Source organism: Candidatus Bathyarchaeota archaeon (assembly GCA_026014735.1).
Taxonomy (GTDB): domain Archaea; phylum Thermoproteota; class Bathyarchaeia; order Bathyarchaeales; family Bathycorpusculaceae; genus Bathycorpusculum.
This window is the reverse complement of the sequence record JAOZHT010000003.1, coordinates 285,899-342,487: the sequence shown is the minus strand read 5'-3', so window position 1 is coordinate 342,487 and position 56,589 is coordinate 285,899. Positions and strand designations below refer to the sequence as shown.

Annotated in this window: 59 protein-coding genes and 1 pseudogene (2 of these 60 only partly in view); 22 read left to right on the top strand and 38 right to left on the bottom strand. The window is 50.0% G+C overall.

Annotation, left to right across the window (positions count from 1 at the left end):
* The 3 genes in view from NWE93_12085 to NWE93_12075 are tightly spaced (at most 15 nt apart) and all read right to left on the bottom strand, a layout consistent with a single transcriptional unit that may run on beyond the window.
* Positions 1–180: the start of a DUF2206 domain-containing protein gene (locus NWE93_12085; protein ID MCW4000968.1), read on the bottom strand. 1,938 nt of this gene lie to the left of the window's left edge; only the first 180 of its 2,118 coding nucleotides appear in the window; it begins with the start codon at positions 178–180; the stop codon falls past the left edge of the window.
* Complete coding sequence (locus NWE93_12080) at positions 177–1,352, bottom strand: glycosyltransferase family 4 protein (GenBank protein MCW4000967.1); 1,176 nt, start codon at positions 1,350–1,352, stop codon at positions 177–179. The genes NWE93_12085 and NWE93_12080 overlap by 4 nt, the downstream gene beginning before the upstream one ends.
* A 15-nt stretch (positions 1,353–1,367) precedes the next feature.
* Entirely contained in the window at positions 1,368–2,483 is a 1,116-nt protein-coding gene (locus NWE93_12075; protein ID MCW4000966.1) for a glycosyltransferase, read from the bottom strand.
* A gap of 202 nt (positions 2,484–2,685) precedes the next feature.
* Between NWE93_12075 and NWE93_12070 the strand changes: the two genes are divergently transcribed.
* Complete coding sequence (locus NWE93_12070) at positions 2,686–4,335, top strand: glycoside hydrolase family 5 protein (protein ID MCW4000965.1); 1,650 nt, start codon at positions 2,686–2,688, stop codon at positions 4,333–4,335.
* A 28-nt stretch (positions 4,336–4,363) separates the two neighbouring features.
* Here the strand turns inward: NWE93_12070 and NWE93_12065 are convergent, their stop codons facing one another.
* The 14 genes from NWE93_12065 to NWE93_12000 all read right to left on the bottom strand — a co-directional run bounded on the left by NWE93_12065 (position 4,364) and on the right by NWE93_12000 (position 16,236).
* Positions 4,364–5,269, bottom strand: a complete 906-nt coding sequence (locus NWE93_12065) for a glycosyltransferase (protein MCW4000964.1) — start codon at positions 5,267–5,269, stop codon at positions 4,364–4,366.
* A gap of 22 nt (positions 5,270–5,291) precedes the next feature.
* Positions 5,292–6,206, bottom strand: coding sequence for a glycosyltransferase (locus NWE93_12060; GenBank protein ID MCW4000963.1), 915 nt, complete (start codon positions 6,204–6,206; stop codon positions 5,292–5,294).
* A 240-nt stretch (positions 6,207–6,446) separates the two neighbouring features.
* Entirely contained in the window at positions 6,447–7,616 is a 1,170-nt protein-coding gene (locus NWE93_12055) for a glycosyltransferase (protein MCW4000962.1), read from the bottom strand.
* Between the two features lie 28 nt (positions 7,617–7,644).
* The gene (locus NWE93_12050) at positions 7,645–8,538 is read right to left on the bottom strand and encodes a hypothetical protein (GenBank protein MCW4000961.1); all 894 of its coding nucleotides are present in this window, start codon (positions 8,536–8,538) and stop codon (positions 7,645–7,647) included.
* Positions 8,535–9,536, bottom strand: a complete 1,002-nt coding sequence (locus NWE93_12045; protein ID MCW4000960.1) for a Gfo/Idh/MocA family oxidoreductase — start codon at positions 9,534–9,536, stop codon at positions 8,535–8,537. Before NWE93_12045 ends, NWE93_12050 begins: the two co-directional genes overlap by 4 nt.
* Positions 9,537–9,617: 81 nt before the next feature.
* The gene (locus tag NWE93_12040) at positions 9,618–10,307 is read right to left on the bottom strand and encodes a glycosyltransferase family 2 protein (GenBank protein MCW4000959.1); all 690 of its coding nucleotides are present in this window, start codon (positions 10,305–10,307) and stop codon (positions 9,618–9,620) included.
* Positions 10,308–10,452: 145 nt separating this feature from the next.
* Complete coding sequence (locus tag NWE93_12035; protein MCW4000958.1) at positions 10,453–11,577, bottom strand: DegT/DnrJ/EryC1/StrS family aminotransferase; 1,125 nt, start codon at positions 11,575–11,577, stop codon at positions 10,453–10,455.
* Positions 11,578–11,588: 11 nt separating this feature from the next.
* On the bottom strand, positions 11,589–12,236 hold the full coding sequence (locus tag NWE93_12030; protein MCW4000957.1) for a class I SAM-dependent methyltransferase: 648 nt from the start codon (positions 12,234–12,236) through the stop codon (positions 11,589–11,591).
* Positions 12,237–12,245: 9 nt separating this feature from the next.
* The gene (locus NWE93_12025; GenBank protein ID MCW4000956.1) at positions 12,246–13,316 is read right to left on the bottom strand and encodes a DegT/DnrJ/EryC1/StrS family aminotransferase; all 1,071 of its coding nucleotides are present in this window, start codon (positions 13,314–13,316) and stop codon (positions 12,246–12,248) included.
* A gap of 65 nt (positions 13,317–13,381) precedes the next feature.
* A complete protein-coding gene (locus NWE93_12020) occupies positions 13,382–14,050 on the bottom strand; it encodes a WbqC family protein (protein MCW4000955.1) in 669 nt (222 codons plus the stop codon).
* Positions 14,051–14,063: 13 nt separating this feature from the next.
* Positions 14,064–14,693, bottom strand: a complete 630-nt coding sequence (locus NWE93_12015; protein MCW4000954.1) for a PIG-L family deacetylase — start codon at positions 14,691–14,693, stop codon at positions 14,064–14,066.
* A 24-nt stretch (positions 14,694–14,717) separates the two neighbouring features.
* Entirely contained in the window at positions 14,718–15,311 is a 594-nt protein-coding gene (locus NWE93_12010) for a DUF1616 domain-containing protein (GenBank protein MCW4000953.1), read from the bottom strand.
* A 116-nt stretch (positions 15,312–15,427) separates the two neighbouring features.
* A complete protein-coding gene (locus NWE93_12005; GenBank protein MCW4000952.1) occupies positions 15,428–15,772 on the bottom strand; it encodes a winged helix-turn-helix domain-containing protein in 345 nt (114 codons plus the stop codon).
* 29 nt (positions 15,773–15,801) lie between these two features.
* Entirely contained in the window at positions 15,802–16,236 is a 435-nt protein-coding gene (locus NWE93_12000; GenBank protein ID MCW4000951.1) for a hypothetical protein, read from the bottom strand.
* Between the two features lie 556 nt (positions 16,237–16,792).
* Between NWE93_12000 and NWE93_11995 the strand changes: the two genes are divergently transcribed.
* The gene (locus NWE93_11995) at positions 16,793–17,758 is read left to right on the top strand and encodes a CBS domain-containing protein (protein MCW4000950.1); all 966 of its coding nucleotides are present in this window, start codon (positions 16,793–16,795) and stop codon (positions 17,756–17,758) included.
* Between the two features lie 375 nt (positions 17,759–18,133).
* On the opposite strand, the gene NWE93_11990 is transcribed toward NWE93_11995, so the two are convergent.
* Together NWE93_11990 and NWE93_11985 are read right to left on the bottom strand one after the other, a co-directional pair.
* The gene (locus tag NWE93_11990; GenBank protein MCW4000949.1) at positions 18,134–18,901 is read right to left on the bottom strand and encodes a hypothetical protein; all 768 of its coding nucleotides are present in this window, start codon (positions 18,899–18,901) and stop codon (positions 18,134–18,136) included.
* A 399-nt stretch (positions 18,902–19,300) separates the two neighbouring features.
* Entirely contained in the window at positions 19,301–19,525 is a 225-nt protein-coding gene (locus tag NWE93_11985) for a hypothetical protein (protein ID MCW4000948.1), read from the bottom strand.
* A 193-nt stretch (positions 19,526–19,718) separates the two neighbouring features.
* Between NWE93_11985 and NWE93_11980 the strand changes: the two genes are divergently transcribed.
* On the top strand, positions 19,719–21,062 hold the full coding sequence (locus tag NWE93_11980; GenBank protein MCW4000947.1) for a hypothetical protein: 1,344 nt from the start codon (positions 19,719–19,721) through the stop codon (positions 21,060–21,062).
* Here the strand turns inward: NWE93_11980 and NWE93_11975 are convergent.
* A complete protein-coding gene (locus NWE93_11975; GenBank protein ID MCW4000946.1) occupies positions 21,051–22,049 on the bottom strand; it encodes a radical SAM protein in 999 nt (332 codons plus the stop codon). The genes NWE93_11980 and NWE93_11975 overlap by 12 nt on opposite strands.
* A 136-nt stretch (positions 22,050–22,185) precedes the next feature.
* On the opposite strand from NWE93_11975, the gene NWE93_11970 reads away from it, so the two are divergent.
* Positions 22,186–23,445 carry a hypothetical protein gene (locus tag NWE93_11970; GenBank protein ID MCW4000945.1) on the top strand — a complete coding sequence of 420 codons (1,260 nt, stop codon included), beginning with the start codon at positions 22,186–22,188 and terminating at the stop codon, positions 23,443–23,445.
* Here NWE93_11970 and NWE93_11965 read toward each other — a convergent pair.
* From NWE93_11965 to NWE93_11955, 3 genes are all read right to left on the bottom strand, one after another.
* Complete coding sequence (locus NWE93_11965) at positions 23,336–23,920, bottom strand: CDP-alcohol phosphatidyltransferase family protein (protein ID MCW4000944.1); 585 nt, start codon at positions 23,918–23,920, stop codon at positions 23,336–23,338. The two genes, NWE93_11970 and NWE93_11965, sit on opposite strands and share 110 nt — an antisense overlap.
* Before the next feature lie 9 nt (positions 23,921–23,929).
* Complete coding sequence (locus tag NWE93_11960) at positions 23,930–24,493, bottom strand: hypothetical protein (protein ID MCW4000943.1); 564 nt, start codon at positions 24,491–24,493, stop codon at positions 23,930–23,932.
* A gap of 335 nt (positions 24,494–24,828) precedes the next feature.
* A complete protein-coding gene (locus NWE93_11955) occupies positions 24,829–25,080 on the bottom strand; it encodes a hypothetical protein (GenBank protein MCW4000942.1) in 252 nt (83 codons plus the stop codon).
* A 144-nt stretch (positions 25,081–25,224) separates the two neighbouring features.
* On the opposite strand from NWE93_11955, the gene NWE93_11950 reads away from it, so the two are divergent.
* Positions 25,225–25,554, top strand: coding sequence for a Rieske 2Fe-2S domain-containing protein (locus NWE93_11950; GenBank protein MCW4000941.1), 330 nt, complete (start codon positions 25,225–25,227; stop codon positions 25,552–25,554).
* 10 nt (positions 25,555–25,564) lie between these two features.
* On the opposite strand, the gene NWE93_11945 is transcribed toward NWE93_11950, so the two are convergent.
* Genes NWE93_11945 through NWE93_11935 form a run of 3 tightly spaced genes read right to left on the bottom strand, consistent with a single transcriptional unit; the run spans position 25,565 to position 29,250 of the window.
* The gene (locus NWE93_11945; GenBank protein ID MCW4000940.1) at positions 25,565–26,431 is read right to left on the bottom strand and encodes an 8-oxoguanine DNA glycosylase; all 867 of its coding nucleotides are present in this window, start codon (positions 26,429–26,431) and stop codon (positions 25,565–25,567) included.
* Between the two features lie 2 nt (positions 26,432–26,433).
* Positions 26,434–28,530 carry a GTP-binding protein gene (locus NWE93_11940; protein MCW4000939.1) on the bottom strand — a complete coding sequence of 699 codons (2,097 nt, stop codon included), beginning with the start codon at positions 28,528–28,530 and terminating at the stop codon, positions 26,434–26,436.
* 54 nt (positions 28,531–28,584) lie between these two features.
* Positions 28,585–29,250 carry a hypothetical protein gene (locus NWE93_11935; GenBank protein MCW4000938.1) on the bottom strand — a complete coding sequence of 222 codons (666 nt, stop codon included), beginning with the start codon at positions 29,248–29,250 and terminating at the stop codon, positions 28,585–28,587.
* 119 nt (positions 29,251–29,369) lie between these two features.
* Here NWE93_11935 and NWE93_11930 point away from each other — a divergent pair, with 119 nt between their 5' ends.
* Both NWE93_11930 and NWE93_11925 read left to right on the top strand, forming a co-directional pair.
* A complete protein-coding gene (locus tag NWE93_11930; GenBank protein ID MCW4000937.1) occupies positions 29,370–30,134 on the top strand; it encodes a serine/threonine protein kinase in 765 nt (254 codons plus the stop codon).
* A gap of 219 nt (positions 30,135–30,353) precedes the next feature.
* The gene (locus NWE93_11925) at positions 30,354–31,262 is read left to right on the top strand and encodes an SAM-dependent methyltransferase (protein ID MCW4000936.1); all 909 of its coding nucleotides are present in this window, start codon (positions 30,354–30,356) and stop codon (positions 31,260–31,262) included.
* Here the strand turns inward: NWE93_11925 and NWE93_11920 are convergent, their stop codons facing one another.
* Genes NWE93_11920 through NWE93_11910 form a run of 3 tightly spaced genes read right to left on the bottom strand, consistent with a single transcriptional unit; the run spans position 31,263 to position 34,505 of the window.
* A complete protein-coding gene (locus NWE93_11920; protein ID MCW4000935.1) occupies positions 31,263–32,348 on the bottom strand; it encodes a formate--phosphoribosylaminoimidazolecarboxamide ligase in 1,086 nt (361 codons plus the stop codon).
* Between the two features lies 1 nt (position 32,349).
* Positions 32,350–33,450: a formate--phosphoribosylaminoimidazolecarboxamide ligase family protein gene (locus NWE93_11915; GenBank protein ID MCW4000934.1), complete on the bottom strand. Its 1,101-nt coding sequence runs from the start codon at positions 33,448–33,450 to the stop codon at positions 32,350–32,352.
* Positions 33,447–34,505, bottom strand: a complete 1,059-nt coding sequence (locus NWE93_11910) for a phosphoribosylaminoimidazolesuccinocarboxamide synthase (protein ID MCW4000933.1) — start codon at positions 34,503–34,505, stop codon at positions 33,447–33,449. The genes NWE93_11915 and NWE93_11910 overlap by 4 nt, the downstream gene beginning before the upstream one ends.
* Positions 34,506–34,518: 13 nt before the next feature.
* Between NWE93_11910 and NWE93_11905 the strand changes: the two genes are divergently transcribed.
* Positions 34,519–34,701 carry a hypothetical protein gene (locus tag NWE93_11905; protein MCW4000932.1) on the top strand — a complete coding sequence of 61 codons (183 nt, stop codon included), beginning with the start codon at positions 34,519–34,521 and terminating at the stop codon, positions 34,699–34,701.
* Between the two features lie 49 nt (positions 34,702–34,750).
* A complete protein-coding gene (locus NWE93_11900) occupies positions 34,751–35,917 on the top strand; it encodes a CorA family divalent cation transporter (GenBank protein MCW4000931.1) in 1,167 nt (388 codons plus the stop codon).
* Positions 35,918–36,217: 300 nt separating this feature from the next.
* Here the strand turns inward: NWE93_11900 and NWE93_11895 are convergent, their stop codons facing one another.
* On the bottom strand, positions 36,218–37,207 hold the full coding sequence (locus tag NWE93_11895; GenBank protein MCW4000930.1) for a cobalamin biosynthesis protein: 990 nt from the start codon (positions 37,205–37,207) through the stop codon (positions 36,218–36,220).
* A gap of 7 nt (positions 37,208–37,214) precedes the next feature.
* Entirely contained in the window at positions 37,215–38,348 is a 1,134-nt protein-coding gene (locus tag NWE93_11890) for a histidinol-phosphate aminotransferase family protein (protein ID MCW4000929.1), read from the bottom strand.
* Between the two features lie 120 nt (positions 38,349–38,468).
* Here NWE93_11890 and NWE93_11885 point away from each other — a divergent pair, with 120 nt between their 5' ends.
* The 5 genes from NWE93_11885 to NWE93_11865 are packed head-to-tail and all read left to right on the top strand — an operon-like array spanning position 38,469 to position 40,841.
* Positions 38,469–38,678 carry a hypothetical protein gene (locus NWE93_11885; protein ID MCW4000928.1) on the top strand — a complete coding sequence of 70 codons (210 nt, stop codon included), beginning with the start codon at positions 38,469–38,471 and terminating at the stop codon, positions 38,676–38,678.
* A 40-nt stretch (positions 38,679–38,718) separates the two neighbouring features.
* A complete protein-coding gene (dph5, locus tag NWE93_11880) occupies positions 38,719–39,516 on the top strand; it encodes a diphthine synthase (GenBank protein ID MCW4000927.1) in 798 nt (265 codons plus the stop codon).
* Entirely contained in the window at positions 39,513–39,794 is a 282-nt protein-coding gene (locus NWE93_11875; protein MCW4000926.1) for a DUF357 domain-containing protein, read from the top strand. The genes dph5 and NWE93_11875 overlap by 4 nt, the downstream gene beginning before the upstream one ends.
* Positions 39,764–40,228, top strand: a complete 465-nt coding sequence (locus NWE93_11870) for an FAD synthase (GenBank protein MCW4000925.1) — start codon at positions 39,764–39,766, stop codon at positions 40,226–40,228. The genes NWE93_11875 and NWE93_11870 overlap by 31 nt, the downstream gene beginning before the upstream one ends.
* Before the next feature lie 7 nt (positions 40,229–40,235).
* The gene (locus tag NWE93_11865; GenBank protein ID MCW4000924.1) at positions 40,236–40,841 is read left to right on the top strand and encodes a rhomboid family intramembrane serine protease; all 606 of its coding nucleotides are present in this window, start codon (positions 40,236–40,238) and stop codon (positions 40,839–40,841) included.
* Positions 40,842–40,845: 4 nt separating this feature from the next.
* Here the strand turns inward: NWE93_11865 and NWE93_11860 are convergent, their stop codons facing one another.
* Entirely contained in the window at positions 40,846–41,535 is a 690-nt protein-coding gene (locus tag NWE93_11860) for a DUF120 domain-containing protein (GenBank protein ID MCW4000923.1), read from the bottom strand.
* Positions 41,536–41,628: 93 nt separating this feature from the next.
* Here NWE93_11860 and NWE93_11855 point away from each other — a divergent pair, with 93 nt between their 5' ends.
* The gene (locus NWE93_11855) at positions 41,629–42,435 is read left to right on the top strand and encodes a class I SAM-dependent methyltransferase (GenBank protein ID MCW4000922.1); all 807 of its coding nucleotides are present in this window, start codon (positions 41,629–41,631) and stop codon (positions 42,433–42,435) included.
* 75 nt (positions 42,436–42,510) lie between these two features.
* Complete coding sequence (locus tag NWE93_11850) at positions 42,511–43,506, top strand: zinc metalloprotease HtpX (protein ID MCW4000921.1); 996 nt, start codon at positions 42,511–42,513, stop codon at positions 43,504–43,506.
* On the opposite strand, the gene NWE93_11845 is transcribed toward NWE93_11850, so the two are convergent.
* On the bottom strand, positions 43,503–44,129 hold the full coding sequence (locus NWE93_11845; protein ID MCW4000920.1) for an MBL fold metallo-hydrolase: 627 nt from the start codon (positions 44,127–44,129) through the stop codon (positions 43,503–43,505). The two genes, NWE93_11850 and NWE93_11845, sit on opposite strands and share 4 nt — an antisense overlap.
* A 513-nt stretch (positions 44,130–44,642) precedes the next feature.
* Here NWE93_11845 and NWE93_11840 point away from each other — a divergent pair.
* Genes NWE93_11840 through NWE93_11830 form a run of 3 tightly spaced genes read left to right on the top strand, consistent with a single transcriptional unit; the run spans position 44,643 to position 47,920 of the window.
* Positions 44,643–46,268: a 4Fe-4S binding protein gene (locus tag NWE93_11840; GenBank protein MCW4000919.1), complete on the top strand. Its 1,626-nt coding sequence runs from the start codon at positions 44,643–44,645 to the stop codon at positions 46,266–46,268.
* A gap of 9 nt (positions 46,269–46,277) precedes the next feature.
* The gene (locus tag NWE93_11835) at positions 46,278–47,252 is read left to right on the top strand and encodes a hypothetical protein (protein ID MCW4000918.1); all 975 of its coding nucleotides are present in this window, start codon (positions 46,278–46,280) and stop codon (positions 47,250–47,252) included.
* A gap of 53 nt (positions 47,253–47,305) precedes the next feature.
* Complete coding sequence (locus tag NWE93_11830; protein MCW4000917.1) at positions 47,306–47,920, top strand: flavodoxin family protein; 615 nt, start codon at positions 47,306–47,308, stop codon at positions 47,918–47,920.
* 366 nt (positions 47,921–48,286) lie between these two features.
* Here the strand turns inward: NWE93_11830 and NWE93_11825 are convergent, their stop codons facing one another.
* Positions 48,287–50,464, bottom strand: coding sequence for a tetratricopeptide repeat protein (locus tag NWE93_11825; protein ID MCW4000916.1), 2,178 nt, complete (start codon positions 50,462–50,464; stop codon positions 48,287–48,289).
* A gap of 144 nt (positions 50,465–50,608) precedes the next feature.
* Here NWE93_11825 and NWE93_11820 point away from each other — a divergent pair, with 144 nt between their 5' ends.
* Positions 50,609–50,860, top strand: coding sequence for a hypothetical protein (locus NWE93_11820; GenBank protein ID MCW4000915.1), 252 nt, complete (start codon positions 50,609–50,611; stop codon positions 50,858–50,860).
* Positions 50,861–51,425: 565 nt separating this feature from the next.
* Here the strand turns inward: NWE93_11820 and hcp are convergent.
* On the bottom strand, positions 51,426–53,027 hold the full coding sequence (gene hcp / locus NWE93_11815; GenBank protein MCW4000914.1) for a hydroxylamine reductase: 1,602 nt from the start codon (positions 53,025–53,027) through the stop codon (positions 51,426–51,428).
* Between the two features lie 177 nt (positions 53,028–53,204).
* On the opposite strand from hcp, the gene NWE93_11810 reads away from it, so the two are divergent.
* Positions 53,205–53,438 carry a hypothetical protein gene (locus NWE93_11810; GenBank protein MCW4000913.1) on the top strand — a complete coding sequence of 78 codons (234 nt, stop codon included), beginning with the start codon at positions 53,205–53,207 and terminating at the stop codon, positions 53,436–53,438.
* 33 nt (positions 53,439–53,471) lie between these two features.
* On the opposite strand, the gene NWE93_11805 is transcribed toward NWE93_11810, so the two are convergent.
* The 3 genes and pseudogenes from NWE93_11805 to NWE93_11795 form a co-directional block, all read right to left on the bottom strand.
* On the bottom strand, positions 53,472–54,098 hold the full coding sequence (locus NWE93_11805; protein ID MCW4000912.1) for a helix-turn-helix domain-containing protein: 627 nt from the start codon (positions 54,096–54,098) through the stop codon (positions 53,472–53,474).
* Between the two features lie 78 nt (positions 54,099–54,176).
* Positions 54,177–55,256, bottom strand: a pseudogene (locus NWE93_11800) (ABC transporter permease).
* A gap of 75 nt (positions 55,257–55,331) precedes the next feature.
* Positions 55,332–56,183 (bottom strand): ABC transporter ATP-binding protein, encoded by an 852-nt coding sequence (locus NWE93_11795; protein MCW4000911.1) that lies wholly within the window; start codon positions 56,181–56,183, stop codon positions 55,332–55,334.
* Between the two features lie 168 nt (positions 56,184–56,351).
* Between NWE93_11795 and NWE93_11790 the strand changes: the two genes are divergently transcribed.
* Positions 56,352–56,589, top strand: partial view of a DUF4097 family beta strand repeat-containing protein gene (locus NWE93_11790; protein ID MCW4000910.1) — the 5' portion only. The gene runs 503 nt beyond the window's last position; only the first 238 of its 741 coding nucleotides appear in the window; the start codon lies at positions 56,352–56,354; the stop codon falls past the right edge of the window.

Sequence of the window (56,589 nt, the reverse complement as noted above, 5' to 3'; positions counted from 1 at the left end):
TTTGATAAGTAGAAAGCCAGGGATGAAGGTAAGGTAGGCTATGCCGATAACTACGCGGGCAAGGTCAAAGCCTAGGAAAAGCGAGAGGTACATTAGCACCTGCAGGGCGACTACTACAACTAGGAAATGCTGGGAGATGTAGCGTTGGTTGAAACTCACGATTCCTTTGCTGAAAATCAATCTTTAACCACGGACCGGTATATTTGGGCCATCTTGGGCGCTACGGCGCGTATGTCATAGTTCTTCACTGTTTGTTCACCGTTGAAGGCAAGATTTTCCCGTAAAGCTTTATCCTCAATCATTCTTATTAGGGCAGCGGCTAAATCGTCAGGATTGTTAGGTTCAAAGAGCAATCCATTGTATTCGTGACTGATGGTTTCCTTGAGTATTCCAAAACGGGGGGCAGCCACCGCCAGCCCAGCGGACCAAGCTTCCAACGTGGCAATGTAGCCGAAGTTGGTGGCAACAAAAACATCGCTGTTCCACAGGAACTTGCGCACGTCGGTTTGCTTGCCAGTTAACGTAACGGCGCCTTCAAGGTCCAGCTCTTTAACCATAAGCTTGAGGGTTTCAAACATTCTGCCGTAGCCCACGATGAAAAGCTTGGCGGTGGGTTGCTTCATGTGCACCTGCTTGAAGGCTTTAATGACAAGGTCGGGCGTCTGCACGGGCTCAAGTCTGCCTACGTAGGTGATGGTGGTTGGGTGCGGCTCGGGCGGGTTAGGGTTTTTGAAGTGGGGTGAATCCAGGAAGTTGGTGATAAGGTGGCTTTTGCCGCCTAAACCCAGATTCTGTAGGGTACCGAGGATTTCTTTAGAGTAGGTAGTGATTGCCGCAACGTCATTCTCTAGAATCGAGCGCACCTCAGCTGATTCAAGGGGCATGCCTCCGTGGAGGGGGTCACCGACGAAGCCACCGTGGAGGGTAAGCACGAGAGGTTTTTTGTAGTGCCTGCTAAGGGAGATACCGAGGTCTATGTATTCGAGGTCGCGCCAGATGCCATGTATGTGGAAGAGGTCCGCTGACTGAGCGGTTTTCCATCGGGTGGCTTCATGGTAGAGGCCGGCGAACTTCATCTTCTCCACCAGCCGCGGCGTGTAGCCTAAGCCGTAAATGAAGGCGCCGTTGATTAAATCCACTGGACCAGGGCCTAGGCGACAGACTTTGAGGAAACCTGCGTCCTCATATTTCTTGATGTTTTTAGTTAAAAGCAGCAGTTTAGTTCGTCCAGTTACCAGTGAAAATTCAATTTTTTCTTTCTTGGCCAGGTAACTTGACAGCCACAGTATGTAGCGTTCTAAACCGCCGATTTCTATCGGCCAGAACCTTTCCCAGACGTGACAGACATGCAAACAGAAACAACTCCATTAAGTGTAATGTTTATTGAATAACTCCATGAATCGCTCAGAGAAGTGGGCAATCGAGAATCGGTCAGCGATCTCTTTCATTTCCTCAGCCTCAGCCATAGACCAGCCAGCGACTTGCTCATTGATCTTTGCTGCAGCTTGCTCGATGGTTAGGTAACGCAGATGCGCTGGCACAAATTCTCTCATGCCGCCGCTGTCATGAACGATGGGTACGCATCCAAGCGCCATAGCCTCAACGATGGATATGCCGAAGTGCTCGCCAATCATAGTGTGGAGGTAGAGTTTAGCGCTTTTAAGCAATGCAATCTTCTGGTCAGCGGGGGCGTTAGGGAAGAATTTAACGCGCTCCGAGAGCCCCATCCGTTTAACTATGCCTTCAAGGTGGCTAAGCACATGGGGGCTGCAGAGGCGGCCTATAACGACGAATTTTATGTTGGGGTTGGTTTGGGCAGCGATGTGGGGGATGCGTTCGAGCAGCTTGTTGGAGTCGATGCGGGAAACTGTTACCACGAGGTTTTCTCGGGCTGTTTTGGCTGATGCCTTGCCGATTCTGGATATGATAGAGGAGAAGGGGGGATAGAGCACGTCGACGGATTTGCCGGAATAGGATTTGATTTCGTCGGCAGTGTAGATGCTGTTTGCCAGCACCAGCCGCTTGCGGTAATCGATAAGTTTCTTCTCTAGCAGCACATGCGGCACTGTCCCCGCATGGGTAATACGGGGTCGGGTGAGGTAAGGAAATGTTTTGCTGAAGGCGAAGTGGTTAAGAAAGGGAAAATGGATGTAGCTGACTTCGGTCCATGGGTAGACGCAATTTGAGAAGGCGTCGATGAAGAGGCTACATTTTTTCTTGGCGATGTATGAGTGAACGATGGTTTGATAGAAGTCGCCTAGTCCATGGGGGGCGAAGTTGGTTGGCTGCTGAAGGGTTTGGATGCGGGGGTGCAGGGTTTCTCCGAAGTAATTCTGGATAGCTTGGGGGTTAACTTTGCCGCTTGAGAAGAGCACCACCTCGAAGTTGTTCTGTGCCAACGTGTTAGCTAGAGATATGGCTACGTATTCGCCGCCGCCGTAGACGTTTAGGGTGGGACAGAACACCCCGATTCGCTTAGTCATCGTTTATTCACAGGTAGAGTAAGTAATTTAGCGTATTTATGTCAGATGATTTATCAATAAACACTGTGGATTTACTTTTCGCTCGGTTTGGGAGCAATCGCAGTGCAAACTAAACTTCGCAATTAAGTGAAACCTGTTTTTCAAAAGCCTATAAAAATGATCTATGCCCAATAGGGTTCACATTCAGGAAGAGAGAGAAAACATGAATACACAAGCAATAGCACACACAGTGCATTCCATAAGCCTCAAACGTCTCGCAAAGCCAACCGCATTCTGCCTCATAGCAGTCTTTGCTGTCAGCATGATGGCATCACTGTCAACGATGCCAGCGCAAGCAGCAACGCCATCCACCTCGCCTCTTCACACGTCCGGCTCTTACATTTTAGATGAGAGCGGCAACGTGGTGTATCTACGAGGTGTAGGTGTTGCAGGTATGGTGCCGAACCTTATCCTCTGGGGTAATGGCGGCAGCGACAACTGGGGTACTCAATGGAACTATAATCCCACCGCCGTGATGGATCAAACCTTCGCGACGTTGCAGTCACAGTGGCATGTTAACATGATACGTGTCTTTGTTTACCCAAGCTGGTACTACCGTGACAACATCGTTCCAGCACAGGAAGACCCTAACTATGCAGGACAAACAACCCCGATAAGCACCAAAGCTTACCTACGAACACTCTGCCAAGAAGCCGACAAATACGGCATCTACGTCGATGTCGTACCATACATGATGACGCCCTCATCCAGCTCCTTTGGCTTAGACAAATATGCCAGTTCAGGATACGGCTGGCAGGGTATGCCACTTATGGGCTGGGACGACGCAGCCACCAGATTCCTATCCGATGCAGGCTACGGTAACAACGAGCAGGCCTTCTGGAAATGGTTCTGGACAGACATGGCAAATAACCTAAAAGACTACCCTAACGCAATCTTTGAAGGATGGAACGAACCTAACGTCGGCAGCGACGTCGACGCAATACCCGCAGGCTACATGACTTATCTGCAGACGATGTACAGTGCAATCCGCAGCACCGGCGCAACCAACCTAATCATGATGCAATGGCACATGGGCTGGCAACCAAACGGCTACGGCAACGACTTGTCATGGTGTAAACAGATCAGCAACGCAATTCCAGGCGCAACCAACTTGGTCTACACAACACACTACTACTATTACGCGCCAACTGACCTAAGCAACTACTGGGCAACCGATTATACCACGCTTAAATCACAGGTACAGACAGGCATAAACACCATGGGCGTCACCGCACCATTGGTCGTCAACGAGGAAGGCTCATGCCTCAACAGTTCACCAAACCACCAAAGAGACCTTACATGGTGGACAAACGTGCTCAAGGTCCAGCAAGACATGGGCATAGGCGCATGTGCATACTACTGGCTTAGCGACTCTGGCCTCGGCGGAATCTACTCCGGCGAAACCATGCTTTCAAGCGGCTACTCACCAAACAACATGGGACAAGCCTTCATCAGTGCATACAACGGAGCCATAACTGCACCTCCTCCAACTCCAACCGCCACTGCAACAGCTACACCGACACAGCAGCCTCAAGCAACGCCAACTCCAACACAGGAGCCACAGGCAACCACAACTCCAACACCAGAGCCTACTTCAACGACAACCGAAAAGACACCTCAACCCACCGACAAACCAGCAACAGGCACGCCAGCTCCAACAGAGGAGCCGACAAAATCAACAACGACTCTGAAACCTACGCTTAATCGGCCGATCCAGCATTGTGGTCAAGGTCTAGTTCACGGGAACTACTATAAACAGTGGATAGTCTTCTACTGGCCACGCTATAACCTGTGGTTTGCATACCACTGGTAAACCAAACCAACTTCCTTCCCTTTTTGTTTTAACTATTCTGTTTTTTAAGCTGAGCCTTCATGAACCCCAGCATCCAAGCGGTATGCTTAAAGCCGTAATGAAGCGGTAGCAGAAACATTTCTTTCTTATGCAGAAAACGGTATGCAGCATGCGAATAAACCAAGCCGATGGCTGAACCAATTACCGGCGTCATAAGAGGCAAGAAAAAAGCGCCCCGCATCTGATTAAAGCTCCTCTGGCAGCCAATCCCATACCAATAATATTTCTTCCAAAGATCTTTGGGTCTGGATAAGCCACCGTGGAGTTCATAGAACTCAGCTGAGTTAGCCTCAACAAGCCAACCGGCCTGCTTGATGCGCGCAACCAAATCAAGGTCCTCCCCCGCGCCCTGGATGCCCTCGTTAAAGCCGTTGACCTGCCGCACCGCCACTGTTCGGAAGGTGGTGCCGCCTGTGCCCACCATCTTGTCGTTTTTCAGCAGAAAAGTGGGTTTGCCAAAGTTTTTCTGATTTACGATGAATGGGGCAACTTCGAGGTTAAGCAGCAAGTTGCCGGGGATGGTTTTGAACATACCCGCTGTTATGCCGACTTGGGGGTTTTTCTCCATCACGTCAACTTGGGCTTGGAGGTAGCTGGGCGTTAGGATTTCGTCGGCGTCCACAAAGAGGATGAAGTCGCCGTCTGCTTCCTTAACTATCTTGTTTCTGGCGCGTCCCAGCCCCAGCCAAGGTGACTTGTAGGCTTTAACTCGGGAACCCAAAGCCGAAACGTACTCTTGAATTAACTGGGGGGTGTGGTCTTGGCTGCCGTCGTCGACGAATACTATCTGGATTTTTTCCTGGGGGTAAGTCTGTGCTAGGATGCTTTGGACTGCGCCGGGAAGCATCAGTTCTCCGTTGCGTACGCAGATGCCGACTGTGACTAGACTTGTCATCTTCATCAAACCAAAAGGCAGTTCAAGCGGGGTGGCCGTAGCCGTCGCGGTGAGCGCTCTGGAACCCAAAAACCCAGGCTATCCGCTTGTAGGTGTAGTGAAAGGGCAACATAACAAAAGAGGCTTTACGGGTTAGCATAAACGCGCCGGGCAACCGCAGAACCCCAGCCAAAAACCCCGCCATCGGAGTCATCTGCAGAAAATTAAGTGCGCCGGGGTCCTTGTGATATATGAAGTGGCCGCCGCGTCCATACCAGATGTACTGCTTCCAAAGCGACTGCCATGTGGCGCGGGTGGATTCAGTGAAGGTTTCCTTGGTGGCGGCGAGTTTCCAGCCGCTTGCGCGGACTCGATACGCCATCTCGGTGTCTTCTGCGGCGCCGTTTATGTTGGGGTCAAAGCCGCCTACGGCACGAACTGCCTCTACCCGGTAGATGGCTCCTTCCGCGCCGGGCAGGTACCCGTATTTGGACGCGCTGCCGCGGTTTCCATAGACGGAATCAACGGCGTAAACTATGTTTTCCAGATCCGCTGCTAAGCCGTGTCCAATGTGAACGTTGTATTTGCCGCCTGCAATACCCACTTCGGGGTGCTGCTCCATATATGCAACCTGGTTTTCCAAGTAATCGTCTGCCAGCACCATGTCGGCGTCGAGCCAAACGATATATTTGCCGCTGGCCTGCATAACCACCATCTGGCGGGCTATGCCAAGGCCGCTGCTTTCCTGCAGAATCCTTAGGTTGCCGAAGTCAGGGGTTAAGTTGCCGCGGATAAGACTAAGCGTGTTGTCTTTGCTATTGCCGTCGACCACGAAGACTTCGGTGTCTTTATGGGGGAAGGTTTGGCGGCAGAGGCTTTTTACTGCGTTTCTAATTAGGGGCGCGCCGTTTTTGACGCATATACCCACCGTTACGGTGAATTTGTGGTTAGAAGCCAAAGTGCTCACTCAACTATTCATTATATAAGGGGAGGGGGTCTCTGCGAAGCAGCAGCGCTCCATCCAGCCCATTATCGGTAACTTAGCTTGGGCAAGCTCAAGGTACTCTATGACCAGGCGCTTAGCCAGTAAAACTGAGGAAAAAGCAGCCGCCGACGAATCCGCGAGAATCAGAAGAAAGCAGGAAGAGGTACCTTCTTCTACGTTAAATAATAAAGGCAAACAAGGCCAAAAATGGGGTCAAATCAGGTTCTTTTCCCTTAAGACGGCCTCGCTGAGAGCTGAACGGGACTCCGCTACAGGCTTCCAAAAGGTAAATTTGCGGTTAACAAAAAAAGAAGATAACGCCCAAAGCAAAATCAAGTTATTCTGCAAAAGCTCAAGCGCCGAAGTCCGGGTTTTCTTAACTGCAAACACAGCTAAAACAGCAGCGGCTAAAGCTAACCCCAAAAGCGGATAAACCACAGCAACAGCCACAGTCAAAACCGCCAACGCCACCAAAAGCAACGGGTTAAAAATATGCAGCAAAATCTCGGGAACCGCGATTCGATTGGGCATCCCGAGTTTACGGTGTACAAGCAGATTCAGGCATCTTGCCCATAGATGCTGAAGGTGACTTGCGCGACGGATTTTTATGGCGATTTTGCTTTTCCATGTGGTTGGGCTAACAGTGAAAAAGCCGATTTCGGGAATGAGCAACGTGCGTTTGTTATTTTGTACGATGTCAAGGGCTGTCCCGGAATCATCGGTTGCATGATTGAACTCTTCTAGGACACTTCGTTTGTAGGCTGCGAAGCCGCCTTGGAATATTATGGTTGAATGAAGCTTGGATTCGCCGATGCGCACCGCTTGAATGTTGCGGTCATAGAACTGCTCGCCATGGGTAACCCAACTGTCACCGGAATTAAGCAGCATCTCCCGGGCAGTTACAGCGCCAACGGTCGGGTCAGAAAGATACGGCATCGCCTTGGTGAGAATATCGCTTGGCCAGAAACAGTCCACATCAGAAATCACAACAACATCGGAGCGGATGCTCTTTAGCACGGTGTTTAAGCATCCCGTTTTACCCAGATGAATTTTGCTGTCAAAAACTGAGATTTTTAGTTCGGGATGCAGGGCAGTGTAACGGTTAACTTCTGCCATGGTGCCGTCGGTTGAGCAGTCGTTAGCGACGAATATATCCATCTTTTCAGCCGGATACTTTAGGCGAGAAATGTTGTCGAGTTTAAGGCGGATGACGCTTTCTTCGTTATGCACTGGAATAAGAATTGCCACGGAAGGCAAGTAATCCTTCTCTACAGTCAGGTTCCAGGCGCCGACGGAACGCTTCTTCATGTAAACAAAATATGCGGCTGGAACACCCAGAAACAACGCGCCGACAGCAAGCCAAGCCGCTAACAGATAAATCAAAATCCACGCCTCATCCCAGCAAACCCAGCTAATTACCTCGGAGAGCACGGAAGGTCTCGGCTGCCTGCTTCTCCTTAGAAACACCGATTACCGCGCCACTTAACCCCTCTAGCTCAGTCAAGTAGCCGCTTGCCTCATTGGGTTTTAGGTATCCGGCGGCAAGGACGCTCATGGCATAAACCTCTGCGTCTCGAGCGCGTCTTAGCGCCTCTTCGCATTCGGCCTTGGTTGGGCACATCTGGAAGCCCACCTTGTTAAAGGAAGCAGTTAAGGTGAGTTTTTTGAAGTCTATGTCCCATTCGCTGAATTTGTTAACTAAGTAGGGGAAGTTACGGGTCTCAAATCCAGCGCGTATTCCACGTTTCTCCAGGAAACGGATGTAGTCTTTGAAAAGCCCCTCCAAGTTAAGGGCAAGCGCCATGTCCGTGACGAGTTCCTGCAGCATAAACGATTCCAGAGGCATTTTGCCGTCGGTCGCCGATTTAAGCCGCGAAAGCTCGTAGGTAACGTAGGTTTTAAGCAACGCGGGAAGCTTGAAGCGCATCAAACCGCCAAGGTTCTGCGCGATAACCTTCATATTCGATGAGGAAAACACCATGTCTTTCCCCACGCTTTTCGCCAGCCCCGAAACGCCCCCCGTCAAAGTGGCTTTGCGCACGTACTCATAAGAGTAGGGTGCAAGCGCGTACAGGCGGGTTTTTTCGATTCCGTTTTTGGGGAGGTTTCGGATTATGGCAAGCGTGGTTTCGTCTACCGAGAACATGAAGCCGTCAGCGCCGTTCTTGAGCGAAAGCGCCACCAAGCTTGAAGCGTACTCTGCAAAATCCTGTTGGCTGCTGAAGCGTCCGCGTGCTCTTTGCTGTGACAGGTGACTGATTCCGTGGAAGGGGTTGTCGCCTACAAGAAGGGTTAGTTGATTCATTTGCTGATTTGCCTCCGCACTTGATCAAGTAGGAGATCTACTCTAAGCGTGCTCTCAAAGGTGGATTTGCAGGGGTTTTTTGAGGTGATGCAGTCGAGGAAATGCTGGTCTTCACGGTAATACTCGGGTCCACCCAACAGAAAACCAACGTTATCATCCAGATCCAGCCTATACCAGCGCTTTGGCGACTCACCTGCAAGTTCCAGTTTGACTTCGTCATCATTAACGCTTAAGCTGCCCCGCTGGCCATGCACGGTTAAGCCGAATTCAGGCATCCGATAATTTTCTTTGCGCCAGGAAACATCAAATTTGCCGCCTAAGCCATCTTGACCGGCAACCTCAAAGGTCACATCGTCCTCAGAGCCAGGCGAAATCCGCGAGTTAACAACTGCAGAGGATACCTTCAAGTCTCCGAAGAACCACCCTGCTACGTCAACCACATGCGAACCCAAATCCTCCAGAACACCGCCCCTCGCCGCGGAAACCTCTGAGCCCTCTGGAACCTCAGCGAAATCCGACGAATAGGCGTAAGCCTCAAAGGATTGTACCTCGCCTAGGACCTGCTGCTGGAGGAGGTTTTTGGCTTGGTTGAAGGTTACTCCGAAGCGTTTCATGTAGCCGACCATGTTGACGCCGCCGCTGGCTTTAGCCAACTCGGTTAATTCAGTTGATTTGCTGTAGGCGTTAGTGAGGGTTTTCTCAGCGAACACGTTTGCGGCGAGTTTGTCGCGGTAGATTTGCTTGATTAGGGGGTAATGCACGGGGATGGGGGTTAGCACAAAGATGGCGTCGAGGTTTAAGTCAGCGAATTGTTCAAGTGAGTCAGTTACAACTGCCCCGGTGAAGGCATGCTTGGCGATGGTTCGCATTAGACGGCTCTTATCACATAATGCAGCGACCTTAACGTTTGGAAAAACGTTGAGGAGACAAGCGTGCATTATGCCCATTTTACCTAAGCCGACTACACCGATGTTTAGTTTGGTATCTGTGGGCTTCATATTGGGTCTTCCAGAAAAAATTTTAAAGAATCAAATCTGAGAGTATTAGTTAACTTAAACTTGAGAGCAATAAAAGGGATATTAAACCATGAAGGACTCTGCTAAGATACGCTTCATGATGCCTAAGCCATGCCGGAGCTTAAGCTTCTTTTCGCCCATGCGTCTACGATAGTCAATCGGAACTTCCATGATGCGGTAGCCCTTGCGTTCCACAAGCGCATTCATCTCGGCTTCAACATCAAAACCCTTACTCTTGGGGTGCCAACCATCCACAACCTCACTACGCACCACCCGCAAACCCGACAAGGGATCATCGAGTTTAACACCGTTCATAACCAGCTGGGCAAAAGCCAAAAGCTTATTCCCAACATAAAACGGATTCAAAACCGACTTAGAAGTATTATAGTGGCCTTTAAAGCGGTTACCGATGACCATGCCGACTTCGGGGTTCTGGTCTAAAATCTCGACCATTTTAGGAATAAACTCCGCTGGATAGGTGTAGTCAGCATCGGTGAACACGATGTAGGGCACCTTAGAGGTTAAACCCTTCATGCCCTGGAACATGGCGTCGCCTTTTCCCTTGCCTTCCTGAAGCAGCACGTCAGCGCCCAGGTTCTTGGCGATCTCAATAGTCTTGTCAACGCTGTTGCCGTCAACCACAACTAGGTAAGGGTTGTTTAGGACCTTTTGCATTTCGTTTATGGTCGGCCCTATCCCTTGTTCCTCATTTAGAGTTGCGATTACCACAGATATGCTAGAACGAATTTCCATCGAAGAATTCTCCAAAAAACCCAGAAGTTGACTTATTAGTTACTCCCGTCAACGAACTTTTAAAGCCCTAAGGAATTTATGTCCTGAACAAACGTTAAATGTTCTAGAAGAACCTTGGGTATTTCCATATCAAACACTGCTAAAGTTACTTGCTAAGTGCAAGAGTATTGATTGAATCAAGCACCAAATCGACATCGCCGTCGGAAAGAGCAGCATGCATCGGCAAAGCGATGGTTCGCTCTAACACTTGTTCAGCAACAGGCAAACTGCCTAGTTTTACGCCGCGGTTTTGGTATGCGGGCTGCATATGGCAGGGGGGAAAGAAAATGTTGCCTGTTTCCATGCCATACTTCTCTACAAGCGCCTGAGTGAACTGTTGCCGATTGATGCTGCTACCCAGAATCAACGGGTACTTGTAGTAGGCGCATCGGACGCCGGCGGGAACCTTGATTGTTTGAAAACCATCAATCTCTGACAGCGCCTCATCGTAGGCTGCAGCGATTTGGTTACGTCGATCTATGAATTCATCGAGGCGCCTAAGCTGATAGATACCCAGCAGCGAAGAAACCTCCGGCATCACCATGTGACGTCCTACATCGGCAAAGTTTGTTTTACCGGCACCTGACCCATAGAAGCGGTAACGCTTAGCGAAGCTGCATAAATCCATGTTATTGGTAACCAGCATTCCGCCTTCCCCAGTGGTTATAACCTTGGTGGGGGTGAAGGCAAAAACTGCTGCGTCACCAAACCCGCCGGCTTTTTTGCCCTCAACAGAGGCGCCGATGGCATGAGTTGCATCCTCGAGGATAAACAGGCCGCGGCTTCGGCATATCGCTATTATCTCTTTGAGGTCAGGGTTGGGGAAGCCAGCTATGTGGGTAACTATGACTCCGCGTGTGCGAGAGGTGATGTTTCTGCGTAGACTCTCAGGATCCATCGATAGACTTTCACGTCTTATGTCAGCGAAAACTGGAGTGGCACCTGCAAAGACAACGCTGTTGGGAACTGAAACAAAGCTGTTGGTGCAAACCACAACTTCGCCTCCTGCTACTCCAAAGTAGCGCAGTGCCGTCTCATAAGCGCTTGAATCGGAATCAAAGGCAGCAGCGCCATCAACATCGAGGTATTCTGCAACGTGGTCTTCGAATACCTTGACGTTTTTGCCGTTGCGGAATTGCCCGTTCCTTAGCACTTCTTCGATTTCAGCTAAGAGCGGTTTTATGTCTGCTTCGGGAAACAGAGGCTGGGAGGATCGAATGATGTTTGCCATGTAGATGCATCCTAAAAGTCGTATTGAACCGTGAAGAGATGGAATTTTTCGTCTAAGATAGCGTGGAGCAAACGCCAGAACTTGCGTTTGTAGAGTCGGTGGAAGACAAATCCCAGATGGATCGGCGGCAACGAGTTAAGCGGTTTAACGTAGAGCCTGTTTTTGCTTTTTAGGATTGCCCAGGTATGCACGTCTTCGCCGTAGAGGAATTCGTTAAACCAGGAAGGACTCTGAATGTAGCCGTGCACAGAAACCCGCTTTAGTTCTCTAAAGAGGCCCCAGGGATCAGCTAAATGTTCTATCAGGTAGTAGCTGGTGACGAAGTCAAATGCGCCAGTGCGGAAGGGCAAAGCATAGCAGCTGCAGCGCACAAAGGGTTTGCCGCCTGTCACAAGCTGCTTCATGCTGCGGTCGGCAACGGGCTTCACGTTCAAATCGCAAAGTACATTGGCTTGGGGAAATGGTTTAGCGCCGCAGGCAATATCGAGGCAAAGGGGAGTGCCAAGTTTTTGGTTTCGGACTTTGTTGTATTTTTCTTTACCGAATTTGAAGCGGTCAAGCTCGGAGGTACGAATAGGAAAACGATTGCTATTGCTGTCTCTAGAACGCTTAGGGTAGCCGGATCGCCTATGCATAAGAATCTGTGTCTTGTCCAACAATGCAGCCAACTACGCATTGATAGACGTTAAAAGATTATCAGCGATATATTTTACATTTTCGTATGTTACTGCAGCATGCATTGGTAAGCATAGCACCTGATTCAGCACGTGTTCAGCAACGGGGAAATCGCCCATGCGTGTGCCATAAGTCTTCATGTAGTAGGGGTGGAGATGACATGGCGGATAGTAAACGTGCCCCGCTTCGATGCCTTTTTCTTTTAGTTTAGATGCAACTTTTAAGCGGTCGATGCCGTCAGCGAGTCTTGTGGGATACTTGTAGTAGCTGTGACGGAAGTTGGGCGGTATATTAAACAGCGAAACACCCTCCATGCCTGAAAGGACTTCCTCGTACCAGCGTGCAACCTGATTGCGTTTGGCGAGGAACTCCTCAAGGTGGCTAAACTGGTCTAAACCAACTATCGCCGCCAATTCACTCATCCGCCAGTTATGTCCCAGCATAATCATCTGCCGCTCTGTGTTCTGTCCACAGGTACGTGTGCATTGGGCTTCGTCGTAGAGTACTTTGTTATTGGTAACTATCATGCCGCCTTCGCAGGAAGTCATCACTTTAGTGGGATAGAACGAGAAGCAACCAGCATCGCCGAAGGTTCCCGCTTTCTTTCCATCCATCGTTGCTCCATGTGCATGCGCGCAGTCCTCAACGAGGAATAAGCCTTTCTCATCACAGAATTCTTTAAGCTCATTGATTTGGGGACAAACCAAGCCAGCGATATGAACCACGATGACGCCTGCGGTTTTAGCTGTGACTTTTCGTTTCACGTCTTCCACGTCGAGCCCCAAGGTGTTTGCATTCATCTCAGCGAAAACGGGTTTGCCGCCCGCGAAAATCACGCCGTTTGGTGTAGCTATGTAGGTGTTAGTCGGCACAATCACTTCTCGGCCTGCAAGTTTGAAATGCCTCAACGCAACATCCAGCGAAGCGGACCCTGAACTTACAGCTATTGCATATTTGGCTTTGATGTATTGCGCGAATTTCGACTCGAACTCTTGGGCGTAAGGGCCGTCGGTGAGCCTGCCGCTTTTTAACATCTTTTTGATTTCAAAAGTTATAGATTCCATACTTTCGTCTGAAAAATAGGGGAACGATCCTGAAATATTCATTTCATTTAGCTCCTGTTATTTTTTTACCAAGATTCCGCCCCGGTACAGAACAGGTAATCCACAACCGAAAGGTTTGGAACAAATCCGCTGCAGGTCTGTGTGTACTGGGGATGGTTGAAGTTCTGGAAAACCAGTTTTATTCCGGCTTTCTCGAAGAGTTCTTTATCTATGTAGTCGTGGCAGCCGTTACCTGAAAGCTGCGTGTCTGCGCCAACTTGTTTACATTGAGCGATGATTAACTCTGTTTTTTTTCCTTCTGCCGTCAAGCTGGACCCGAAAACTATGGGTTTGTCCATATGAAGAAAACCCATGATGCCCCTGATGAGGTGCATGTTAAGGTCGATAAGCATCGTCCATTCACGCTGGTAGGTGTCCTCAAAGAAATCTGCGTATTTACTCCAGTAGGGCGCTTTGCAGTAGTTGTGTTTGAGTGTTAACCAGTGTCTTTGCCGCCAGTTTGCTTCTGCGCTGGTAGCGATTTCGATTTCGTTGATGCATAAGGGTTTTTTAGCATGTTTAATGGGGACGCTGAGCCATCGAACGCCATCGGAAGTTAAAACCCTGTTCCTGTTGGTGAAACCCTGCTGCTCGAACTGCACTGCATCTTCAATGATAAAGATGTCGGAGCGGCGTATTTTGTCAAAGAAGCCCAGATACGGCAGATAATTGGGTTGATGACCAGCTGCAATCATTAATTTCGCCAGTTTAAGGGGAGTTTAAACGTTCAACATACCGTACAACTTCGAATGCCTCAGCGGCGGCTAAACTTACCTGGCTGCCCCTGAAGGAGGCTAAGTTAACCATGGATTCGTAGGTAATGTAACGTTTGGTCTTCTGCGAAAAATGGCATTTCAGGGCGGTCCACTTATCGTTTACACAATTGGTTATGTCCACAAAGTAGGTGGGTGAAAACGCAGGAGTGACACGGGGGGTTTCGTAAGCAAGCATTTGGGGTGCGTTGCGGAAGGCTGACATTGAAATCCAGCCGACTTGCCGGTGGTCCTGATGAATATCGTTGACGGTGTGGGTTAGCACGGTTTCGGGCTTATTTGCCACGAAAAATGCTTCGAGGAAATCGATTGCTTGGCGTGAGCAGGGGATTTCTGTGTCGGGGAAGTCGCCGAAGTAAACTTCGTTGACGCCTAAATAGGATAGGGCTTCTATGCTTTCTTTAGGCCGCACCTCGGGGTTTCCGCTATGTTCGCCTTTGGACATAAAAACAGCTATCACTTTTTTGCCTAATTTGGATGCTGCACGGATTGTTCCTCCGCAGCCTAATTCGATGTCGTCTGGGTGAGCGCCGACCGCTAATATAGTGTTTGATCTTAAAACCAAATTTTAGTCCTCCAAAAAAGATTTTTATGGGAGCATATTTAGCCGCAAGCTTACATACCGCTGATTGTACACATAGGTTTCTGATGTAGTATTATATAGGTAAAGTTCAATAAACAGGTTTCCAAAAAAGCCGCCTTGGCTTGCATCATAGGGTATGGTCTGATCCAGCGTGGTTTCATGTCCGTTTATAGTGATTGAGTGCAGCAAAAGTTTTCTCGTCGGATTCTCGCTTACAGTGTAGTTAAATGAAACATCTATTGGAATCTCCTGGGTGACATTATTTGCTAGCGAGAAAGTTTTTCTTTCCAAGGCTGGCTGGTCGCTGGGGGTTTGGTTGAAGCTGTTGGGAGCGGATTGCGTGTAGGCTCTGAATTTTATCTCGGTTTGGTATTGCGCTGATGAACCTAAGTGGTTGGCGACAACAACGTAGAGCTGTATGTGTTGGTCTGAAGTTACATTTGTTGGGTAGAGGGTATCATGTTTTGGCCCTAAAAGCCATATTTCTGTAAGCTGGGTTTGAGGTGTAGCTACATACTGCTGAATCAAAGGAGACACGATAAAGAAGGCTAAAGCGACACCGACAATAATAAGCATAGTTCTATATCGCTGCAGAGCCATCGTGGATTCGTTCTCCTTTCACGTCTACCTCAATTTGCTATGCCATAAGCATAAGCTGCCATATAATAGCTTCGAATATGAGAAAAACGTAGAGTTATTATCAGCACCGCGCCAAGTTAGCTTATTGAGGTTAAGGGCAAGCTGTCGCCTTTAACTGGGCAGAGTGTTTCCAGCACTTTTCGTTTGGTTGAGAAGTCGTTGAGTCGTTTCTCCATGGTTTTGCTGAATCGAGCATAATCCTTGTAGGCTTCAAGGTATTCTTGTCCTTTGCCGGTTAAGGCATAGTACTGCTGGGTTTCCTCAAAAAGGATCAGCGAAGCCTCAGTGATTTCTGTGAGGTAACGCTGAAGCACCTTATAACTTAGATTCGCCTGATACATGATCTGTGTTTTTTTTGCCCCTCGGCTAACAACGCTGAGTATGTCAGCAATAATATCTAATCTATCTCGATAACTAACCAAATAATAACCCTCTCAAAAAAATCAAATGCTTATCTATGCAGCCAACCTCTGCCATTCTGCTTCTGCTGCAGCTGTCTCTCCATTTTTTGGTCGCCACAATCTACCAAAAACTTCTCTTGTCTAGATTGCGGTTTAATGTTATTTTTAACAAATTTTGTCCATCCGCCAACTTGGGGGTCTGGGGGAATGTATCTTTCGGCGTTTTGTATTGCATGCTTGTCCAGAATATCTTTGAAGCTTAAGGTTTTGAAGTCTCGGGTGGCGTGAATGATTGTGCCTTTTTCTACGAACAATACATTGTAGTCGTCGAGTGCGATGCCTTCTGCACGAACTCTGTCGTCATATCTTTCGCGCCAGAGCCGTTTCCATTCAACTTTTAATTCATCAACCAATTCGCTTTGTTTTAGAACCATTGGTAAACAAGTCCCTTCATGACTGAAGCGGATAGAAAAAGTCGCTTTCAAAAATCTCGACAAAATCAGTAGAGGCGTTAACCTCACTATTATACTTTCCTAACGGGGTTATTTAAGATGTAGGGATAATTAGTTCTAGTTGTCGCTAATACTCTGCATATTATTCTGTATTAGTGGGGAGAGTTTGATAGATTTGATCGCTGCTTAACATAGAACAATAAATGCTTCGGCAATAGAACCGCATCCACCTTCTGTCTATACATCAATAAAGCCGCTTCTATCAAAGTTTGAAGAAAAGTCAAGGTAATAAGGTTTTAGCTCTATATCCACGGTAACTTGGTTTTACAACGTTTAAATTCAACCTACACCTATTGGTTTTCAGTGATTCTTGATGGCATTGTCTATAACTGTAAACGATGTGTATTCTGCAAAATTCAACACCGTGTTAGATAATGATAGTGCATCTAGATGCCTTGAGGGGTTCAAAAAAGGCATGCCTCCAGTACTGGCGGTTCTAGATGACCGAGAACATTACGTGGGAATGGTTAGTCGCCGTTCTATTTTGCGTTCTCGGCTTGATTTAAGCCGTCTTAAAGTTAAGAGTTTAATGGTCACTGCACCAGAGGTTGCCTTGGGTGATTCGCTAACTCGTGTTGCGAAGTTAATGATTGGAAGCGGCGTGCGGCAGTTACCTGTGTTTGATAAGAATCTAATCGTTGGCTTTGTCACCGATGAAGCTGTGATTCATGCAGGTGTAATTGGCGAGTGGGGCAACAAACCAGTTGAATCCATCATGACACGTGCGCCCCACACTATGGAGTCAAGCCGCAGCGTAGGCGCTGTTTTGGGTTTGATGCGGGAATTCGGAGTCTCGCATGTTCCCATAACGGACCGTGGACGCCTCTCGGGGTTAATTAGCGTGCAGGACATTTTAGAGAGCGTGTACTATCCGCCCAAGCGCATGGGAAACCAGGACGTTGCAGGCGAACAAATCAACGCTTTAGGCATAGCTGCAAAGGGCATTATGCGTAGCCCGGTCATTACGGTTGAACCTAAGAGGAGCCTGCGTGAATGCGAACAGATGATGCATGACCATGACATATCATGCCTCTGCGTAGTTGATGGTGAACGCTTAGCGGGCATCGTGACGAAGCTAGATTTCCTCGAACCCATTAGTCAGCTTGAGGCGGCCGAGCGCAAGTTTACGGTGCAGTTCGGCGTCAAAGATGTAGATGTCAGCGAAGACCAGAAAAACTACATGATGAACGAGTTTGATTCCTTCACGCATCGATTCGAAGAAGCCTTCCAGTTGGGCACCCTGTTTGTTTACATGAAAAGCCACCGTGGAACCAACATGCGCGGAACACCCATGGTTCACTGCCGCCTGCAATTTCGAACCACTCGCGGGAACTTCTTTGTCTCCAGCGAAGGCTGGGGCGTAGAACCCACGTTTAAGGTGGCGCTGGATCGGCTTGAGCGGCGTCTGCTGCGCAGCAAGGAGCTTTTGGCGTATAATCCAAGGTTCGCAAGGGATTATCTGCGGCAGGTTGGATTACCAGAGGAAGAGGCCTAAGGCAAGCGGTTTTTCCGCCCCCTCCTTTACAGTAGATTAACGTGTTTGTTTTGATCTGCTTGTGAGACTCGCCACAACCAGCCTGCAGTCGCCTAAACCCGCCGACGCCAAAACAGACGCCCCAGCCAAACCCACTGGTAGTTGTTGTGTAAAGGCGCCATGCCACAACAACTATAGAAAAAACGAAAGCTACCGAATTTTGATTTACTGTTTAACAGTGCCGTTTCAGCGGCACCAAGAGTGCGGCTCGGCGGCTTATTTTGGGTTTGCATGCGTTTGGCGATGCTAGATTTGGCGAGTGAGCAAACGCATTAGATAGCAGACAGCAAGGCAAGGGAAACAAAAAGGGGGAGGGAAGAAAACTTTTGGGTTAGTTTATTTAGGGATTACAATAGTTTTTGGTTGCTTGCGTAGAAAATGTGTGCCAACAACTACAGCAGTAGCGGACAATGCCACTACAAAGCCAATCGAGAAACCCTCAGGAATAACGTCCACATTCAATGTCGCGGTGCCACGGTTTCCTTTGTTATCGAAAGCAGTCACAGTCGTGGTTCCTTGAGGCATGGCTGAGGGTATAGTTACTGAGGTGGAAAATGCGCCTGAACCGCTTGTAGTTACACCCGCCACAGGAGTTACGCTGTACGTGTAGTAGGTGTAGTTTGCAGTGAATACGACAGTGTAGCCATCCCAAGCTGATGTAGTTGAACGCCCAAATGCGCCAGTGACATAGTCCACGAAGGGGTTAAGCGCATAAGTACTGCTGCTTGTTAGTGTGCCATCGCCGTTGTCAGTGTAGTCAGATTCAACAACGGATGAATCAGAGCTTACGACGCAGTGGAATGAAAAAGAGCCTGGCTTAATCGAACCGTGATTAGTGCTGGCGGTAAATGGACCAGTTCCTGTAGGAGCTGGGATATTGTGGACTTCATTAATCACTGTTACTTCGGTTCCCATCACTATAGCAACCGGTGCTGTTGCTGCGAAACCAGAGCCTGTTACCGTGACGGAGCTGCCTGCTGTCTGTTTCGCTGGGTCCAAATTGATTGTCCCAGCAGCATTTGCCATCGGTGAAAACGCTAACATTATCGAAAACGCAAGAATAGCGGTGACGATAGTTGTATATAATTTGTTTTTGTGTTGCATTTTTCTTTTCTCCTGACTGTATTACATCCGAGTTAGTTTATAAAACCTGCGCTCATAAGCATCAACTGCTCTAGCATGCGATAAACAAATACATACCCGATTAAAAGTGAGTGGTAAATATTTAACACTGAATCGGTATTTGACTACTTTTTATGGAAACGCCGCAGGCACGCTGGCGGTAACCGAGTTAACTTAGAGCAACACCCCAAAACTGCTAAACCCTAAGTCAACAGGCCAAAGATTAGCCAATGCCATTGGTAACCGATGCATTGGACCACAAAACCAAAACATACTGACGCCAAACTGTAACCGAAACAGCCAAAAGAAAAACCCGAGACCAACATAAAACCTAAACGGGCTACAGGCGCCAAGCTGCTTTCTGATAGGTAATTAATCAGCTTAGATTTGGATTTTGTTTACCGGAGCCGCTGCAGCAGCTGGTCCAGCCGAGCCAACGATCAATTTCAAGGATTTGATTTCTTCCCGCAGTGCACTGACCTCATTTTCGAGTGCGTTGGCTTTTGCTTCCGCCATTTTTCTTAGCGAATCAATTTCAAGGAGTAGGTTACCTCTTTCGGCTTCTAAGCTTTTGATTTTGTCAATGGTGCTTTTTAGACTGCTCATTGCGGGTTCACCTTAGCGTTATGTAGATTGGATGCTTTTGCACTTAAGAGTTTTGTATCAGAAATTCATACCGATTTTACCGGTTGCGACAGTCAGTAACTGAATATGTGTCCGAATTGGATAGATGCAGTTTTATATAGGTTGTAGCAAATAAAACATAACCAATTTGCTCGTGTTGTTGGACTGTGTCTGAATGAGGAAGACCATATTCAAAAAGCTTGAAGCACAGGGATTAATTGCCAACTATAATAGGCTACGCAAGAATCTCCCCCCCAAACTTCCCGACCGAGTCTTCATCTGGGATGAAACCTTCCGCGAAGGCCTCAAAGCGCCCACCGTTTACTTAACCTACGTTGAGCAGGTTCGCCTCGCTAAACTTATGGATGAAGCAGGTGTCTCAGTAATTAACATGGGTTTTCCAGCTATCTCTGAAGATGAAAAGCGTACGGTAAAGCGCATCGTTAACGAAAGCTTTAGCCGCGCCAAATTGACTGCGTCAGCAGAAGCCACCAAAAACAGCATAAATGCATGTATTGAATGCGGCCTTAAAGAGATAACCATCGAGTCACCCATAAACGGCTTAAACCTGCAGTATAAACTCAAACTCACCAAGGAACAGGCGCTTCAGCGTATCGTTGAGGGCATTGAATACGCGAAAAAGCATGGCTCCGTGGTGAACTTTAACTTGATGGATGGCACCCGAACGCCTCTGGAGGACATCATTCAGGTTTTCGAGGCAGCAGCAAGCGCAGGCGCCAGCCGCTTAGCCATAGCTGACAGCGTCGGGTTTATCCGGCCTCTATCGATGCGTTACTTGGTTTCTCATGTCCGCGATGGTTTATCGGAGCAACTTAGAAAGAATACGCCGTTGGCTATTCATTGTCACAACGATTTTGGGTTAGGTAGCGCCAACACCTTAGCCGCTATGGAGGAAGGCGTAAGTTATCTTCACACATGCATCGCTGGTTTCGGTGAGCGGGCAGGAATTGCGCCTTTCGAGGAAGTGGTCACCACCGCTGAGTTACTCTACAACATCGACACGGGCGTGGATATGGGAAAAATCTATCGCATAGCGCAATCTGCAGAGAAAGCCTTCGCCATGCCTATCCAGTTCCATAAACCAATCATCGGAGAAAACATATTCACCCACGAAGTTGAAAACGAAGTTGAAGAGATGCTGCAGCAGCCACTGGTGTTTGAGCCCTTCCCCCCTGAAATCGTTGGGCGGGAAACCATGATTTTCATCGGCCGAAACACCGGGCAAACCCTCATCCAGAAGCTGCTGGAAAACGCAGGCATCCGCGCGTCGCCTCGGCAGATGGATGAGCTTTTCCGCCGCATCAAGGGTCCACAGGAGAGCCTTGACAAGGGCGAAGCGCAGATGACCTACTACCAGGTTAAGAAGCTCATGAAGGAGCTACTGAAGGGCTATACGATGGATGAGTTTTGGCATCTGGTTGAGCAGGTTACGCGGCAGCGTCCTCACTTGCCTAAGTCAACAAAGAAAAGCGCCACTGCTGACCAGCTAATCAGCTAGTTGGCTTTTTATTTCCTCTATTTCTTTTCCGTTTGGTTTTTTGGGGTAGTTGTAGAGGGGGCCGCTGGGTTTTTCGTTGTAGTAGGGTCGGTTGCAGTCGGGGCATCCTGAGGTTCGGAAGGCTTCTGCGTCTTCGATTGCATGGTTTAGGGCTTCTTTGTCTATGCCGTAGGCGAGGATTCTTCCGTCAGCATCAAACCGCATGTTTGCAGCCTTTGTTTTGCCCGCGGCGATTAGGTATCTGGCAAGCTGGAGTCGCCGGTAGGCTGTAAGGGGCGGAGGCGCATTCTTCTCTAAGGCGGTGCCCCGAACTGGTGTAAACGCAAACAACGCAGGCAGAACCCCCAAATCCACGCAGCGCTGAATCAACTCCGCGGTTTCCCGTTCGGATTCGCCTAACCCAACGATTATGTGGGTGCTTACGTTGCCCCTGCCGAAAACCTCCAAAGCCTCCGAAAGCAGCCTAAACACGGTTTCCCAGCGGTAAATGCCCTCAGCAGCCGAGCCCTTCACCCTATCAAACACTGCCTCAGTTGCCCCATCCAACGCTATCCCCAACCTATCCACCCCCGCCGCTTTTAGTTGCTCTATTTCAGCTCTGTATTGAGGCTGGCAGGAAACCGAAACCGCCACCGCCGAGACCGCCTTGATTTTTTTAACCAGCGCAGTAAGGTGGCTTTGGGCTTGTGGGTAGTTGAGGGCCTGGATGCAGACTCGGCGAATTTTCTGCTGCTCCACCGCCACTGCTAAAGCAGCCAAAACATCTGCTACCGGGTAAGTTGACCAGGTGACGCGTGAGAGCAACTCGGTGCTACTCTTGCTGCCGCGGGCTTGAGGACAAAAGCCGCAGTTAGCGATGCATTTGCCGATGTGATATGTCATCAGGTACGCCGTGGTTGGTGCCGCGTCCATCTTGGTTTTCTGTAAACCCAAAACGGTAGCGGTGCCGATTGACACGCGTATCTGGTCGGGGAGGGTCTGCGTCAAGCTGCTTCATCTATGCGCTTGACGTTTACGCGGTGAAGTAGATAAATGTTGGATTCTGCGGTGGTGTTCCCTGTTTGGAACAAACTGTTCCAGCAGTAGAGTAAAATTGTATATTGGCAGATACCAGTTAAGGAGTATGCGATTCACGAAGAAAAACGCCCGAATCCTCTTAGCAGCTACGGCGATGACACTGCTGTTGTCCTCAGTAGCCCTCATGGCGATAGCAAATGCACAAGCCCCCAACTTCAACGAGCTTGCGCCGCCAGTCGAATTAAACACACACTTACCCGGAACCACAGGCTACAGTGTTTACCAGCTAACAGACGACAGTCTCGTGTTAAACAGCGCCAACCAAACCGGCACCTACCTGACCAAACTGGACAAAAACAACCAAATTGTCTGGATAAAACTGATTTACGGTTCGCCTGAGAGTCTGTTCCGTTTGGTTGTGCTTCACGACGGCGGCTTCTTGTTGGGTGGCATCGTCAATTGCCTTTATGTGCTGGCGAAAACCGATTCGGCGGGAAGCGTCGAGTGGACTAAAACGTATGATTCAGGCGCGAACGTTAACTACTTGATGGATATGGTTGAGTCAGCCGACGGCGGATTTGTGTTGGCGGGTTTTGGTGAGCCCCAAATGGATGCGTTAGGCTGGATTTGGCTCACCAAAGTCGATTCTGCAGGTAATTTGCTGTGGAGCAGAAACATTTCGGGGCCGATAAGTGATTGTCCTTCGCGTATAATCCGAACAGCCGACGGCGGATACCTCCTCTCCGACACCGCTTACTCTTTTGTTCCTGACCAAGCCTTCTTTCGTCTAATCCACACCGATGCAGAGGGCTATGTGCTGGGCAACAGCAGCTACGGTGGGTACGGCTACTATTATCAGCCTGAGTGCAACAGCTTCATAGCCACGGATGACGGCGGTTACCTGCTTTTGGGTTACCTTTGGCGTAAAGCCGCTTGGACCGTAAAAGTAGATGTGAACGGCGAGATGCAGTGGAACCAAACCTATGGAGAATCACGTTGCGCCATTACAGCGGCACTGCAGACAGAACATGGGTATTTGCTTGAGGAATACCTAGATGGTGATGGCGCAGGTGTAATTCTAACCGACACGTCAGGTGCGGTGGTTTGGAACACAACGTTGGCGAATGTGACGTTGCCTGTGGGTATGGAAGCAAATTTTCACTCGCTAATTCCAGCGCAAGACGGCTTCATCATGGTGGCATCTAAAAACAACCAAACCTGGCTTGCACAGTTCAACTACCCCGCTGACTCCGCGGTTAAGCTGTGGTGGATTGCTGCTGGGTTGCTGGTGCTTGGATTTTCTTTGGTTGCTGTGTCGTTTTTTGGTAGAGAACATGTGCGGGTCTTTCTCTGTTTAGGCTTTTGATGCGGCTTATCAGGGAAACCCCGAAGAACACCAAAAACGCGTATTGCACAAAATTAAGAATCGGCTGCGTGGGAGAGAGCAAAGTTAATGCGATGCCGATGTAGAGGGCGCTGCCGATGTATTTGCCTAGGGGGTCGTAGAGTTTTGTGGATAGGCGGCTGGTGAGGACGAATTGGGCAAATGAGGCGGCGATGAGGGCGATAAGCCATGGGGGGTAGTATCCGGCTGCGGTGAAGGCTCCGAAGATGCCGATGATGAAGACGAAGTCGGTTGCTGCATCAAAGTAGCCGCCCAACTTCGAAGTTGCATCTAGTTTTCTGGCAACGTAGCCGTCAATGAGGTCGCTGATTTGGGCTAACCCGAAAACCACAATGCACCAGTTTAAGGCGCCTATACTGAAGAGGTAGAGGAAAAGGGGCAGGGCTGCCAGTCGCAGTGCACTTATGCCTTGGGGAATAAGGATTTTCTTTTCCATACTTACCGCCTAAATGGCGAGTTTACTTGCCTCTTCTTGGAGCAGCGCCAGATTGCGTTGGCTCCTAAACGATGTCAATGACGATATGACTGTTCCGTTGGCGTCCCTTATTATGTTGTTCATCTTCTCGGGCGCATTTAGAGGGTCTAATCCTCCACCGATGGCGATTACTACGGTGTCTGTGCCAGCGAGGTTGCCCATGCGGTGGATGTGGTTGGTGATGGTTGGGGCGGGGTTGAAGTCATAGATTGCCCATGTGAGTACCAGCAGCGAGTACTTGGAGATGTCTGTGGGCGCCTGTGGGTTCGCCGTTGCGATTTCCACATGCCACCCAGCATCCGCCAGCGCCTCTGCATAGGTGTAGGTTACGTTGCGGGCGAAATCCGTCAAACCGGGATGATAGATGACAAGCGCAGATTTGACGCCATCGGCGTTAAGCACCTGTGTTTGGGTTTGGGCTTCGCGGTAAACGCTGTATTCTAGGTATCCTCCAACGCTAAGCAGCAACGCCAAAACAACAAGGAAGGCTGTGAGCAAGATTTTTTTCCTCCGTTTCTGGGGCCAAAACCTCAAGGGCATTTCCTCCAGGCGGGGGGTTGGCTTGCAGATTGGGCGTTAACGTTTTTTGGGTATAGAATGAAATTCTCCATCTAATTCACGTTCCTTGTTTTCAAGGTGAGGCAGTTCTCTGTATAAACGGTGACGCACGATGCCTATACACCAGAGGTGAACAACCAACCCGTTTGGCTCGTTGGCGGCTGAAGCGGGTTTCTGGGGCAGAACAAAATCGGAGTGCCCTCACGCTGTTGCTCCAAAAAATCTATACCCCCTTATAAATAGGGTCTATGTTTGTGGGTGCAGTTGAGCCTATGCCCTATTCCACTGCTGCAGGGCGGCAAACATAGAAATTAGGCTCCGCCGAACCATTTAGCATACCAAGCCTCAAACATCGCAAGCCGCTCACGCTGATAAGCCGCCTCATTCTCTTCACGCAGGCAACTGGTAAGCTCCAGGTTATGTGCAAGCTCCGCTTTCGCCTCGGATAACGCCGCCTCCACGTCGTCGAGCATGTCGTTGCCGCCCGATGCATAGTCGGTTTTGGCTTGGCGCAGAAAACCCCGTTTCCGCTTGATTAAATCTTCAAATTTGCCCTCACTCATAAAGTTCAACTCAGATTTGGTTTGCTGATGATTGCTTGTTATATGAATCTTTCTTATCCACCCAAACCTTACCTGGAAACCGTTTGGACGCAACAGAAATAAGAGGGCTAACCTGTCTATCATAGAATAAAGGAGGCGGAAAGTATGGTTTTTGAAAAGGCAGCTCAAACCCAAGAAATCCCAATTGGACAAAGCAAAGCCGTTAAATTCGCAAACAAAGAAGTCCTCATAGCGAACGTGGATGGCGTATACTACGCGATAGGCAACGTCTGCACGCATATGGGCGGCAACCTCTCCAAGGGGAATCTGCAAGGCAACATCGTCACGTGTCCGCGGCATAAAGCCCAATTTGACGTAACCAGCGGCAAAGTCGTTTCGCACCCAAAAATTCCTTTAATGCACCCGAAAATAGCTGACCAAGCAGTCTACAAAGTAAAAGTGGAAGGCACAGACATCCTGCTCGAACAGATTTAGCCCAAGCGTTTTAACTGTGGCTTCGCTCGTAGTGGTAGAGGTACTCCTGCGCGTAGCCCGCGTAGCATCCAAAATAGCCGCGTGCCCAGTCGCCGATTTTCTGGTACTCGCCATTAGTCAACGTTTGGCGGCTCTGAAGCCTCTTCACAAAGTCAGATGCAAGCTTATCGGAGTAATATTTCAGGATAACCCGTTTCACCCAGACATCCACTGGGAACGCCTCGGTTTTATCTAGGGAAAATAGCGTCACGCAATCCGCCACCTTCAAGCCGACGCCTTGGAATTCAAGCAGCTTTCGGCGCGCTTCAAGGTAAGGCAGCTTCCTTAGGCTGTTGAGGTCAAGGTTTCCATCATGGATTTTTTTTGCGGTAGCATGGACATATTTGGCGCGGAAGCCTAAACTGCATTCCCGCAGGCTGCTCTCGCTGGCATGCGCCAGCTTCTCGGCTGTGGGGAACAGGTAGAATGTTTTGCCGTCGAACATGCGTTTCTCGCCGTATCTTTGGGATATTTGCTGGAGCATATGTTCAATTGCTGGGATGTTCTTTTGGATTGAGCAGATAAAGCCGATTAGGCAGTTCCAGGGTTCCTGCCGCACCAGCCGCAGCCCAACGTATCGCTGCAGCGCAGAGTGGATGTTTGGGTCATTGTCGATGACGCCGCCTATTTCGGCTAAATCGTCATCTAACCTGAAGTACCACCGCACAAACCCCTCATCCACCCCAAAAAACTCCAAAGTGCCGCCGCACTGGCGAATCTTAATTACCTTTTCGCCTACCACGCCATACCACCAGCCATCCAGCTTACTCCAGCGGAACACCTGCCCACAGCACAGCGAAGAATCCAAGTTAAAAGCAGCATCCAACTTCAAAAGCAAAGTTAAGTCTCCATGAATTTTTCGGGTTTAGGAACCTCAGCGGATAAACCGCGGCGCCTTCGCAGGTCAGCTATGACTTCAGCGGCAAGTTTAGGCGGCAGCTTTTCCCAGTGATCAAAAATCAGCTGCCAAACCGCGCGTCCAGAGGTGGCGGAACGCATCTCCTTTGAGAACCCAAAAGTTTCCGCGACGGGTATGCTGCCCTCAATTTGGGTCAGAAGCCCCTTCTGCTCAAACCCGGTGACTTTGCCGCGGCGGATGCTAAGGATTCGGTTGGATTCGCTGGCGAGTTCCTGGGCTACGGTTAGAATGATTTTGTATATGGGTTCCTGCAGGGTAGGCTGGGCGGTTAGGAAGCTGGCGAATATGGCTTTGCCGACGCCATGCATGACCTCCAAGTTAGCTGGTTCAGCGGCGAGTTTTAAGTCGATGAGGTTGACTTGTAGCTTATGGATGGGTTCACCGCACAGGGGACCCCGCGCGCAGGCATACCCAAAACCCGCTTTAAGGGCCTGCAACGCTGCCTCCTGCAGTTGCCCAGCTTTGGTGCTGCAATCCACCAGCACGTTGCCGTGGTCATCACGCAGCAAAACCTCGCCGTCCACACCCTCGGAACCAGCGGATTCAACCTGCACAGAGAAGATGCTCTTCTTATCAGGGCTCCTCGCCAAAGCCGCGGCACCGCGTTTCTGGATGCACTCCATATACATGACCCTCGGCGAAGAAACCGATAGCTCCACGGCGGCTTTAAGCTGGTTGAGGGCGATTTCCAGATGCAGCTCACCCATGCCGCTGAGCAGCACCTCGCCGGTTTGCTCGTTAACGGATGCTCTTAGGTTCGGGTCCTCCGAGGTCAGCCGCAGAAGCCCCGCCTGTAGCACTTCAAGGTCCTGGGGGTTCTTGGGTTCAATAGCCAACGTAACCACAGGCTCGGAAACGTAGCTTATCCCCTCAAAGGGCATAATGTCCACGCTTTCGTCGCCGCCCAGGAGGGTTTCGCCCAACGGCACCTGCCCCGAAAGCAGCAAAGTCGCAAGGTTACCCGCCGACGCCTCCGAAACCTCCTCTCGCAAAGCACCCATTTCCACGTAAACCGTCTTGACCACACTTACCCCATGTGCACCCAGCAAACGCAGAGGCTCATCTTTGCGGATTTTGCCTGAGAACACTCTGCCTGTCGCGTAGGTTTGCTCTGCATCTGATCGGATATGAGTTACAAACATCACGGAAGCGGCATCGTCGCTGCATTCCATCAGCGCCTTGCCGATTGGAGAATCCAGGGAACCATCCCAGATTTTTTCGATGCGGTAAGCCTGCGCCCTCCGCGGATCTGGTACCGCGTTGGTTGCCATTTCAAAGATGGCTTCGTAAACAGGCAGGGTCTTGGAGAGCTTTAGATGCTGAAGGTTCCTGTAGGCGCCAACTACGTCAATGAACTTGACGCCGCGCCGCTTTGCCATATCCAGCGTGAAGCCCCAGCCATGCAGCGCCGAACCGAAAGCCACGGTGCCGCCGGATGCGCTGACTTTCCATTGGCTTCTATAGGGCTCTTGGGCATAAAGCTCGATTTGGTCGTTAAAGGCGCCGATGAGGTGGTCAAGTTTGCGCTGGATTTCCCGCTCGCTAAGCTGAAGCTCCGTGATTAAGCGATCCACCTTGTTTATGAACAGCACGGGGCGCACGCGTTCTTCTAGTGCTTGGCGGGTGAGGATTTCGGTCTGCGCCATAATCTCCTCCACCGCATCCACCACCACGACCGCGCCATCTATAACCCGCAGCGCCCGGGTGACTTTGCCAGTGAAATCCACATGCCCCGGGGTATCCACCAAGTTGATTATGTAGGGTACAGTGTCTGCATTGTAGAGTAGGGTTATGTTGGCGGTTTTTATGGTGATTTTGCGTTTCTGCTCCTCCTCAAGGTAATCCAGCACCCGAGCCGTCCCCGCCATCTGCGGCGAAAGCAGCCCAGCGCCTGCCAGTAGCGAATCCGCCAAGGTGGTTTTGCCGTGGTCGATATGCGCGATTATCCCTATGTTTCGGATGCGCTCTTTGTGGTTCATGAGCGCCTGAATCTGGGGGGTTTGCTTAAACCGCGGCATACATACGCCTTCAGGACAGGTTTAAGTGGCTACTTTGTGGCTTTTATGTTTTAACTAAACATATGCTGAATTAGGCTCCGGGGACTCCGCTCCGCGTTTGCCCAGCAGTTTAGCTGTCTGCAGAAAATAGGCGAGGGCTGAAAAAACCGCTGCCAGGCATAGCGGCGCATAAAGTGTGGAGGTCAGCAATCCATCACTTAAGCCATTGCCGCCTATTACTGAGCCAGAGAACGCCTGGGAATAGATTAAGTCAACCGCCAACAGGGACAGGGGAACATACACCAGCGTCAGCAACAGTGCGGGCAAGAAGCGTCTCCGCAGGGCAGAGAAGGATTTTGGATAAACACTTAGGGCAGCCGAAACCCCGCTGACAAGAAGCGCAAAAAGAAACGGCAAACCAGCCACGCCCTCCTCTACGGGGCGACAGAGAAGAAACGCCAAAATCACCGACACAGCCAGGCCAGATGCGAATCTTTTAGCAGAAAACCCCTGCCTAAAAAACAGCGCCGCCGCGGCTAAAGCGGCACATAGGGGGATAACGGCTCCCAGTAGGTCTATACCCACAGTCTGCGATAGCGCAATAGGCGCATAAAGCGGATATGCGTTGAAGTGATCTGAGAAGGCTCCGACGGCTGCTATACCCAGCACCGCTAAAACGATGCCCAGCAATGATGCAAGGATGCCTTTGAAGTATACTTTGACGTCGATGTTAGCATGCATAGGCTTCAATTAGTTTTGGTGTTGGAGGTATAATTGGGTGAGCACGTAACTTTACCCACACCCAGTGTGCTGCATCGGAAGGCTTTTTTCTAATTAACCCCATCATTCCATGAGCGCTCATGCTAAAACCCGTCAAGGTGCCAACAGGGGAACTGCAACATGACCCCTACGCCTCAGTTATATGCTACCCCAGATCAAACCCCGGCCAGATCCAAATGCGCCTTGAAGAACTTGCCACGCTCGGCGTGGACGCCGTGGAGTTTTCAGGCACCTCCTCCGCCTTCGCGCTGCCTGTTCTGGGCAAGGGCTATGTCGGCATCGTTGCCGTGGCTTATAGGGCGGGGGTGCGGTTGGCGCTTAAGATGCAGCGGGTCGACTCAGAACGCGAAAGCCTCATGCGGGAAGCCGAGCTGCTGCGGATGGCTAACTCGGTGGATGTGGGGCCACGGTTCGTCGGGGGCACCCAGCATTTCCTGCTTATGCAGCTAATCGGCGGCGGCTCCTTTGAGGGGTGGCTGAAAACTCACATCGATGCCACTGCCGTGCGCAGGGTTGTCTTGGAGGTTTTGGAGCAGTGCTGGCGCCTCGACACAATCTGCCTTGACCACGGCGAACTAAGCAAAGCCCCCAAGCACCTCCTCATGGACATCGCGGATAAACCCTTCATCGTGGATTTCGAGACCGCCAGCACAACACGCAACGCCTCCAACGTCACCTCTGTTTGCCAGTACCTGTTCCAAGGCAACAGCGAAGCCTGCAAAGCCCTAGCGCAGGTTCTGGGACCAAGGCAAAGAATCGAGCTTGTGGAGGCACTGCGCCGCTACCGCAGAAACCGAGACCGCGAAAGCTTTGAAGAACTGCTCAAACTCTGCCTGCAGAGCTAAGATTATGTGTCAGGGTATGCAGGATCTGTTGGTTCCTTAGGGATTAAGCCGTGGAGTAATAGCCTAACAGCATATTGAAGTGAGCTAAGAGCTGAACTTAAAGCTAAGATAGGCTGCCTGAGCCTTTTATGTTTGAATAATTTACGTTTTTCATTTAACTAAGCCCTAAATTTTTAAGTATGCAGCCTCAATTGTCAAGGAAAGGCCTGAGTGAAAGCCATGCGGAGAAACAAGCGTAGAATCGAATCCAAATCATCCATGACGGCAAGCTATATGTGCCTAACAAGAGCCGCCTCCTTCAAGGATGAAAGAGAATGCTACAACAGCCCTGACAACATCGCCTATGAACTCACCCCCAGCTTTTTAAGATCCATCATCAAATCTAGACTGCTGTTTAAGGCCTTTTGCAGACGTTATTACGCCAAAGGCTCATATGAATACGTAATAGCCAGAACCAAATACTTCGATAACGCATTTGAACAGGCGTTGATGCAGGGATTTGACCAAATTGTGGTCTTCGGCGCTGGTTTCGACAGCAGAGCAATCCGCTTCAACGGAATCAATAAGCTAACAAGAATTTTCGAAGTAGACGCCCCCAAGACCCAGCAGGAAAAACAAATGGGGCTCAAGAAAAGAAGCATCTCGGCTCCTGAGAGCCTGGTTTATGTGCCGATTGATTTTGACAAGGAACAATTGGCTGAGAAAATGCGGCAAGCCGGCTTTGCAAGCGACAAAAAGACGCTTTTCACTTTTGAAGGCGTAACCATGTATCTAACTCAAAGCGGCATTGAAGACACCTTCCAGTTTATCTCGGAGGTTTCTGCTGAAGGCAGCATATTAGTGTTTGATCATATCTACTCGGGGGTTCTGCGTGGCGAAAACAAGTATTTTGGCGAGGAAGGTATGGCTGACAGTGTTGCTAAGGTGGGTGAGAACTGGCAGTTTGGGCTCGAAGAAGGCGAAGCCGAGCAATTTGTCGGCAAATTCGGATTTAGCCTCAAAGATAACTGCAACGCCGAGCAGTTGACGGAGCGATATTTTAAGAATTCAAAGGGCGAAATAGTTGCAAAAATAAATGGCACCCACGCCATCGTGACAGCTGTTAAAACATTTAAGGAAAGAAAATAGTTAGGCGACTACCTCGTTTAGCCGCTTCTGCTTCACAGCCTCTTTAAGCTCCACCGCAATACGCCTGCCCATATACATGTTCTCGCCATAACGCAGATACGCATAGGGGGAGGTGCCGATGCCCACATTGGTGCCTGCGACTATGCGCGCGGAGATTTCGAAGGTGTAGATTTTTGCCTCGTCGGTTATGACGGTTTCCAGGCAGAAGGGCCCGATTATGCCGGGGGGCGCAAGCTCCTTGGCTTTTTTGTGGACGTTGTCGCCCATCCGTATCACCTCAGGCAGCAGCGACTCGCGGAGCACGATGGGGAAGTTGCCGACGACCGTGTAGGTGGGGTTTATGTCGATTTCAAGCTGTTGGCTAGCAGGGATTTTGCCGATGCTATCAACTGCGGATTCGTAGCGGCGATCCATCCCGAGGAGTTCCACGTCATCGTTTATGATGCTGCTAAAGTAGCTGGGGTACACGTTTACGCCTAACGCGTATTCCTGCAGATGTACCGTTTCAAGGTCCGCTTTAGTTAGCATACCGCGTTTGAGCATTTCGTCGGCTTTCTTGTAGAAGCCCGCGGGGGAGTTAGCAAGGAAGTAGCCTCTGCCGCCCTTGGCGCCCTGCAGCTTAGCGATGACGAGGCGGTCAATGTCCTGGGGGGATTTGAAAACCGCGGGCAGCCGCAGCCCAGCCTGTCGTAGCCATTCCTCTTGAGATGTGCGGTTGGCTTCCCAGTGGAGCAGCTGGCGGTTTCCCATCATGGGCACGTGGAGGCTGTCGGTGAGTTGCTCGGTGCTCAAGTAAGCGGTGAAGCTGCCGTGGGGAATCAATACGACGTTTAGTTTGCGCAGCCGCTCCTGCAGGGCGGGGCTGAGGAGCTCAGTGAAGTCTTTAACGATTATGAGTTCGTCGACGAGGGGGTACTTCTGGTACATGATGGCGTCTTTTTCTTTGCAGATGCACACCGTGCGCATGCCCTCTTCTTTGGCGCCCTTAAAAATATTGAGCGAGCTATGGCTGCCCAGGGTGCCGACTGCAAGTTTCTGCTGGTCATATTTCTCGATGATTTTGCCGATAGCTGCGCTGTCAATCATTTTAAGTAACCACTTCAGCTAATCTATGCTTGCGAACTGCACGCTTAATCTCCATGGCAACGCGTTTGCCTGGACCAACCTCGACGCCGTACTTGTACTTCATATACGGCGAGGTAGGCTCCACGCAGGGGCAGCCGGGCACGCGGGGGCTCACGTCGAATATGCGGAACTGCAGGTCCTTGGTGACGGCGCCCTGCAACGCAAAGAGCCCAATCATTCCGGGTGGGAACTCGCGGCGGCAGATGGATACCCATTTTTCTCCTGCCTCAAACACCTTCTCAAGCTGGCTTTCCCTCATCGTGACGCCCATATGGCCGATTTCGATGTTCTGGGTTGCAACGTTAAGTTCCAGCTGCTCGCGGGCGGGCAGATCTAGGACGCCGTCGAGGTCGGTTTGGACGCGGCGGTCAAAGCCAAGCAGGTCGATGTCGTCTGTTAGGGGCGAGTAGAAGTAGTTGGCGTTGAATTTGGCGCCCAGCACATATTCCTCGATGACGGATTCCTCCAATGCCTCGCGGGTTATGATGCCTGCGTCTATGCGCTTTTTGGCTTCCCGCTCGTATTCCTCTGGCGTGGAGGCATAGAAGAAGGCGCGTTCGATGCTGCGTCCCTTCTCGGCGACTTTGACAATGACGGGGCAGTTAATGTCCTTGGGTGATTGGAAGGCGCGTGGTATCGCGATGCCTGCCTCTTTGAGGAGCCACAGCTGGTTCTTAGGTGCGGTGCGTTCCTCGGTTTTCAGCAGTGCCCGACTGCCCATGAGGGGCACAGCGAATTTCTGCTCAATTGCGTCGTAGCCGGCGTACACGCTGAAGCTGCGGTTAGGCACAAAGATCGTGTTTAGGTTTTGGAGTTCCTTGACGGTTTCGGGGCTGGTGATGTCCTTAAAGTTATCTAAAAAGATGAACTTGTCGAAGACTTCGCGATAGTATCGGGCGTAGGTTTTTTCTCGTCCGTTCTGGCAGACCACGACGGTTTTGAAGCCCTCCTGCTTGGCGCCTGAAGCAATCTCCAGCGCGGAGTGGCTGCCAAGTACGCCAATGCGGATTTTCTCAGGGTTATAACCATCGATTACCTGCTTGATTTGCTCTTGCATATTCATGCTTTCTCACCCATATACTCCTTGTAAACCTCAATTATAGTGGCAAGCCTTGGCACCTTAAAGATTGGTTTGCCGCTCATCTGGTTTGCCACTGCCATGTACATGTCGCTTATTATTCTTTTAAGTTTGGGGTCCAGTTTAGGCGGAGGCGACTTCACCAGCGACTTCCAATCCGCAAGGCCCCTGGCTTCAGCATCCTTTTTCGCCTGCTCAACCTCAATGTACCATGCGGTTTTCTTGTAGAATTGCCTTGCGATTTCCTTGCTAACATGCACACCGCCAAAGGTGAAGCGGCATTCATCCAAAGTGCCCAAGACATCGACTACCATGAGCTGCCGCATATCGTTGAAGGCTAACTCGATTTTACCGTCCTCATTCTTCAATCCCGCGTTAGATGCGGCTTCTGTTATGACTTGGTCGGCTCTGAGCAACACGGTTTTGACGTCGCAAAGTTCACTGTCGGTTAAACCAGAGATTTTCTGTGCCTCCGCCCACGTGACGTAGCGGTCGGTTTCCTCGAGCTTAGTGGACACGTCAAAGATGGGTTTCTGGAGGGTTTCGCCGGGCTGGGGCTGATGGTCAAGACCTAAATCCGCTAAAGTAACTTTCCCCGCGGCTAAACGCTTGAAAACCGAGGAGCCCTCGGGTAATCCGTTGCGGTAGATGATTTCCAGTGGTATAAGGCAGTTTTTCAGCTGGGCACTGTATTGGCTGTAGTCATGAACTATTCTGCATGCTTTTACCCTGATTTTGGGGCGATAAACGTTGACCAACGCCACCTCCATGATGCTAGAGGCTTCCGTGAGTTCATCGAGGCAGACCGCTTTGCCGGCTTGGTTGACGAGGCCGCGGTAGTGGGTTTTCACGCCCAGCTTTTCTAGCTGCTCAAAGCAGTATGCCCCCATCAGGCAGAGCGCGGCGCCTTTGCCTTCTATGTGATCAGGCATTTCGCCCCAGTCAAAAACGCTGTATCGGTCGCTGAAGAGGAATCTGCCCGTGCCCATGGCTGCTTGGGCGGGTTTGGTTATTACCTGAAGATCTTTTACGCTGCCCATCTGTTTTGCCTCAATGCTTGATATTCTGGGTTTGCCTTTATATCGCTTTATCTGTCTGCGCCAACAAACCTTTGCTGCTGCATGCTTGTGCCTTGCCGCGCAACAAGAAGTTATGATGCAAAGCGGCTCTATAATCTTACAAATGTTTAATGAAAATGGAAACAACCGCAAAGCAAGCAAAGGTATTTATCCATAACGTTGCCGAATGAGCTAAGTATTCAAGAGCTAAATGGAGCGGCGGAAATATGTCTGTACAGGAACAGGTTGCGACGACGCAAACCAGATTCAATTCTTCAACAACAACTCCGCTGGAGCTGTTGCCTAAACGGTGGTTCTGCGCTGGCCTTGAATCGTCAGGTAAAACATTTAGGCAAGAATCCGAATCACCCCTCAATTTTCAGGAGATTGTTAACCGCTCAGTTGTCACATGGATTGACTATATCACCGACGACCCAGCTAAGGATTTACCGATGGTTGCTGCGGAGCTAGGTTTTAGCGAAGCCTTCATCACTAACCTGTCAGGCTGCGACCAACTAAATTACTCCGATTTTGACACGGAAATGTGGCTCACTTTTCCCACTATACAGATCCGGGGAAACGATGTTATCCCCCATCAGCTCGTAATATTAATTAAGAAAAACCTGATTTTCACTTTCCATGTTCGCCTCGTGGATAAGCGGTTCCTTAGGCTTAGACGGTACTCTGAGACTTTTCTTAGGAAAATCCCCCTGGATTTGAAGCCTGAGGATAAACTCACGGTTTTGCTGTCCCGTATTCTGGAAGCTAACAACGACAGTAACTTTAGGCATTTGCGGATGATTGAGGAATTCGGCGACGAATTAAACAAGGACTTGATGGATAAAGACGTTGATAAATCGACTTTGGGCCCAAAGATTTACTTGATGAAGCATGCCCTCATCGTTTACCTGAATTCGCTATGGGAGAGCGTTGATGTGCTGCAGGGTATCCGCTTTGGCGATGCTGAATTGTTAACCGATGATCCTAAACTGGTTAACATGTTCACCGGCATGGTTGAGCAGGTGAAAAGCCAGATTGCACTTTCCGAGCACATGTCCGAGGTTCTGGCGTCAGGCATCGAGGCCACCCAGGCAATCTACAACAACCAATTAACCATAGCAAACAACCAGTTGACGGTTTCCAACAACAAGCTAACCCTGCTTAATAATCGTCTCTCAAAAATCGTGGCGTACCTCACCATAATCGGGACCGCTATTTTGATTCCTAACACGATTGCCACTGTTTTAGGTAACTCGGTTTGGGTTTTAGGACCTGATTTTCTGCCTGCCTATTTGGTGCTGATGGTGGGCACTACCTTGGTTGGCAGTTTTATGATGTGGGCCTGGATTAGGAAAACGGGTCTGATGATTAAGGAGCCGGAACCAGCAACGTAGAAGTAGTGCTTGGCGCCAGTCATAGTTTAGTTATGTATGGTGAAAAATGCGGCTGCGTTGCATCCACCAAACAAAATCAGCTCAAATCTGCAGATAAGCTATTTTTAGGCGAAGCCTTGACGAAGGTATCTCTATATGCAGAGAAGGGTCGGCGGATGCTCATCAGGCGTCTGCGTTTTGTGGCTATATATAAGGGGGGATAGGCGTGGCAGAGCAAGCCAGAGCCTGCGTGCAAACAACCTCAAAGACAACGAACACAGAAGCAAAGATGCAGGACCTCTGCAACCTGGAAACCCGCCTTTATGCCGCTTGGAAACTCAGAAGGAAAACCCGCAGCGCCAAAATCGGCAAAACAACCACCAGTCCAAACAGCGCCGCCGTCAACGTCATCACCCTAAGCGCCTTGCTGATGTCTTGATGGGAAATTCTGCCGTGGTCGTCGCCGAGTGTGTAGTATCCCTGCTTTTCAAGCTGAATGTTCAGGGCGCCCGCCATCGCTGAAATCGTGAAGCCAGCGTTGGGGCTTGCGGTCTTGTGCTTGTCACGCTGCAGAATTCGCCATGACTCATGCCAATTCAGGCGCAGCATCGCCGCCGCAGGCACCATCAGATAAGCTGTTATCCGCGCGGGAAGCCAGTTGGTGAGAGTATCCATTTTTGCGCTAAACCAGCCGATGTTACGGAACTCCTCATTCTTGTAGCCCACCATCGAATCCAAAGTGTTGATTACGCGGTAAGCAAAGGCGCCGGGGACACCGAAGAGCGCGAAGAAAAAGAAGGGCGCCGTGATGCCGTCAGTGGTGCTTTCCGCAATGGATTCGACGGCTGCAGATATGATTTGGCGCTCGTTTAAGCTGTTGGGGTCCCGGCGGACGATGTAGGGCAACCATTTGCGTGCGCCATCTATATCCCGGTTTTTCAATGCGGCGGCTATGGGTTTTGTGTATTGCCCCATGCCAGAGATGGCGAAGGTGGCCTTAAACAGAACTGCCCCGACAACTATGTAGAGTACTTCGCCGTAGGGGAACGGCAGGCTTCTGAGCCAATAGAGCAACACGAAAACGGGCGATGCCGCAATCAGCATTATGGCGACTGCCATCAAGACGCCGTTGGCTTTCTCCCGACGCGGGTTAGGGTGCTTGGCGTGTTTTTTGAAGAAAGTTATCAGTTTCCCGATGGCTATGGTGGGGTGGATGCGGTCTGGGTACTCGCCTAAAGTCAAGTCGAGAATAAATGCTAAGGCAAAAATCAACGCGGAATCCAAAAACCAGGAGAAATCAAAGGCAAACATGGCTAAATCAAACCGACTTTAAAGCCCTCTTGAACGCCTCGATTAAATGTGTATTCTCCAAGTGAGTTTTCACCGCTACCCTGATGTAGAACTCGTCAAGCCCCCTAAAGGAGGCACAGTCCCGAATCAAAATGCCCTCTGAGAGCATCTTCTGCTTTAACGCAGCCGCCGTTACGCCTGCCTCATGGATGTCTATGAAGAAGAAGTTGGCGTCGGGGAACTCGAATTTGAACCCTTGGAACTTTGATAGCTGCTCTGCAAGGTACGCCTTTTCTTTTTGGATAAGAGCCTTTGTCACCGCCAAATGCTCCTCGTCGGCAAGCGAGGCAGCCGCAGCCGCCTGGCCCAGACAGTTGATGTTCCAGGGAATCTTGGCGCAGAGCAGAACATTAGCGATTTCCTTGCTGGTTACTCCGTAGCCGACGCGTAGGCCTGTTAAGCCGAAGATTTTGGTGAAGGACCGCAGCACAAACAGGTTAGGATACCTGTCAAGGTGATAGATCATGGAGCGTTCTTTTTCGTCGTCGATGAATTCCAAGAAATCCTCGTCGAGGAACACCAAGACATCCCGCTGCAAGGCGGTTTCAAGTACATCGGTGAGGACTGGCTGGGGGATGAGTTTGCTTGTGGGGTTGTTGGGGTTGCAGAGAAACGCGATTTTTGCATCTGCCAGTTCCCGCTTGAATGCTTCCGCGTCAACCTGCAAGCTACTGGATAATTTGACGAATTTGACCTGTTGCCCAGTTTTGTGCACCGCCGCCTCGTATTCGCCAAACGTCGGCGCGGACATCAGGGCTTTTTCGCCGGGTTTAAGGAAGGCTTCAGCGAAGAGGTACATGAGCTCGGTGGAGCCGTTTCCCATGACAAGGTTATCCTTAGTTATGCCGGCAAAGCGGCTGGCGATTGCCTCTCGTAGCGCATTGGAGTTTGAATCGGGGTAAGCCGCGATTTCGCTAAACGCTGCCTTGGCGGCGTCGAGGGCTTTTTGGGATGGACCCAGTGGGTTGACGCTGGAGCTGAAATCCAAAATTTCCGTGATGCGGCGACCCGTTTGCTGTGCTGCACCGTAGACTTCTGCGCCGTGGGGACAGGGCTTTAGGTGTCTTACATTATCCTTAACTAAGCTTTCAATAGACTTCATTGTGTTCCCTTTGCACGCCGCTAAACTACTGCTTCCTTTTTCACGTAATCATATAAAGGTTTAGTTGGCTGTTGCAACTGATTGGTATCGGCTGCAAAAGCCTTTTTCATCTGGGCCCAGATGATACTAGACAGAGGACCTGAGAAGTTGAAAGTAGCAGACGAAAAACATACGCGTGAAGCATTAAAAGACATGATTGCACAGCGAAGCCCCAACGTGCCCGTTGAGGAGGTTTTGGTTATTTTCTGCGAACGCTATGGGCTCTCGATGGAGACATGTAGGAAATTCTATGCGGAGTTAGTGGTGAAGGGCGAAATAGAGGAAAAATAACTTTAAGGTGCCCTTGACAGATTACTTGCGGGGGCTCACTTTGAAGGAACTTGTCTTCGTGGGGTTAGGGTTAAACGATGAATGCGGCATAACAGTTAAGGGCTTAGAGGAAACCAGAAGCGCCGACGCCGTATTCATGGAAACCTACACAAGCCGCATGCCCGACTTCTCGATGGAGCATTTTGAGGCGATGTGCGGCAAAAAAATCCAGCTTATCCAGCGACGTGCCCTTGAAGAGGAAAACGGCGCAGTTATCCTGAAAGCCGCCCAAGCAGGAAAAGCCGTGTTTCTGGTGCCCGGCGACCCCTTCATCGCCACAACCCACATCACACTGCGCATCGACGCTCAGAAGCAGGGTATCGCCACCCGCGTGGTCCACGGCATATCCATCATGTCGGCGATTGTGAGCCTCTCGGGGCTTCATAACTACAAATTCGGCAAAACCGTCACCGTGCCCTTCCCAGATAACTTCTCAGAAACCCCCTACAACGTGATTGCGCAGAACCGCCAGCTGGGCCTGCATACGCTGTGCCTTTTGGATCTGCGGGCGGCTGAAAACCGTTACTTAACAATCAACGAGGCCTTGCGGTTGCTTTTGGAGGTTGAAGCTAAACGGGGGCAGGGCGTTTTGACATCGGATACGCCTGCTTTGGGGATTGCAAGGGCCGGCAGCGATAACCCCGCTCTCAAGGCCGATTTTGCGGGGAAGCTGGCAGCTTTTGACTTCGGCGAGCCCCCTTTCAGTCTCATTATCCCGGGTAGCCTGCATTTCATGGAGGTTGATGCCCTCATCGCCTTTGCCGAGGCGCCAAATGAGTTTAAGAGGTTATCGCGTTGAGCCTAGAGTTTCTAGTCAACAAATACGTTGGTTCAGCCGAAAAAGTGTTCCTGGAACTAAAACGCACCCAGCCCCCCCTATTGGTAAGTGAGGAAACTGTGACAGAGGTGTTGGCTTGGGCAAGCGATTACCTTAAGGATGCAAAGTATTATAAGGCGCAGGGCAAGCTTGAAACCAGCTTAACCTCGGTGGCTTATTGCGAAGGGCTACTGGATGGTTTGCGACTGATGGGTGCAGTGAAGTTTGAATGGCCGACAAGGAAAGACAACGAAAAGTAGTGCTGGCAACCGGCGTCTTTGACCTGCTTCATCTGGGGCACGTAAGGTTTCTGGAAGACGCAAAAAAAGCAGGGGGCCAAAACGCTAAGCTGGTGGTGCTTGTTGCCCGTGACAGCACCGCGGAGAAGCTTAAGGGCAAAAAACCCATCATGCAGGAAGACCAGCGGCGCGCATTGGTTGAGTCACTTAAGGTTGTTGATGAAGCAGTTTTGGGATATGAGGGCTTAGATGTCGGCGAAGTCATAGAAAAAATCAGCCCTGACATTATTGCTTTAGGCTGGGATCAGGCTGACATGCAGGAAAAAGTTGCATCTTACCTTTCTGTGCATAAACTGCCCATCAACGTTGTTCGGGTGGGCAAATTTGAGGAGAACTCTTTAGATAGTTCCACAAAGATTAAACAGAAAATAATCGATAAACTCACCAAGCATTGATGCCGCCATGGACTGCCAAAAGTATCGACCCACCTACATACTCATTGCCTTAAACGTGGCTATCTACATTGCAGGCGCAATTGTAGGCGGCGACGCCTTAACCACAGGCAACAGCGTCGTTTACATATGGGGGCAAGTTAACGCCTTAGTGTTTGAGGGTGCCTACTGGCAATTATTCACCTCTATGTTCATCCACGCATCCATCTTTCACTTAGTGGGCAACCTGCTGTTTCTACTCATCTTTGGCTTACGCGCCGAAGAAATGTTCTCGCTGCCTGAATACTTAGCCATCTACCTTCTGGGTGGTTTAGCGGGCAGCGCGCTCTCGCTGGTGTTTGGACCATACTTTGTTTCGGTGGGGGCCTCAGGCGCAATCTTCTCGCTTTTCGGCGCAGTCGTAATCTACGATAGACGCTCAGTTAGGCAATCTATACTTGGCGGCTTGGTGTTTGCGTTCTTCTTGTTCTTCATAAACATCGGCGAAAACGTCAACATCCTAGCGCATCTGGGCGGATTAGTTTTCGGCTTGGTCCTCGGCTACATCATCGCTTCAAGACGCAAACCCCACCAGCAGTACTCAGCGGAATTCAAGTACCGAAATACGCCCTTCTAAAAGCTCACTTTGAGGTGTGGATTTCAACTTTAACTTTGGCGCCGTCTTTGAGCCCCAGTTGCTTGCGCAGGCAAACAGGCGCGATTATCTCCAGAACCGAGGCATCGTAGTGGCTGCGCAGCGCCGTCACCAAGGCGCCTTCGATTTTGCCTCCGATTATAGCTGGGTAGCATTTGACAAGGCCGAAGCTTCGGTCTTCTCCCTGGAAACCCATGACTTCCACGGCGGGGTAAGTTTCCAGCTCCGTTCGAGTCTTGATGTCATAGTCCGAAGTTAACTTTACGTTGAGGGTGCCGGGGTAGGGTTCAAAGCCTATTTTTTCCACGATTTGTTTTTTGTAGTCGGGTTTTGAGATGTAGTAGGCGCCTTCACCTAAACCAGTGAACACTGTGCCTTCTAAAGTTACAGAGGGCGGGTATGCTTTCTCCATAAGCAGTTTAAGGCTGGAGTAAATTTTCTGCAGTTCAGATATGCCCTGCTCCTTGATTTCGATGAGGCTGCCATCCGGAGTGATGTTTCGGCTGATCCAATCCATCCGCTCCAACTCTATAAGGTAACGAGATGCAGTCTGCTGGCTGATATCTAGCTTCTTAGCTAGGTACTCGGTTGAGATCTTGGCGGTTCGGTTATAAGCGCCCATCTCAGCGAGTTTTAGGAGCATAAAGAGATGCTGCCACTGCTGCTTTGCTGTCACGCTCAATCCCAGCATTTAGAAGAGGGCGGTTGCATATTTAAGCGGCTCGAAACCAAACCGCCTAAATCCAGCCGTCAACACAGTAAAGATTGCATGAAACCACAAGCCACAGCTGACGTTTTCGACGAAATGGGCGCTTACTGGGCGGAGATCGCCGACAAAAACCAGACCAGCCGCCAGCTGCAATTCCTCATGGGGCAACTTTGCGGCGTCGGCGGGGCTGTGCTGGATGTTGCCTGCGGAACAGGACGCCACACGGGTCCCTTGGCGGGGGCCGGCTTTGACATTGTGGGCTTGGATACGTCACGTAGGCTGCTTGGATTGGCTAGGCAACGCAGCCAGGGCGCCGCATTGGTGCTGGGGGATATGCGTGCTTTGCCTTTCAGGGCGGGGGCGTTTGATTTGGCGGTTAGTATGGATACCAGCTTCGGCTATTTGCCCACCCGTGATGCGGACCGGCAAAGCCTAACCGAGCTGCGGCGCGTGCTTCAGCGGGGCGGCAGGTTTGTTTTGGATGTTTTTAACCGCGAACATCTCATCCGCAGATATCCCCGCCGTAAGCAGCTCAAGTGGCTGATGCTGCCTCTGCTGCTGAAACTCAACAGTAAACGGCTGCTTTTTTGGGCTTATCGTTGGCTCGAGTACCCGAGTTTTCTGCTGCTCCAGAAACGCACGGTGAGCGAGGAGGGGGGATGGCTCTGCGATTTCTGGGTAGTTTATGATCTGGCGAGTGGGCATCTGCTGAAGTTTAGGCACAGGGTACACCTGTATGGGCTTGGCGAGTTGGAGGAAATGCTTGAGGAGGCGGGTTTTGCCGTGCAGAAAACTTGGGGAGGCTACGGGATGGAGCTTTGGGGTGCGGATTCCTCCCGCTTGATTCTGCTCTCGGCTGGGAAGTGAGTTTTCAGGCTCAATTCTTGGTTTATCGCATAAAAGTTATAAGTTGCCGAATTGAGTGTTGATTTGGTGTAATTCATGAACGCTTGGAAGCTTCGCTTTTCAATGGTTGCCACCTTAGCAGCCATCTTCGGGTTAACCACGCTGGTTTTTGCGGTCGTGTTAACCTGGGCAGGTTTTGGCTTGAGCCTCTACGCCATCGCCGCACTTGTTTTAGGATTAAACGTTGTGCAGTGGCTGCTTTCACCCTACCTCGTCGGCGCCATCTATCGCGCTAAAGAACTAAAAGAAGGCGACAACCCCAAACTCCACCAGATGGTCACGGACTTAAGCATAAAAAGCCGAATCTCCAAGCCCAAACTGATGCTGGCGCAGATTCCCCTGCCTAACGCCTTCGCATATGGGTCGCCGTTAACGGGAAACCGGGTTGCAGTCACGCAGGGGCTGCTTAGCAACCTTGACGACGGCGAAGTCGAAGCGGTAATTGGGCATGAACTGGGGCACCTAAAACATCGGGATGTACAGGTTATGATGGCGGTTTCGTTTTTGCCTGCGCTGTTCTATTATATCGGTTATGTGATGCTGCTTCAAGGGATGTTTGGCGGCGAACGCAAAAGTGAAGGCGGCAACAATGCGTTGATTGGCATCGCGTTTATGGCGTTTTCCTGGGTGCTCACGCTATTTACGCTGTATTTGAGTCGCATACGCGAATACTATGCGGACCGCCACAGCGTCCAAATCGTGGAAAACGGAGCCCAGAAACTCTCCACTGGCCTTGTGACCATTGTGGAGGAAAGCAAACGTAACATGCGCCCCCAAAAGGGACAACAGCAGCCTAAAACCAACGGTTCCTACAAAGCACTTTTCATCGCTGACCCCGACCGCGCCGCCGTCGACTCCGCTGAGCTTCACGGCAACAGCAGCTCATATGCGAACAAAGAGCAACTGCTACGCGAAACCCTATCTAGAGAACCAACCTCTGCGGATAGGTTTAGCGAAATCTTCTCGACGCACCCTAACCTCATCAAGCGGTTGCGTGCATTACAGGAACTGAAAGAGAATCCCCCTGCCTAAAACCTGAAGCTTAAATCGGGATGATGATGGTTAAGGAAGGGATTCACCCGTTTTTCCTCGCCGATCATCGTGACTTCGCCGTGCCCCGGATACACCAGCAATCCATCGGGTAACTCGTCGAGGCGCTGCAGCGAACGGTTCATGTCGCTCATGGAGCCTTCAGGGAAGTCTGTTCTGCCGATTCCGCCTGCAAACAGGGTGTCGCCTGTGAAGATGAGGTGCTCGCCTAGCAGGCATATGCAGCCGCGTGTGTGACCGGGTGTATGGAGGACTTTGAGGGTTTCTTTGCCGAATGTTATGATGCTGCCTTCCTCGAGGAGCACGTTTGGCGGTGCGTTGGCGGCGGGTAGGCCTTCGATGAAGTAGGCGTCGAGTTTATGGATGAGGATGGGCACGCAGTATTTTTCCTGCAAAAACCTGTCGCCTTTGATGTGGTCGCCGTGTCCATGCGTGTTTATGATGTATTTTATTTTCAGCTGTGCCCCCTCGATGTACTCTGTTATCTGCTGGGCTTCAGCTTCATAGTCTACGCCGGGGTCGATGATGATGGCTTCTTTGGTGTCGTGACAGCTTGCGACATAGCAGTTAGTTGATAACATGCCGACGGTAAAGGTTTCAATCAACAAGCAAACCAACCCTTCACGACATAAACAAAACAGACTGCTAGAATATAGTATTTTGCCTCATCGAGCAGCATAACACGGCACGCTCATTAAACTCATGGGAAATTTTTACTTGACGTGTCCCTGCTGGCTGACTGTGGCTCTTTAGAAGATGTTGACGCAATAGGCTCTCGCTTGCTCTGCCACGTCTATCCCCCTCTATTTATAGCAACATAGCGCAGACGACTGCTGCTCCACCGCTTCCTCTCCTCCTATAGACCAAAACTCAGTGCTGCAACAAGAAGGTGCGGGCATCGAGTTTGCCGAAGCATCCACAAGAAAGCAACGCCTCAAAACCGCAGCACTGGTTAGTCAAGTTTTCTTGACTGAAGCTTTGGTGGCTGCTCAAGGTTTCTTGACAAAAAAGGCTTTATTTCATAGGCGGATGAGGCATGTCAGCAGTGGATAAGCCGCAATCTGAGGGGTTGTCTGCAAAAATATATGAGTGATTAGCTGCTATGGATGTGCGGGTGATTGGGGATTAAACAGCGAACCTTACTCTGCTTGGTAGTTGTTGCCTTATTCGCCGTTTACCTCTATAACGCGCAGTATGTGCAACCTGCCAGCGCCTGCTATGGACCCCACATAACTGGCGACGTTGACCGCACCGAAGTTAACCTTAACGAAACCATCACTGTCTCGGGCCAAGTCTGCCCCGTCGGCGACAACAAAACCATCCGCATCGCCTTCACACGCCCCGACTATACCTTCATCGAACAGTACTGCCTAACTGACCCCCAAACCGGCAACTTCACAACCACCCAGCAACTGGACATGGCGGGTTACTGGAACATCTTTGTCATCGACGGCCACATCTGCGACCGCCTCTTCGCCCAAGTCACCGACCCCGCCCATCCCGATGCAACTCCGGTTCCCCTCGCGGTTGAACTCAACTATAAACCGAATTACTTGGTTATTGGCGTCAGCGCAACCTTGCTAAGCATAGGTGCAGTCATAACTTACTTTGGTACACGTAACCAGACCCGCAAAATAACTGCGATTCGAACCATGGTGCAGATAGGCTTTGTGTTTTTGATTTTCTTCGGCATATTCATCGATCACTTCAACATGCCGGTTCCCGCCGAGCAGATAGCGCCCCACGAAGTCCTAATCGCCGACAACGTACTGGGCGTGGGCATGCCAGATGGTCTCCCAGTGCCCTTTTTTGCCTGCTACTATCCCTGCGGAAAAACCGTGACCTGTGCGCTCTGGGAACTTCAAACCTACATTTACCCCTTCTTCAACGCCGGCGGAGGCTGGGGTGTACATTATGACGCTTCGGGGCTGGCGCGGTTAGCAGTGGTTTTCGGATCGCTCATATTAGGAGCGGTGGTGCTGGGCAGAATTTTCTGCGGCTGGGTATGCCCGTTTGGGTTATACATGGATTTGATTACGCGGCTGCGCAAGGCATTTAAAATCAGGAAACGCCAACTGTCAGACAAGTCTAGCGAGCGCCTCCATCAACTGGGCTACGTTGTGCTAGCCGTGATTATTCTGCTCTGTGTCCTGTTTGCCTCCCAAACCCTGTTTGGCACGGAGCTTGTGGCGGGCACCGAAAAGGGCGGTTTCGTCTACACATACTATTCAGCGCCGTTCTGCCAAGTGTGCCCCATGAAGCCGCTTTGCATGTTGGCGGAGACAAGCGTTGGGTTGCTGCGTCCGGAATGGTTAGTGGAGGGCACGACGGGGCAGTTTCTACAGTTAGGCTTCTACTTGACATCACTAAACCTAGTCATCCTCGCCATTGTGTCGTTGGCAGCCTTCTTTTTCCGTCGGTCATGGTGCCAAATCTGCCCGCTGGGCGCGTTGATTGCGCTGTTTAACCGTTTCCCACCGTTTAAGTGGATATCGGGGGTGCGGCTGCATAAGGTGGAGGAAAAATGCACCAAATGCGGCATCTGCAAACGCGTCTGCCCCACCCAAGTCGTCGATGTTTACGAGAAGAAAGGCGGCGACGTCGCCAACTCCCAATGCATTTACTGCCTGCGATGCGTGGAGATGTGTCCCCATGCAGATTGCCTGCAGCTTAAGCTGGCGGGAAAGACGGTAGCGAAATCGAGGAACTGGTTAAATAAATCAGACACAATAAGGTTGGAGTGAGAGAGGGAAATGCAGAAACGACTAGCGGTAGGGATTGCGGTTTTGATAGTGGCGGTTTCGCTGCTGATGGGCTTCATATTCGCTGAGCCACAGGTGCAGTCACAGAGTACCCTGCCGGGAAACACATTAATAACCATCCTTATCCGACCCGACGGCAGCATCTCCCCCAGCGATGCACCTATCCAGCGCAGCGGCAACCTCTACACCTTAACCGATGATATTCGGGCAACCATGAAAATCCAGAAAAGCAACATAATCCTCGACGGCGCAGGCTACACCCTAAGCGGCCTCTACAACGGCACCAAAGAGAACGTTTGGATCGTGGGGGAGGGGCCTGATCAGATGCCGCAGAGCCAGGTGGCGACCTACACCATCGGCGTTGATTTGGGTGCTGAAACCGTCGAGGGCATCACCATCCAGAACCTTAACGTCAAAAACTTCAGCATAGGCATGTATGTTTGGACAAAGAACAATACTATAACCCAGAATTGTGTGCAAGATAACATTGTGGGCATTTTGCTGTCGGGGTTAAACAGCACCGTAACCTACAACCACATAGAAAACAACATGCGCGGTCTGTTCTTTGGCTTCAACAACCCCGACGGCGACATCATCCCCTCGGACATAGTTATCAACCACAACAGCTTTCTAAGCAACGATATCCAACTTAACGGGTGCCTCTGCAAAGACTACAACAGCAGCGAACCCCCACACAGCTGGGACGACGGCAAAGAAGGCAACTTCTGGAGCGACTACAATGGCACCGACGCAGACGGCGACGGAGTAGGCGACACCCCCTACGTTGTGGACGTGCTCAATCAGGACACCCATCCGCTTATGTGGAAACCAGCTCAAATCCCGGTCCCCGCCGCCAAAGAGGAAACGCCGGTTTTCCCCACGGAGCTGGCTATTTTTTCGGTGGCGTTTGTGGCTTTAGCTGCGGTTATCACGGTTGCGCTGCGGCTGCTGAGGCGAAAGCGGTAGCTGCGGTACTCTTTTATCTGCAAGCCCCCTTATTTTTTGGTGAAGTGATTTTCATGAAGGTTGTAGCTTTTAATGGCAGCGCAAGGAAGGGCGGCAACACCGCGGTCCTCATCCGCCATGTCCTAGCTGAACTGGAAAAAGAAGGCATCCGAACCGAACTCATCGAGTTAGCCGGGCAGCCCATCCACGGATGCACCGCATGCGGAACCTGCCGTAAACTCAAAAACAAGGAATGCAAAATCGTAAACGACAACGTCAACGCCTACATCAGAAAGATGGAGGAGGCAGACGGCGTCATTTTGGGGTCGCCTACCTATTTTGGGATGATGACGCCTGAACTTAAAGCCCTCATCGACCGCGCGGGGTATGTGGCTATGAATAATGATTACCTTTTCAGGCGCAAGGTCGGAGCCGCCGTGGTTGCGGTGCGTCGGGCAGGCGGCATGACGACTTTTGATGGGATTAACCACTTTTTCCTCATCAGCCAGATGATTGTGCCAGGCTCCCAGTACTGGAACATAGGCGTGGGACGTGCACCCGGCGAAGTCGAACAGGACGCTGAAGGCCTTGAAACGATGGAGACGCTGGGCCAGAACATGGCATGGCTGCTTAAACAGCTAAATACGCCTAAGGGCGAAGCGAACGCTTCATTTTTCAACGCACGCTAAACAAAAAGAAGGAGAACCGCCAAAAGGCGGGGATTTTCTTATTTCATGATGGCTGCGAGGTCTTCGTCTGCGGTTTTGATGGGCATGATGTTGAATTTCTCAATCAGCACCTTGAGGAAATTGAGTGTTATGAACGCTGGCAAGGTTAAGCGTAAGCTTCCAAGTTTTATTGGTGGATGATAGCATTACTTAAAAGAAAAACTGGAATTGCTGCTACGTTACGGACTTCAACGAATTAAAAGTCTCGAACCTGATAATTTTAATAAAATCAATCGCGCTTTAGTCTTTTTTTAAAGAATCTGTAAGCAAGAACAGCATCTTAAAATAGTAAACGAAATCCAATTTTTCTGTCGCGCGCTCACCAGTTTATGAGATGTCTTCTATTTTTCCATAGCGAATGAATACATGTTCTCCATATTTTGGAGAGCCAGCGTTTCTTGGTTCATTGTTAACCCACCCTTCAACACCATCATCATTAATCTGAGTAATAACTACCCACATATGCTCATGACCGAAGCAAGCGAAAACAGCGTGGCAGAATTTCATGTCTTGCTTGGTGAATTTGCCTTTGTTTGAATGTCTTTTTTGGAATTCATCTAAGCTTAACCTTTCAAAACCGCTGCTTTTGTCATAGCGCTCTTGCAACCGTTTCTGTTGCCAAGCTTGCGCGACTTTTAAGCACTCTTTTTGCGTTCGTTCTCCTGCAGGGCAGAGATGCCCAAACAATCTGCATCCATTTTGGGGGTCTATCATTACCGGCATATTTTCAATACAGTGCTCATACGGGCAAAGAGCACCTCCTTCAATTACTTTTTCCTCTTTAGCCGGGTGCATGCAGGTCGAGTGCCCACATATCCAGTTGAAGCATGTTTTGCAACCGGACCAATCTAAATGCGATACTCCCGGGGGTCGAGTGCAATTTGTTGCTTCTGTGTTATTGAGAATTAGTTCATGATGAAAATATCTGGGTAAATCTTCGTCTGCTTGAAGGTGAATCATTTTTGGAATTACTTCAAAAAGTTCACCTTGAAATTCGACCATGGCTTCATTTGAGGAACCAAATAATAATTCTACTGCTATGCAATCTTGGTCGGAGGGGTTCCATTGGATTCCATTTTGGCGGAGCCAGAAAAGATTCCGTTGACCAAGCACTGCATATGTACTATCGCGCAAGTAATTGATGATGTCTTGTGCTCTCACTTCAAGGGTAGACGTTAAGTGTTCTGCAACTGCCTCTTCGTTGGCTCCGTTATGCTGGTGAAAAGCACTCACTGAGCCATCTATAAGAGGCTTAACTAAGTCCATAAAGCTACAAGTAATCCATATGGGGACGGTAATCTTCAAACGTAGACCGAATTGAGATGGAACGCCTTGAAATTCGGCAACAGGATTAATCGACCCTGACTTTATGGCAAACCAAATGAGTGCTGGATTCTTAGTTTTCTTTAATCTCACCATAAAGTCAGTCGCCAACTTAGAATCCCATTTTATCAGCGTTCGAGTGGGTATCCAAAAATCGAACCCGCTGTTTTTCAGTTGTGATTCATAGCGCTCATAATGTTCCACCGATCTAAGGTTTGATGCGTTAGGCAGTGGTGGAGTCTTTGAAAACGAGCGTTCGAAGCATAATCCTGCATATTTAGTTTGTTGAAAATATTGAGTACCTACGTTGTAAAATAGAATATTGTCAATATCGCTTGGTTCTCTTTCAGGAGAAATGTAAATTGCATGCAGGACTTCAGTTGTATCGCAGTTTAGGCTTGTTAGTGCTGAGCGAATTTCGTTTCTAAAAGTCAAAAGCCAATCTTTTGGCTCAAAGGGTAGTCTTTTTTCGTTCCATATCTCAATAGTATTACGACCCTTTAAGATGAGAAAATGTGTGCGCTCTTCGTTCTTAGTAGGAATAGGAGCGTAAGTTAGGTTTGCTTGTGATTGTTGTGTTAATACAACAGCTTTAATATTTTGTGCTTCTCCACTTTTTGGATTCAAGGAAAGCGCTATATCAAAACATTTGATTGCTTCCTCAAGTCGACCCAGATTCCTCATTATTTTGCCGCTTAAGATCCAGTGTTCTTCTAAGTAGGAGCAAGTTCTATTGGCCATGTCGAGTGCTTTAAGAGCCTCTTCAAATCTTCCTTTTTCACTAAGCTCTATTCCTTTTTGAAGCCAAGTTGTATACCAAGCAACATTGTTAAAGCACCCTACGTCCTCGCTTTCTACTTCAGCGGGGATAGCTTCGTTTGATTTAAGAAATCGTAAGCGATATTCGTTATTTATCTCAAGGTTGCTGGTTCGAATCTCAATTAAAACCTTGTCTCCTGCTTGCGCTTGGTGTCTCACGAACCATTCTTTGAGTCCTGTTAACATAGGAGTGTCCCATTTCCACCCGGTTAAGTTCACATATTCGGGGCTTTCTATGTTATCAAATAGTATTGGAATCTTTAACGAGTCTTGTATCTTAGGGAAATGCGGTTTTGCCTGGGTAAGTATGTCCAGAAATCCTCCCTTAATTTGTGAAGGAACAAGTGTTTGAATTATCTGCATTCTTTCCCTTACTCGGCATTAGGATAGTTGAGATTAAAGTACTTATAAAATTGTTGCTTAGATTGGGCATTAGCTAAGCACTTCGGGGTAACTCTTACAACTATTGTTCCGATTTAAATTGGTTCAACTAAAACAGCTATTATCATGGACAACTGTACGAGCTTCAAGCATTCGATTGAAGTGTGTGATTATTGGCAGTTGGAAAAGCGTAAGCAAAGAGCGAAAGCGGCAGAAAAGAGCACAAAGGTAATGGCGCTAAATAAAAAATTTGAAGTAGGCAGTAGAGGTCGCTTGAGGAATTATTTGATGTCCTCAAGGAGAAGATTCGCGAGCAAAGCACTAGATACTGAGCCAAAAGAGCCATTGCCATTTCCTCTTGAAATGCTTGAAACTTAAAGGGGTGGAAATAGACCCAGAACCTGTACCTTGGTGAAACTATTTCCAGAGACCTTTATGTCTGGTGCAGACTGAGAAAATAATAATGACTCTTAAAACTCGACGTACTTCTTAGAGCAGTATCGCCAGACGTAGGGCGAAGCAAGACTGCTAGGCAAGAATGGGCCGAAGAGCCAGATACCCCTTGACAAATTAACATTGAAAAGGACAGAGAGGACCCGCCGAGCAAAGTATTTCTTGAAGCATTGAGTCAGCTAAAATCTGCAGTACCATGTTTCAACCCTAGAGGAACTATAATATTTCTTGTTTAAAGAACGACCACAGATAAACCTGAAGGCGACATGCTTAGAAGAAGCACAGATTATAGATATTAATTCAGGGTTTCAATTTGGAGCCTTGGGGTGAACGAAGTCATCGAAAGACGCCTATAGTTTCTAAAGCTCAATAAAAGCAATTTTTGTGTATTAACAAAAAACTGTCCAGTTGCAATTGAAACTTAAGCGTTTACCTAAAAATAAAGAAAAAAGTGATACAAACAAAAAATGGCTAAAAAAGGAAATTCCTCTTACCCCATGATGGCTTTAAGGTCTTCGTCCGCCGTTTTGATGGGCATGATGTTGAATTTCTCCACTAGCACGTTTAGGATGCCTGGGGTGATAAACGCGGGCAGGCTGGGTCCGATGCGGATGTCTTTGATGCCCAAGTACAGAAGCGACAGCAGAATCGCCACGGCCTTCTGCTCATACCATGACAGCACAAGCGAAAGCGGCAACTCGTTAACTCCCACTTCGAAGGCGTCGGCAAGTGCCAAAGCAATTTTTACTGCGCTGTAGGCGTCGTTGCATTGTCCGATGTCGAGGAGCCGCGGAATTTCATCGATGGTTCCGAGTTCCTTGTCGAAGAAGCGGAATTTACCGCAGGCAAGCGTGAGGATAATGGTGTTTGAAGGTGCTTTCTCGACGAATTCAGTGTAGTAGCTGCGTCCAGGTTTGGCGCCGTCGCATCCGCCGACTAGGATGAAGCGTTTAATGTGGCCTGCTTTGACGGATTCGATGACTTTGCCAGCGACGGAGAGCACTGCGTTTCTGCCAAAGCCCACCAGCACCGATTTGCCCTCGACGTCGTCTGCGAAGCCGGGGAGCTCCTGTGCTTTCTTAATTACCTGTGAGTAATCGTGGTTTTCGATGTGTGCTACGCCGGGAAACCCGACGGGTCCTGCCGTGAAGATGTTTTTGCTGTAGGTTTCCATGGGTTTCTGGATGCAGTTAGTTGTCATCACGATGGCGCCGGGGAACGCTGCGAATTCGCGTTGCTGGTTTTGCCATGCGGTGCCGTAGTGCCCGTAGAAGTTGGGGTAGGCTTTGAGTTTGGGGTATCCGTGGGTGGGAAGCATCTCGCCGTGGGTGTAGACGGTGATGCCGCTGCCCTGTGTCTGCTTTAATATGTGCTCTAAATCGATTAGGTCATGTCCCGAGACGAGGATGGCTTTGCCTTTTTTGTGGCCAAGCGGCACCTTGGTGGGGACGGGGTGACCGTAGGTTTCGGTGTTGCCTGCGTCAAGTAGCTCCATGGCGCGGATGTTGATTTCGCCGCATTTGAAAACTAGTCCGACGAATTCGTTGACGCCTAAGCTTTGGTCGAGTGGCGCGGCGAGGCCTTCGTAGATGAAGCCGAAGACTTTTGGGTCCTTTTTGCCCAGCAGATAGGCGTGGTAGGCGTAGGCTGCGACTCCTTTAAGCCCATAGGTAAGCAGCCACTGAAGCGAATGTAAGTCCGCATTGGTTATCGGCTTACTGTTTATTCCATGCTGTTTACCCTGTGCAACTAAGCCTTCTTGACTGGTTTCAAGGGGCATATGCGGCGTAGAAATGTTGGTTTGTCTGTGGAGTTGCTCATGAAGCTGGGATGCCTTTTTTATGTATTCTATGATTGCGTCGGGGTCGAAGTTGACGTTGGTTAAGGTGACGAAAAGCGCCTCTGCAGTAAAGGCGTCGACTTGTTCGTCTTGCCAGCCGGCTTTTCTTGCTTGGAGGGCATGCTGGCTGAGTTCGCGGAGTTTGAAAACAAGAAGGTCCTGGAGGGCGGCGACCTGGGGGTTTTTGCCGCAGACACCCATGACTGTGCAGCCTGATCCTTTGGCTGTTTGTTCACATTGATAACAGAACATTTGGTTTTGACTCATGATATTCACTGTTAGGATTATGGCGGAGTCTTTAGATAGATATTTCCCCTTATGTTTAAGGGGTTAGCGGGGCAGTGTTTGGCTTATGGCAGACAAAACGACACTTATTTGGATACATTTATATACTGAGCGCTATGATATCAGCTAATCAACGAAGCGAGGATGATTAAAACGAAAAAAGGCACCCTAGCCATACTTCTCCTAGCCGTAGCCGCAGTAACCCTCTTCTGGAGTGTCGGCGTAGAATCAGACTTCTTTGCAAACCCCGCGTTCTCCGCCTTCTTCTGGCTAAGCAACCAAGACGCCCATAATCTCGCCTTCTTCATTCCGTCACTGGGCGGAGCTGCTCTCCTTTTCGGTATTAGCTATTGGTCACTCCGTAAAGAAGACATCTAACCCCCAATTTCTTTTTTTCTCCTTAAAGGCAGCTTAGAGCTCCCGCTGGAAATAATGCTCCAAAAGCCGCCGGGTTCCTCGCCGCATAATCTCCGAAAGCGTCGCGGCGCTGATGCCCAGCTTAGATGCCAACTCCGCCATCCCGATTTTGCGGGGATAATCAAAAAAGCCGCTTTTAAGCGCCAGCCAAAAAATGCGTTCCTGATTCTCCGTTAAAACGTCAATTTGCTGCTCGAATTTGCCGACTTTGCGCACGGTGACTTTATGCCCGGCTTTTTCAAGGTCAGCCACTATGCCTCTAAAAGATTCATGGGTTGGCACCATGAAACTGTAGCTGATGATGCTGTCCTGCATGCTTTTGCCCGAAACCAAAAAAGCGTCATGCGCCAAAATCGTGTTGCAGACGCCGCAGCCTTCGCTTTCCAGCCAAACCGCGGATTTGCCTTCCGCGTGGCCTTTTGCGGCGAGTTCCTTGGGGACTTTTTTGGCTTGCTCCTCACCGAGGTCCATGAGGTGCCGCACGCAGCCGCCTCTGCTGCTACGTACATCCACGACTTTGAGGTGTTTAAAGCCCAAGGCATCGAGTTTGCCGACCATGCGGCATTCTTTGTTCTCGACTTCGATTACGATGTGGTAGGGTTCCCGCCAGGCATCAACCAAGCTAATCACTGAGGAGAAGATGCGTTTGCAGCCTAATTACGGTTGCTTAAAGAGAAAAAAGAAAGAGGGCGAGGGGGCTTAGATTTTGTAGTATTTGCCGTAGAGCACGATGCCCACTGCCAGGATGGCGATGCATGAGGCTGTCACCACTGCCAGGTCCAGTAGCACCGTTGCGCTTGAGATGGCTGCGCCGCGGAGGAACACAGATGTGAGGGCGTCGGTGACATAGTAGCTTGGGACCAGTTTGCCTGCGGTTTGCGCTGCGCCCGACAGCGATGCGCCTACGAAAGTGCCTAGGAACAGCTGGGGGAGCACGAAGAGGAAGCTCAATCCCGTGGCGGCGCCGGAGGATTTTGCGATGGTTGCGGTGATTAAGCCGAAGCCCACGTTGGAGACGCTGAACACCAGCACCAGCACAAAGGCGAAGAGGTAGCTTTGGGCTCCGACGGCGGGTTGGAAGCCCATGGCGTAGGTCATTGCGAAGACCAATGCGGCTTGGATGAGGGCGATGACCATGTAGGCGCCGACTTGCGCAGTCATGAATTCAGTGGGGGTTACCGGGGAGATGCGGATGCGTTTCATCATGCCGTTTTCTCGGTCCGATGTGAAGCTCTACGCCACCATCATGATGAGGAAGATGGAGGCGAAGGTGAACATGCCGGGGGCGATGAAGTCAAGGGCGGAGGATTGCTTAACCTCCACCAGCGAGGCGGTTTGTAGCTGGATGGGGCTGACTGCTGCCTGCTTGGTTGGGTTTACTGTGGCTGCCAATGTCTGCGAGATGATGGGCGGCACTGCCTGTGTGGCGACCAGTGAGCCCTTGTCAAGGTAAAGTGCGACTGTGCTGTTAACCCACTGGCTTGCATCCAAGGGTGCGTTGATATAGCTTTGAATGCTGCTGCCGAAGCTCTCAGGGACGATTATTAGCGCCTGCATTTTGCCCTGCGCCAAATCTGCCTGCGCCGTGGCATTATCAGTGAATATGCTGACCTTGACAATTTCTGTAGCGGTTAACCCTTCGATGAATGCCTGTGCGTGTCCGTCGGTGCCGTCTAGGTTGACGACGCCTACTTGGTAGGTGGCTGCTGTGTTGCCGCCAAAGCCCCCGAATGATGCCCCAAACGCGAATACGAACACGATTGGGAAGAGGAATATCATGAATAGCACGGCGGGTTCACGGATGGTTTTTTTAAGCTCCTTTCGGGTTAGGGCTGCGACTCGTTGCAGGTTCATTTAGATTTCCTCCCGCATGTTTCTGCCCGTTAACTGTATGAAGACGTCTTCGAGGTTTCCCCCGCCGTTTTTAGCGATGAGTTCTTTGGGGGTGCCCAGCGCGATGAGTTTGCCGTGGTCAATGATGCCGACGCGGTCGCAGAGTTCCTGTGCTTCCTCCATGTAGTGGGTGGTTAAGATGATGGTTTTACCCTGCTGCTTTTGAGCTTTAATGAAGTCCCATACGGCATGGCGGCTCTGGGGGTCCATGGCGACGGTTGGTTCATCGAGGAACGCGATTTGGGGGTCATGGATAAGCGCCAGCGCCAAGCTAAGCCGCCGCTTCATGCCGCCGCTGTATTTGGCAGTGACGCGTTTTGCATCTTCAGTCAAGCCGACTTTGCCCAGCAGCATCTTGCTTCTTTCATTAATTGCCTTCTTGTTCATGCCGTAGAGGTTGCCGAAAAGCTCAAGGTTTTCTTTTCCGGTAAGGTAGGGGTAGATGGCGGTTTCTTGGATGCAGACGCCGATTTGCTCTTTGACTTTTTGTGTATCTTTTTGGATGTCGTAGCCGAGGATTTGTGCGGTTCCGCTTGTCGGTTTGAGGAGACCGCAGATGATGCTGATGGTGGTGGTTTTGCCTGCGCCGTTGGGGCCCAGTAGCCCAAAGAGTTCGCCCTTTTGGACTTCAAGGTTTAAGTTTTCGAGTGCGGTCTTATCCTCGAATTTCTTGGTTAGGTTGGTTATTGTTATGGCTGATTCCTTCATGTTTGATTCTCCCTTTTTTGACGGGTTTCTGTTAAGGTTGATTTTGGATTTAAGTAACCACGAAACATAGTTACGTACCTCAAACGTAAGAGGACGTTTGGGCATTTAGTTTCATGTTTAGGGTTTAATTGAGAAAAAAGCCCCATTGAACCCTGCGATGTCCTATTCTTTAATGGAGTGGTTAAGGAATTGGACAGGCACATTTTCGTTGGTTGCAGCGGAAAATTTTAAAGCAATCCATGCGGTGGACAAAGGCAAACAAAGAGTGAGATAATGCAGACATCCGCGAAGGTCGCCATAGTAATCGTAATCATCCTAACCGTAGGAATCATACTGCTGGAATCAGGCGTGTTCTATATTCCCCCCACCTTGGAGCAGAGGCAAGACACGGTTTCCTACATGGCTAACCAGAACGTGGTGATTGAAGCCTCCACTTTCAACGGAAACATAGACATCGAGCCTACATCAGACAGCCAAATCACCGTAACCTACACTATCAAAGCGCCCAGCG

What these genes read in the sequence shown, in the direction of transcription:
- NWE93_11900 (MCW4000931.1), top strand. Translation starts at nt 34,751, where the DNA reads ATGTCTGTACAGGAACAGGTTGCGACGACGCAAACCAGATTCAATTCT.
- NWE93_11980 (MCW4000947.1), top strand. Translation starts at nt 19,719, where the DNA reads ATGAGGAAGACCATATTCAAAAAGCTTGAAGCACAGGGATTAATTGCC.
- NWE93_11970 (MCW4000945.1), top strand. Translation starts at nt 22,186, where the DNA reads ATGCGATTCACGAAGAAAAACGCCCGAATCCTCTTAGCAGCTACGGCG.
- NWE93_11895 (MCW4000930.1), bottom strand. Translation starts at nt 37,207, where the DNA reads ATGTTTGCCTTTGATTTCTCCTGGTTTTTGGATTCCGCGTTGATTTTT.
- NWE93_11925 (MCW4000936.1), top strand. Translation starts at nt 30,354, where the DNA reads ATGCGGAGAAACAAGCGTAGAATCGAATCCAAATCATCCATGACGGCA.
- NWE93_11865 (MCW4000924.1), top strand. Translation starts at nt 40,236, where the DNA reads ATGGACTGCCAAAAGTATCGACCCACCTACATACTCATTGCCTTAAAC.
- NWE93_12010 (MCW4000953.1), bottom strand. Translation starts at nt 15,311, where the DNA reads ATGGCTCTGCAGCGATATAGAACTATGCTTATTATTGTCGGTGTCGCT.
- NWE93_11985 (MCW4000948.1), bottom strand. Translation starts at nt 19,525, where the DNA reads ATGAGCAGTCTAAAAAGCACCATTGACAAAATCAAAAGCTTAGAAGCC.
- NWE93_12075 (MCW4000966.1), bottom strand. Translation starts at nt 2,483, where the DNA reads ATGACTAAGCGAATCGGGGTGTTCTGTCCCACCCTAAACGTCTACGGC.
- NWE93_11995 (MCW4000950.1), top strand. Translation starts at nt 16,793, where the DNA reads ATGGTCACTGCACCAGAGGTTGCCTTGGGTGATTCGCTAACTCGTGTT.
- NWE93_11795 (MCW4000911.1), bottom strand. Translation starts at nt 56,183, where the DNA reads ATGCCCAAACGTCCTCTTACGTTTGAGGTACGTAACTATGTTTCGTGG.
- NWE93_11870 (MCW4000925.1), top strand. Translation starts at nt 39,764, where the DNA reads ATGGCCGACAAGGAAAGACAACGAAAAGTAGTGCTGGCAACCGGCGTC.
- NWE93_11955 (MCW4000942.1), bottom strand. Translation starts at nt 25,080, where the DNA reads ATGAGTGAGGGCAAATTTGAAGATTTAATCAAGCGGAAACGGGGTTTT.
- NWE93_11915 (MCW4000934.1), bottom strand. Translation starts at nt 33,450, where the DNA reads ATGAATATGCAAGAGCAAATCAAGCAGGTAATCGATGGTTATAACCCT.
- NWE93_11835 (MCW4000918.1), top strand. Translation starts at nt 46,278, where the DNA reads ATGCAGAAACGACTAGCGGTAGGGATTGCGGTTTTGATAGTGGCGGTT.
- NWE93_11965 (MCW4000944.1), bottom strand. Translation starts at nt 23,920, where the DNA reads ATGGAAAAGAAAATCCTTATTCCCCAAGGCATAAGTGCACTGCGACTG.
- NWE93_11920 (MCW4000935.1), bottom strand. Translation starts at nt 32,348, where the DNA reads ATGATTGACAGCGCAGCTATCGGCAAAATCATCGAGAAATATGACCAG.
- NWE93_12020 (MCW4000955.1), bottom strand. Translation starts at nt 14,050, where the DNA reads ATGATTGCAGCTGGTCATCAACCCAATTATCTGCCGTATCTGGGCTTC.
- NWE93_11905 (MCW4000932.1), top strand. Translation starts at nt 34,519, where the DNA reads ATGCTTGATATTCTGGGTTTGCCTTTATATCGCTTTATCTGTCTGCGC.
- NWE93_11890 (MCW4000929.1), bottom strand. Translation starts at nt 38,348, where the DNA reads ATGAAGTCTATTGAAAGCTTAGTTAAGGATAATGTAAGACACCTAAAG.
- NWE93_11940 (MCW4000939.1), bottom strand. Translation starts at nt 28,530, where the DNA reads ATGCCGCGGTTTAAGCAAACCCCCCAGATTCAGGCGCTCATGAACCAC.
- NWE93_12050 (MCW4000961.1), bottom strand. Translation starts at nt 8,538, where the DNA reads ATGAATCAACTAACCCTTCTTGTAGGCGACAACCCCTTCCACGGAATC.
- NWE93_12045 (MCW4000960.1), bottom strand. Translation starts at nt 9,536, where the DNA reads ATGAAGCCCACAGATACCAAACTAAACATCGGTGTAGTCGGCTTAGGT.
- NWE93_11825 (MCW4000916.1), bottom strand. Translation starts at nt 50,464, where the DNA reads ATGCAGATAATTCAAACACTTGTTCCTTCACAAATTAAGGGAGGATTT.
- NWE93_12070 (MCW4000965.1), top strand. Translation starts at nt 2,686, where the DNA reads ATGAATACACAAGCAATAGCACACACAGTGCATTCCATAAGCCTCAAA.
- NWE93_11830 (MCW4000917.1), top strand. Translation starts at nt 47,306, where the DNA reads ATGAAGGTTGTAGCTTTTAATGGCAGCGCAAGGAAGGGCGGCAACACC.
- NWE93_11855 (MCW4000922.1), top strand. Translation starts at nt 41,629, where the DNA reads ATGAAACCACAAGCCACAGCTGACGTTTTCGACGAAATGGGCGCTTAC.
- NWE93_11990 (MCW4000949.1), bottom strand. Translation starts at nt 18,901, where the DNA reads ATGCAACACAAAAACAAATTATATACAACTATCGTCACCGCTATTCTT.
- NWE93_11850 (MCW4000921.1), top strand. Translation starts at nt 42,511, where the DNA reads ATGAACGCTTGGAAGCTTCGCTTTTCAATGGTTGCCACCTTAGCAGCC.
- NWE93_11930 (MCW4000937.1), top strand. Translation starts at nt 29,370, where the DNA reads ATGCTAAAACCCGTCAAGGTGCCAACAGGGGAACTGCAACATGACCCC.
- NWE93_11885 (MCW4000928.1), top strand. Translation starts at nt 38,469, where the DNA reads ATGATACTAGACAGAGGACCTGAGAAGTTGAAAGTAGCAGACGAAAAA.
- NWE93_12040 (MCW4000959.1), bottom strand. Translation starts at nt 10,307, where the DNA reads ATGGAAATTCGTTCTAGCATATCTGTGGTAATCGCAACTCTAAATGAG.
- hcp (MCW4000914.1), bottom strand. Translation starts at nt 53,027, where the DNA reads ATGTTCTGTTATCAATGTGAACAAACAGCCAAAGGATCAGGCTGCACA.
- NWE93_12025 (MCW4000956.1), bottom strand. Translation starts at nt 13,316, where the DNA reads ATGGAATCTATAACTTTTGAAATCAAAAAGATGTTAAAAAGCGGCAGG.
- NWE93_11935 (MCW4000938.1), bottom strand. Translation starts at nt 29,250, where the DNA reads ATGCATGCTAACATCGACGTCAAAGTATACTTCAAAGGCATCCTTGCA.
- NWE93_11810 (MCW4000913.1), top strand. Translation starts at nt 53,205, where the DNA reads ATGATTAAAACGAAAAAAGGCACCCTAGCCATACTTCTCCTAGCCGTA.
- NWE93_12035 (MCW4000958.1), bottom strand. Translation starts at nt 11,577, where the DNA reads ATGGCAAACATCATTCGATCCTCCCAGCCTCTGTTTCCCGAAGCAGAC.
- NWE93_12065 (MCW4000964.1), bottom strand. Translation starts at nt 5,269, where the DNA reads ATGACAAGTCTAGTCACAGTCGGCATCTGCGTACGCAACGGAGAACTG.
- NWE93_11910 (MCW4000933.1), bottom strand. Translation starts at nt 34,505, where the DNA reads ATGGGCAGCGTAAAAGATCTTCAGGTAATAACCAAACCCGCCCAAGCA.
- NWE93_11950 (MCW4000941.1), top strand. Translation starts at nt 25,225, where the DNA reads ATGGTTTTTGAAAAGGCAGCTCAAACCCAAGAAATCCCAATTGGACAA.
- NWE93_11820 (MCW4000915.1), top strand. Translation starts at nt 50,609, where the DNA reads ATGGACAACTGTACGAGCTTCAAGCATTCGATTGAAGTGTGTGATTAT.